General features: G+C 66.9%; 61 protein-coding genes (2 of these 61 only partly in view). 27 read left to right on the top strand and 34 right to left on the bottom strand.

Annotated features, from left to right (window positions below):
* The 3 genes from V8246_RS07885 to V8246_RS07875 form a co-directional block, all read left to right on the top strand.
* On the top strand, positions 1-584 hold the 3' portion of the coding sequence (locus tag V8246_RS07885) for an SDR family oxidoreductase (protein WP_336188676.1). The gene continues 166 nt to the left of window position 1, outside the view; 584 of the gene's 750 nt are visible here — the last part of the coding sequence; its start codon lies off the left edge, out of view; it ends in the stop codon at positions 582-584.
* Positions 578-1993 (top strand): efflux transporter outer membrane subunit, encoded by a 1416-nt coding sequence (locus tag V8246_RS07880; protein WP_336188675.1) that lies wholly within the window; start codon positions 578-580, stop codon positions 1991-1993. Before V8246_RS07885 ends, V8246_RS07880 begins: the two co-directional genes overlap by 7 nt.
* A 177-nt stretch (positions 1994-2170) precedes the next feature.
* Complete coding sequence (locus V8246_RS07875; RefSeq protein WP_336188674.1) at positions 2171-2662, top strand: acyloxyacyl hydrolase; 492 nt, start codon at positions 2171-2173, stop codon at positions 2660-2662.
* Positions 2663-2815: 153 nt separating this feature from the next.
* On the opposite strand, the gene V8246_RS07870 is transcribed toward V8246_RS07875, so the two are convergent.
* Positions 2816-3352: a lipocalin family protein gene (locus tag V8246_RS07870; protein WP_336188673.1), complete on the bottom strand. Its 537-nt coding sequence runs from the start codon at positions 3350-3352 to the stop codon at positions 2816-2818.
* A gap of 98 nt (positions 3353-3450) precedes the next feature.
* Entirely contained in the window at positions 3451-3804 is a 354-nt protein-coding gene (locus V8246_RS07865) for a BON domain-containing protein (RefSeq protein WP_336188672.1), read from the bottom strand.
* A gap of 175 nt (positions 3805-3979) precedes the next feature.
* On the opposite strand from V8246_RS07865, the gene V8246_RS07860 reads away from it, so the two are divergent.
* Entirely contained in the window at positions 3980-5020 is a 1041-nt protein-coding gene (locus V8246_RS07860) for an oxidoreductase (protein WP_336188671.1), read from the top strand.
* Between the two features lie 156 nt (positions 5021-5176).
* Here the strand turns inward: V8246_RS07860 and V8246_RS07855 are convergent, their stop codons facing one another.
* The 3 genes from V8246_RS07855 to soxR are packed head-to-tail and all read right to left on the bottom strand — an operon-like array spanning position 5177 to position 6800.
* Positions 5177-5770 (bottom strand): HAD family hydrolase, encoded by a 594-nt coding sequence (locus V8246_RS07855; RefSeq protein WP_336188670.1) that lies wholly within the window; start codon positions 5768-5770, stop codon positions 5177-5179.
* A gap of 10 nt (positions 5771-5780) precedes the next feature.
* A complete protein-coding gene (locus V8246_RS07850) occupies positions 5781-6281 on the bottom strand; it encodes a DUF2059 domain-containing protein (protein ID WP_336188669.1) in 501 nt (166 codons plus the stop codon).
* Between the two features lie 54 nt (positions 6282-6335).
* Entirely contained in the window at positions 6336-6800 is a 465-nt protein-coding gene (gene soxR, locus V8246_RS07845; protein WP_336188668.1) for a redox-sensitive transcriptional activator SoxR, read from the bottom strand.
* 66 nt (positions 6801-6866) lie between these two features.
* Here soxR and V8246_RS07840 point away from each other — a divergent pair, with 66 nt between their 5' ends.
* Together V8246_RS07840 and V8246_RS07835 are read left to right on the top strand one after the other, a co-directional pair.
* On the top strand, positions 6867-7439 hold the full coding sequence (locus V8246_RS07840) for an NAD(P)H-dependent oxidoreductase (RefSeq protein WP_336188667.1): 573 nt from the start codon (positions 6867-6869) through the stop codon (positions 7437-7439).
* Between the two features lie 50 nt (positions 7440-7489).
* The gene (locus tag V8246_RS07835) at positions 7490-9337 is read left to right on the top strand and encodes an ABC transporter ATP-binding protein (RefSeq protein ID WP_336188666.1); all 1848 of its coding nucleotides are present in this window, start codon (positions 7490-7492) and stop codon (positions 9335-9337) included.
* Positions 9338-9639: 302 nt separating this feature from the next.
* Here the strand turns inward: V8246_RS07835 and V8246_RS07830 are convergent, their stop codons facing one another.
* The 6 genes from V8246_RS07830 to V8246_RS07805 all read right to left on the bottom strand — a co-directional run bounded on the left by V8246_RS07830 (position 9640) and on the right by V8246_RS07805 (position 13140).
* Positions 9640-10083: a hypothetical protein gene (locus tag V8246_RS07830; RefSeq protein WP_313495184.1), complete on the bottom strand. Its 444-nt coding sequence runs from the start codon at positions 10081-10083 to the stop codon at positions 9640-9642.
* 85 nt (positions 10084-10168) lie between these two features.
* Entirely contained in the window at positions 10169-10363 is a 195-nt protein-coding gene (locus V8246_RS07825; protein ID WP_336188665.1) for a CPXCG motif-containing cysteine-rich protein, read from the bottom strand.
* On the bottom strand, positions 10363-10650 hold the full coding sequence (locus V8246_RS07820; RefSeq protein ID WP_336188664.1) for a DUF3247 family protein: 288 nt from the start codon (positions 10648-10650) through the stop codon (positions 10363-10365). Before V8246_RS07820 ends, V8246_RS07825 begins: the two co-directional genes overlap by 1 nt.
* 59 nt (positions 10651-10709) lie before the next feature.
* Entirely contained in the window at positions 10710-11387 is a 678-nt protein-coding gene (locus V8246_RS07815; RefSeq protein WP_336188663.1) for a type 1 glutamine amidotransferase domain-containing protein, read from the bottom strand.
* A 57-nt stretch (positions 11388-11444) separates the two neighbouring features.
* On the bottom strand, positions 11445-12350 hold the full coding sequence (gene gnd / locus V8246_RS07810; protein ID WP_336188662.1) for a phosphogluconate dehydrogenase (NAD(+)-dependent, decarboxylating): 906 nt from the start codon (positions 12348-12350) through the stop codon (positions 11445-11447).
* A gap of 91 nt (positions 12351-12441) precedes the next feature.
* A complete protein-coding gene (locus V8246_RS07805; protein WP_336188661.1) occupies positions 12442-13140 on the bottom strand; it encodes an alpha/beta fold hydrolase in 699 nt (232 codons plus the stop codon).
* Positions 13141-13254: 114 nt separating this feature from the next.
* On the opposite strand from V8246_RS07805, the gene V8246_RS07800 reads away from it, so the two are divergent.
* Together V8246_RS07800 and V8246_RS07795 are read left to right on the top strand one after the other, a co-directional pair.
* On the top strand, positions 13255-14163 hold the full coding sequence (locus V8246_RS07800; RefSeq protein ID WP_336188660.1) for a TIGR01777 family oxidoreductase: 909 nt from the start codon (positions 13255-13257) through the stop codon (positions 14161-14163).
* A gap of 137 nt (positions 14164-14300) precedes the next feature.
* Positions 14301-14771: a GNAT family N-acetyltransferase gene (locus tag V8246_RS07795; protein WP_336188659.1), complete on the top strand. Its 471-nt coding sequence runs from the start codon at positions 14301-14303 to the stop codon at positions 14769-14771.
* A gap of 17 nt (positions 14772-14788) precedes the next feature.
* Here V8246_RS07795 and V8246_RS07790 read toward each other — a convergent pair whose 3' ends face one another.
* Positions 14789-15184 carry a low affinity iron permease family protein gene (locus V8246_RS07790; protein WP_284448650.1) on the bottom strand — a complete coding sequence of 132 codons (396 nt, stop codon included), beginning with the start codon at positions 15182-15184 and terminating at the stop codon, positions 14789-14791.
* A 157-nt stretch (positions 15185-15341) separates the two neighbouring features.
* Between V8246_RS07790 and V8246_RS07785 the strand changes: the two genes are divergently transcribed.
* The 3 genes from V8246_RS07785 to V8246_RS07775 all read left to right on the top strand — a co-directional run bounded on the left by V8246_RS07785 (position 15342) and on the right by V8246_RS07775 (position 17618).
* Positions 15342-15722: an MmcQ/YjbR family DNA-binding protein gene (locus V8246_RS07785; RefSeq protein ID WP_336188658.1), complete on the top strand. Its 381-nt coding sequence runs from the start codon at positions 15342-15344 to the stop codon at positions 15720-15722.
* 119 nt (positions 15723-15841) lie between these two features.
* A complete protein-coding gene (locus V8246_RS07780; protein ID WP_336188657.1) occupies positions 15842-16255 on the top strand; it encodes a VOC family protein in 414 nt (137 codons plus the stop codon).
* Positions 16256-16346: 91 nt separating this feature from the next.
* The gene (locus tag V8246_RS07775) at positions 16347-17618 is read left to right on the top strand and encodes an RNA polymerase sigma factor (RefSeq protein ID WP_336188656.1); all 1272 of its coding nucleotides are present in this window, start codon (positions 16347-16349) and stop codon (positions 17616-17618) included.
* Between the two features lie 6 nt (positions 17619-17624).
* Here the strand turns inward: V8246_RS07775 and V8246_RS07770 are convergent, their stop codons facing one another.
* Together V8246_RS07770 and V8246_RS07765 are read right to left on the bottom strand one after the other, a co-directional pair.
* A complete protein-coding gene (locus tag V8246_RS07770; RefSeq protein WP_336188655.1) occupies positions 17625-19364 on the bottom strand; it encodes a caspase family protein in 1740 nt (579 codons plus the stop codon).
* A 235-nt stretch (positions 19365-19599) separates the two neighbouring features.
* Positions 19600-20118, bottom strand: a complete 519-nt coding sequence (locus V8246_RS07765; protein ID WP_336188654.1) for a DUF1993 domain-containing protein — start codon at positions 20116-20118, stop codon at positions 19600-19602.
* A 136-nt stretch (positions 20119-20254) separates the two neighbouring features.
* Here V8246_RS07765 and V8246_RS07760 point away from each other — a divergent pair, with 136 nt between their 5' ends.
* The gene (locus V8246_RS07760; protein ID WP_336188653.1) at positions 20255-20770 is read left to right on the top strand and encodes an adenine phosphoribosyltransferase; all 516 of its coding nucleotides are present in this window, start codon (positions 20255-20257) and stop codon (positions 20768-20770) included.
* A gap of 52 nt (positions 20771-20822) precedes the next feature.
* Here the strand turns inward: V8246_RS07760 and V8246_RS07755 are convergent, their stop codons facing one another.
* Both V8246_RS07755 and V8246_RS07750 read right to left on the bottom strand, forming a co-directional pair.
* Positions 20823-21035 (bottom strand): hypothetical protein, encoded by a 213-nt coding sequence (locus V8246_RS07755; protein ID WP_336188652.1) that lies wholly within the window; start codon positions 21033-21035, stop codon positions 20823-20825.
* 311 nt (positions 21036-21346) lie between these two features.
* Positions 21347-21826, bottom strand: a complete 480-nt coding sequence (locus V8246_RS07750; RefSeq protein WP_336188651.1) for a transposase — start codon at positions 21824-21826, stop codon at positions 21347-21349.
* A 318-nt stretch (positions 21827-22144) separates the two neighbouring features.
* On the opposite strand from V8246_RS07750, the gene V8246_RS07745 reads away from it, so the two are divergent.
* The 3 genes from V8246_RS07745 to V8246_RS07735 all read left to right on the top strand — a co-directional run bounded on the left by V8246_RS07745 (position 22145) and on the right by V8246_RS07735 (position 24566).
* Positions 22145-22765 carry an ECF-type sigma factor gene (locus V8246_RS07745; RefSeq protein WP_336188650.1) on the top strand — a complete coding sequence of 207 codons (621 nt, stop codon included), beginning with the start codon at positions 22145-22147 and terminating at the stop codon, positions 22763-22765.
* A 536-nt stretch (positions 22766-23301) separates the two neighbouring features.
* Positions 23302-23937: an isochorismatase family cysteine hydrolase gene (locus tag V8246_RS07740; protein ID WP_336188649.1), complete on the top strand. Its 636-nt coding sequence runs from the start codon at positions 23302-23304 to the stop codon at positions 23935-23937.
* Positions 23938-24143: 206 nt separating this feature from the next.
* The gene (locus tag V8246_RS07735) at positions 24144-24566 is read left to right on the top strand and encodes a hypothetical protein (RefSeq protein WP_336188648.1); all 423 of its coding nucleotides are present in this window, start codon (positions 24144-24146) and stop codon (positions 24564-24566) included.
* A gap of 95 nt (positions 24567-24661) precedes the next feature.
* Here the strand turns inward: V8246_RS07735 and V8246_RS07730 are convergent, their stop codons facing one another.
* On the bottom strand, positions 24662-25498 hold the full coding sequence (locus tag V8246_RS07730) for a hypothetical protein (RefSeq protein WP_162110643.1): 837 nt from the start codon (positions 25496-25498) through the stop codon (positions 24662-24664).
* Between the two features lie 192 nt (positions 25499-25690).
* On the opposite strand from V8246_RS07730, the gene V8246_RS07725 reads away from it, so the two are divergent.
* Together V8246_RS07725 and V8246_RS07720 are read left to right on the top strand one after the other, a co-directional pair.
* Entirely contained in the window at positions 25691-26107 is a 417-nt protein-coding gene (locus V8246_RS07725) for a hypothetical protein (RefSeq protein ID WP_336188647.1), read from the top strand.
* An 84-nt stretch (positions 26108-26191) separates the two neighbouring features.
* Positions 26192-26770: a mechanosensitive ion channel family protein gene (locus tag V8246_RS07720; RefSeq protein ID WP_336188646.1), complete on the top strand. Its 579-nt coding sequence runs from the start codon at positions 26192-26194 to the stop codon at positions 26768-26770.
* Between the two features lie 8 nt (positions 26771-26778).
* On the opposite strand, the gene V8246_RS07715 is transcribed toward V8246_RS07720, so the two are convergent.
* The 3 genes from V8246_RS07715 to V8246_RS07705 form a co-directional block, all read right to left on the bottom strand.
* Complete coding sequence (locus tag V8246_RS07715) at positions 26779-28905, bottom strand: methyl-accepting chemotaxis protein (protein WP_336188645.1); 2127 nt, start codon at positions 28903-28905, stop codon at positions 26779-26781.
* 138 nt (positions 28906-29043) lie between these two features.
* Positions 29044-30285, bottom strand: coding sequence for an MFS transporter (locus V8246_RS07710; RefSeq protein ID WP_336188644.1), 1242 nt, complete (start codon positions 30283-30285; stop codon positions 29044-29046).
* A 60-nt stretch (positions 30286-30345) separates the two neighbouring features.
* Positions 30346-30795: a hypothetical protein gene (locus tag V8246_RS07705; protein WP_336188643.1), complete on the bottom strand. Its 450-nt coding sequence runs from the start codon at positions 30793-30795 to the stop codon at positions 30346-30348.
* A 236-nt stretch (positions 30796-31031) separates the two neighbouring features.
* Between V8246_RS07705 and V8246_RS07700 the strand changes: the two genes are divergently transcribed.
* Entirely contained in the window at positions 31032-31418 is a 387-nt protein-coding gene (locus V8246_RS07700; protein WP_336188642.1) for a DUF6165 family protein, read from the top strand.
* Positions 31419-31424: 6 nt separating this feature from the next.
* Here the strand turns inward: V8246_RS07700 and V8246_RS07695 are convergent, their stop codons facing one another.
* Both V8246_RS07695 and V8246_RS07690 read right to left on the bottom strand, forming a co-directional pair.
* Entirely contained in the window at positions 31425-31625 is a 201-nt protein-coding gene (locus V8246_RS07695; protein WP_162110651.1) for a hypothetical protein, read from the bottom strand.
* Positions 31626-31900: 275 nt separating this feature from the next.
* Positions 31901-33091, bottom strand: a complete 1191-nt coding sequence (locus V8246_RS07690) for a M23 family metallopeptidase (protein ID WP_336188641.1) — start codon at positions 33089-33091, stop codon at positions 31901-31903.
* Between the two features lie 114 nt (positions 33092-33205).
* Between V8246_RS07690 and V8246_RS07685 the strand changes: the two genes are divergently transcribed.
* The 4 genes from V8246_RS07685 to V8246_RS07670 all read left to right on the top strand — a co-directional run bounded on the left by V8246_RS07685 (position 33206) and on the right by V8246_RS07670 (position 36364).
* Positions 33206-33430, top strand: a complete 225-nt coding sequence (locus tag V8246_RS07685) for a hypothetical protein (protein WP_336188640.1) — start codon at positions 33206-33208, stop codon at positions 33428-33430.
* A 64-nt stretch (positions 33431-33494) separates the two neighbouring features.
* Positions 33495-34181: a phytanoyl-CoA dioxygenase family protein gene (locus V8246_RS07680; RefSeq protein WP_336188639.1), complete on the top strand. Its 687-nt coding sequence runs from the start codon at positions 33495-33497 to the stop codon at positions 34179-34181.
* An 85-nt stretch (positions 34182-34266) separates the two neighbouring features.
* Positions 34267-35700: a M20/M25/M40 family metallo-hydrolase gene (locus V8246_RS07675; protein ID WP_336188638.1), complete on the top strand. Its 1434-nt coding sequence runs from the start codon at positions 34267-34269 to the stop codon at positions 35698-35700.
* An 85-nt stretch (positions 35701-35785) separates the two neighbouring features.
* A complete protein-coding gene (locus V8246_RS07670) occupies positions 35786-36364 on the top strand; it encodes a pyridoxamine 5'-phosphate oxidase family protein (RefSeq protein WP_336188637.1) in 579 nt (192 codons plus the stop codon).
* A gap of 64 nt (positions 36365-36428) precedes the next feature.
* Here V8246_RS07670 and V8246_RS07665 read toward each other — a convergent pair whose 3' ends face one another.
* A complete protein-coding gene (locus V8246_RS07665; protein WP_162110656.1) occupies positions 36429-36668 on the bottom strand; it encodes a DUF2789 domain-containing protein in 240 nt (79 codons plus the stop codon).
* Positions 36669-36906: 238 nt separating this feature from the next.
* Between V8246_RS07665 and V8246_RS07660 the strand changes: the two genes are divergently transcribed.
* A complete protein-coding gene (locus V8246_RS07660; protein WP_336188636.1) occupies positions 36907-37560 on the top strand; it encodes a hypothetical protein in 654 nt (217 codons plus the stop codon).
* A 71-nt stretch (positions 37561-37631) separates the two neighbouring features.
* Here V8246_RS07660 and V8246_RS07655 read toward each other — a convergent pair whose 3' ends face one another.
* The 11 genes from V8246_RS07655 to V8246_RS07605 all read right to left on the bottom strand — a co-directional run bounded on the left by V8246_RS07655 (position 37632) and on the right by V8246_RS07605 (position 51117).
* Positions 37632-38777, bottom strand: coding sequence for a hypothetical protein (locus V8246_RS07655; RefSeq protein ID WP_336188635.1), 1146 nt, complete (start codon positions 38775-38777; stop codon positions 37632-37634).
* A gap of 46 nt (positions 38778-38823) precedes the next feature.
* A complete protein-coding gene (locus V8246_RS07650; RefSeq protein ID WP_336188634.1) occupies positions 38824-39504 on the bottom strand; it encodes a hypothetical protein in 681 nt (226 codons plus the stop codon).
* Between the two features lie 60 nt (positions 39505-39564).
* Positions 39565-40854: an McrC family protein gene (locus tag V8246_RS07645; RefSeq protein WP_336188633.1), complete on the bottom strand. Its 1290-nt coding sequence runs from the start codon at positions 40852-40854 to the stop codon at positions 39565-39567.
* Between the two features lie 3 nt (positions 40855-40857).
* Positions 40858-43377: an AAA family ATPase gene (locus V8246_RS07640; protein WP_336188632.1), complete on the bottom strand. Its 2520-nt coding sequence runs from the start codon at positions 43375-43377 to the stop codon at positions 40858-40860.
* A gap of 205 nt (positions 43378-43582) precedes the next feature.
* Entirely contained in the window at positions 43583-44293 is a 711-nt protein-coding gene (locus V8246_RS07635) for a hypothetical protein (protein WP_336188631.1), read from the bottom strand.
* Positions 44294-44328: 35 nt separating this feature from the next.
* On the bottom strand, positions 44329-44811 hold the full coding sequence (locus V8246_RS07630; protein WP_336188630.1) for a hypothetical protein: 483 nt from the start codon (positions 44809-44811) through the stop codon (positions 44329-44331).
* 83 nt (positions 44812-44894) lie between these two features.
* Positions 44895-46202 (bottom strand): AAA family ATPase, encoded by a 1308-nt coding sequence (locus V8246_RS07625; RefSeq protein WP_336188629.1) that lies wholly within the window; start codon positions 46200-46202, stop codon positions 44895-44897.
* Positions 46203-46441: 239 nt separating this feature from the next.
* Positions 46442-47149: an ImmA/IrrE family metallo-endopeptidase gene (locus V8246_RS07620; protein WP_336188628.1), complete on the bottom strand. Its 708-nt coding sequence runs from the start codon at positions 47147-47149 to the stop codon at positions 46442-46444.
* A gap of 10 nt (positions 47150-47159) precedes the next feature.
* Entirely contained in the window at positions 47160-47969 is an 810-nt protein-coding gene (locus tag V8246_RS07615) for an NrdJb (RefSeq protein WP_271249030.1), read from the bottom strand.
* 121 nt (positions 47970-48090) lie between these two features.
* Complete coding sequence (locus V8246_RS07610; protein ID WP_245125647.1) at positions 48091-48684, bottom strand: hypothetical protein; 594 nt, start codon at positions 48682-48684, stop codon at positions 48091-48093.
* A 282-nt stretch (positions 48685-48966) separates the two neighbouring features.
* Complete coding sequence (locus V8246_RS07605; RefSeq protein WP_336188627.1) at positions 48967-51117, bottom strand: adenosylcobalamin-dependent ribonucleoside-diphosphate reductase; 2151 nt, start codon at positions 51115-51117, stop codon at positions 48967-48969.
* A gap of 540 nt (positions 51118-51657) precedes the next feature.
* Here V8246_RS07605 and V8246_RS07600 point away from each other — a divergent pair.
* From V8246_RS07600 to V8246_RS07585, 4 genes are all read left to right on the top strand, one after another.
* On the top strand, positions 51658-53127 hold the full coding sequence (locus tag V8246_RS07600; protein ID WP_336189070.1) for a Do family serine endopeptidase: 1470 nt from the start codon (positions 51658-51660) through the stop codon (positions 53125-53127).
* Positions 53128-53305: 178 nt separating this feature from the next.
* Entirely contained in the window at positions 53306-53668 is a 363-nt protein-coding gene (locus tag V8246_RS07595) for a hypothetical protein (RefSeq protein ID WP_185897094.1), read from the top strand.
* A 9-nt stretch (positions 53669-53677) separates the two neighbouring features.
* Complete coding sequence (locus tag V8246_RS07590; RefSeq protein WP_185894290.1) at positions 53678-54169, top strand: phage holin family protein; 492 nt, start codon at positions 53678-53680, stop codon at positions 54167-54169.
* Positions 54169-54515, top strand: partial view of a protein sip-5 gene (locus tag V8246_RS07585; protein WP_336188626.1) — the 5' portion only. It continues 82 nt past the right edge of the window; 347 of the gene's 429 nt are visible here — the first part of the coding sequence; it begins with the start codon at positions 54169-54171; its stop codon lies off the right edge, out of view. The genes V8246_RS07590 and V8246_RS07585 overlap by 1 nt, the downstream gene beginning before the upstream one ends.

Here is a 54515-nt window from a genome sequence, read left to right as displayed (position 1 = left end):
TGGAGGCGATCGCGCTGGACGTCACCGACAGCGCCAGCATCGCCGCCGCCGTGAAAGAGGTGGAACAGCGCCACGGCAGGCTCGACATCCTGGTCAACAACGCCGGCATCCTCGTCGACGACGGCAGCAAGGGCGTGGCCGGCCAGTCGCTGCAGACCTGGCGCACCACGTTCGACACCAACGTGTTCGGCCTGATCGAAACCACGCAGGCGTTCCTGCCGCTGCTGCGCAAGTCCGGAGCAGGCCGCATCGTCAACGTGTCCAGCCTGCTGGGTTCGATCTCCGAACACCAGAACCCGGCGTCGCCCATCTACGCGTTCAAGGGCGTGCCGGCCTACAACGTGTCCAAGAGCGCGGTGAACGCCTGGACCGTGCACCTGGCCTATGAATTGAAGGACACCGGCATCAAGGTCAACACCCTCCATCCGGGCTATGTGCAGACCGAGATGAACAAGTCCGGCGACCAGCAGAACGGCGAACTCTCGGTGCCGGAAGGCGCGCGCACCAGCGTGCGGCTGGCCCTGATCGACAACGACGGCCCGACCGGCGGCTTCTACTACTTCGACCAGGTGCTGCCATGGTGATCCGTCCGCTCGTCATCGCCATCGCCTCGGTGGTGCTGGCCGGCTGCGTCACCGTGGGCCCCGACTACGTGACGCCGCAGACCGCACCGGCCACGCTGCAGCACGCGGCTTCCGCCGAGTACGTGACCGACCATCCAGTCGCCACATGGTGGAGCCAGTTCGACGATCCGGTGCTCGACCAGCTGGTGCGCGAATCGCTGCTGGCCAACCCGGATGTCCGCATCGCCGTGTCGCGCGTGGACGAAGCGCGGGCCGTGTTCTCCGAACGTCGCTGGGACCTGGCGCCGCACGTGACCGCCGGCGTGGAAGGCACGCGCACCAAGCAGCCCGTCGAAGGCCAGGGCCGCGTGGAGACCGACAGCTATTCGGCCGGCTTCGACGCGGCCTGGGAACTTGACCTGTTCGGCCGCGTGCGCCGCAGCGCCGAGGCCGCGCATGCGGACCTGCAGGCGCAGCGCAACGACTTGCAGGCGATGCAGGTGACCGTGGCCGCCGAAGTGGCGCGCAACTACTTCGAGTTGCGCGGCACGCAGAAGCGGCTGGACGTGGCGCGGCGCATCCTGGTCAGCCTGGGCCAAACCCAGCGCCTGACCGAATCGCGCTTCGACCTCGGTGCCGGCAGCCAGCTGGAAGTGCAGAGCAGCCTCGCCCGCGTGAAGGCGGTCGAGGCCGAGGTACCGCTGCTGGAAACCGCCGAAGGCCAGGCGCGCCATCGCCTCGCGGTGCTGGTCGGCAAGCGTCCGGGCGAACTCAATGCGCTGCTCGCCCCGCGCGAGGCGCCGGCGTTCGCCAAGGCGCTGCCGATCGGCGACACCACCGAGCTGCTGCGCCAGCGTCCCGACGTACGCGCGGCCGAGCGTCGCCTGGCCGCGGCCACTGCGCGGGTGGGCGTCGCCACCGCCGACCTGTTCCCGCGGGTCAGCCTGCGCGGGTTCGTCGGCTTCCTGTCCGGCGGCTGGGGCGACCTGTTCAACGGCGACAACCGCGCGTGGCAGGCGACACCCTCGATCAGCTGGGCCGCGTTCGACATGGGCAGCGTGCGTGCGCGACTGCGCGCGAGCGAAGCCCAGGCCGACGGTGTGGCCGCGCAGTACGAAAAGACCGTGCTGGGTGCACTGGAAGATACGGAAAACGCACTGCTGTCCTATGCCAAGCAGCAGGCCCAGCTGAAATTCCGGCTGGAACAATCCGTTGCCGCGCGCCGTGCAGCAGAACTGGCCAAAGTCCGGTATCGTGCCGGCTCGTCGGACTTCCTCACCCTGCTGGACGCCCAGCGCACGCAGCTGGCGGCAGACGATGCGCTTGCGCAGGCCGAAGCCGGCGTCAACGTCGGCGTGGTGGCGATCTACAAGTCGCTGGGCGGCTGGGGCGAACAGGATGTTGCGCCCGCTCTGGCGGCGCAGCCCTGAGCGGGCCGTCACGCCGCTTCCCCGATGATTCGATACATGCCGCGCCTGCGGGCGCGGCCTTCTTCAACCCTCCGAGTGTCATCCGTGTCCGCTTCACACCGCAACGCTTCAAGCTCTGCCTGCCTTCCCTTGCCCTCTCACCCCCATGCCCTGCCCCGCCTGGCGCTCGGGCTGCTCATGGCCGCTGCCGCGACGCAGGCCTTCGCCGCCGAGCCGCGCAGTGCGTGGTACGTGCAGGGCGGTGTCGCCGAGGATGCGCAGTCGCTGACCGTCGGCATGAGCCGCGACTGGGAGTGGGAGAAGCAGTACCGCTACGGCCACGTCAGCGGCCAATGGCAGGGCGAGGTTGCGCGCTGGCACAGCGACAGCCGGACCAGCACGCAGCTGGGCGTGACCCCGGCGCTGCGCTGGCGCCCGAACGGCTGGGACAACGGCTGGTTCGTCGAGGGCGGCATCGGCGTGAACGTCATCTTCCCCAAGTACGACACGCGGAAGAAGGAATTCAGCACCACCTTCAACTTCGGCGACCACATCGCCATCGGCAAGCGCTTCGGCGCAGACCAGCAGCACGAGTGGTCGCTGCGCTTCCAGCATTTCTCCAACGGCCGCATCAAGAATCCGAACCCGGGCGAGAACTTCCTCCAGTTCCGCTATACGCACCGGCTTTGACGTTTCGGCTTTTGCAGGAGCGACGTGAGTCGCGACCGCGAGAACTGAGCTTCCAGGGAACCCGCCGCAAGCGCCATGGATACTGGCGCTGCAAGGACCATCACACCGTGCGGTCGCGACTTACGTCGCTCCTACCACGGCAACATGCATCCTCTATTTCAGCGGTGCCGCCATGACCAGCGGCGACAGGTCGTACCCCATGCCTTCGGCCTTTGCTTTCAGCTGATCGAACAGCGCGCGATCCATCGACGGTTCGCGCGACAGGATCCACAGGTAGTCGCGGCCGGGTTCACCCACCATCGCCCACTGGTAGTCCGGGTCCAGCGCGATCACCCAGTAGTCGGCCCACACGGCGGGCAGCCAAGACAGCCAGTCGGGGGCGAACCGCACTTCCAGTCGACCGGGATGGCCTTCCACGGGACGGGCGACGCCCTGCGACTGGTCCATGCTGCCGTCCTTCGTCCTGCAGGCATTGAGTACGCCGATGCGGCCGGGGCCGTCCAGGGAGTAGCGGGCGGTGATCTCGCCCACGCACTGGCGCTGGAAGAACATGGGCAGGTGCGCGATCTCGTGCCATTGCCCCGCGTAGCGCGACAGATCGAGCTCGGGCACCGAGGCGACCGGTTCCGCAGCGTTTGCCGCAGCGGACCAGAAGGCCAGCGCTGCGGCCATCACAAAGCGACGACTCATGGCGTTCACTCCTGGGCAGGATAAGAGGGTGCCCGACAGAGAAGCGGGCGCATCCTGCGCTGGGATGCGCCCGCTTCGTGCCACAACCCGGGCGGCGATTACTTCGAGGCGAGCTTCAGGCCGCCGGCTTCGACGCGCTTGACGCCCTTGATCTGCTTGGCGACCTGGACGGCCTTGTCTTTCTGCGCCTGACTGGGCACCGCGCCCGTGAGGGTCACCACGCCATCGACGGTTTCCACCTTGATATCCAGACCGGATACGTTCTCCGTGGCCAGCAGGTCGGCCTTCACCTTGGTGGTGATCCAGGTGTCGGTGACGGGCTGCGAAGAATCGTTCTGCGTGTTCTCCTCAGGCTCGTTCGGCGGATTGTCGGCCAGCACATGGCCGGTGGAGAACAGCAGAACAGTGGCGAACGTGGCCGCCAGCAGCGAACGGTTGCGTGTGTATTTCATGGCAGATGCCTCCTTGTGGTGTCGCGCCGCCAGTCTCATGGCGCGTCCGTACACTGCATGTGAAATGCAGGGGCAGGTTCAGCCAGCGGTTGCAGGCGATTCATCCAGGTACACGACCGGTCAACATGCGCGATCCACTAAGATGGGTCCCGTCGCTCCCTGCCCACATGCGTGCATGAACACTCCCCTCCGCGTGGCCCTGGTCGGCTACGGCTTCGTCGGCAAAGTCTTCCATGCGCCGCTGATCCAGGCCACACCCGGCCTGGTCCTGCACACCGTCGTCTCGCGCGATGCCGGCAAGGTGCACGCGGACTGGCCGGACGTGCAGGTCGTGGGCGATACCGACGCGGCCTTTGCCGAGCCCGCCGTGGACGTGGTGGTGATCGCCTCGCCGAACGATTCGCACGCGCCGCTGGCGATGGCCGCGCTGGCGCAGGGCAAGCATGTGGTGGTCGACAAGCCGTTCACCGTGACGCTGGCTGAAGCGCGCGATGTCGTCGACGCGGCACGCCGCGCGGACCGCTTGGTCAGTGTGTTCCAGAACCGCCGCTGGGATGCGGATTTCCTCACTGTGCAGCGCCTGGTCGGTGACGGCACGCTCGGGCGCGTGGCGGAATTCCATTCGCACTTCGACCGCTTCCGCCCCGTCGTGCAGGACCGCTGGCGCGAGCACGACGCGCCCGGCGGCGGCCTGTGGTACGACCTGGGACCGCACCTGATCGACCAGGCTGTGCAGTTGTTCGGCCTGCCCGAGGCGATCAGCGTCGATATCGCACGCCTGCGCGATGGCGCGCAGGCACCGGACTACGTGCACGCGACACTGCGCTATCCCACCCATCGCGCGCACCTGCACGCGGGCACGCTGGTGGCGGGCAACGGCCTGCGCTTCGCCGTGCATGGCACGCGCGGCAGCTACCTCAAGCACGGCCTGGACGTGCAGGAAGACCAGCTGCGCGCCGGCGTGGTCCCGGGCGCACCCGGCTGGGGCGTGGATACCCGCGCGGGCGAGCTCGTGCGTGAGCACGACGGACGCCTCATCGCGGAAGTCGCCCATGCAGAAGCCGGTGACTATCGCCGCTACTACGCCGCACTCCGCGATGCCGTCCTGCAGGGCACCGCACCGCCGGTGACGCCGCAGCAGGCGCTGGACGTCATGCGACTGATCGAACTGGGGGTGCGAAGCAGTGAGGAACAGCGCAGCCTTCCCATGGACTGACCGCCTTTCTGTAGGAGCGACGTCAGTCGCGACCGCACGCCATTCCCCATACAGTTCGATCAAGACCACGGATGGGATGCATGCTCATGGACGACGCCATGACGCGCCAGGGTCTGCGGTCGCGACTGACGTCGCTCCTACATAAAAGCAGGGCGCTCAAGCCACCACGTGCCCGCGATAGGTCCGATGATGCGCCATCGCCAGCATGGCCTGGTCTTCATGCGTATCGCCATACGCGTGGATGGCGGCGTAGGCCCGCGGATCGCACAGCGTGTGCACGCGGCGCACCTTTTCCTCGCCGACGCATTGCGGGCCCGCGTAACCGGTGACGCGTCCGCCGCGCTCCGCCAGCACGGAACACAGCAGTTCGACGCCCTGATCCGCGCACCACGGCACCAGATAGACATCCAGCCCTCCGGACACCACCACGACGCGGTCGCCGCGCTCGCGATGCCACGCCAGCCGCGCCATGGCCTCCGGTCGCAGCACGCCGGGCAGCACATCGTGTGCAAACGCAGCACCCTGCGCCCGCAGGCGTTCCGCGCCCATGCCACGCAATCCCACCTGCACGATGCTGGCGCGGGTGGGATTGCCCGCCACCCAGCCACGCCGGTAGCCGAACACCGCCGGCGCCAGCAGCACACCGCCGACCAGCAGGCGCGGTCGTGCGATGGCGTAGCGCATGAAATCCGGAAACGTCTCGCGCGTCGTCAGCGTGCCGTCGAAGTCGAACAGGGCCAGGTCGGGCACGTGCAGGCGCTCACTCGGACGCGGCAGGCGTGCGCTCCATTTCCTCGGCGATCATCTTCTGCATGGCGGGCATCATGGCACCCATCCGCTCCTGTACAGCCTGCATGGTGTTCTGCATCACCAGCGGCATCTTCTCGATGACGGCCTGCCCAGCCGGGGTACGGTAGAACGCCAGCATGCCCTGGATCTCGTCCTCACTGAATGACTTGCTGTAGATATCGACGTACATCGGTGCCATCACGTCCCAACCCATCTCCTGCTTCATCAGCGCGGTCATGCGGGCACTGAAGCGCTGCATCCGGGCCTGGGCCTCCGGCGTCACGTCGTCGCCCAGCGCCTGTTGCATCGAACCGGCATACATGGATTCCATCTGGCCGTACACCTGCTCCAGCATCTGGCGTGCCCGGGTCACCTCCAGCAGCTCATGCACAGAGGCTTCACTGGCCGGCGCTGCATAAACAGGGACAGGCGCGATCACGGCAAGCAACAGGCGCAGCATCCATTTCTTCATATGCAATCTCCGACAGCGCCGACCTTGGCGCCGCGGCAGCATACGACATCCGAGCTAGGAGCCCTCCTCCAGCAAGCGCGCGCCGGGTCCCTCTTCGGCCAGTTCATCCCAGGGATTGCGCAGCGGGCACGCCTTCAACGACAGGCAGCCGCAGCCGATGCAACCGTCGAGCTGGTCGCGCAGCCGGATCAGGCTGTTGATGCGGGCATCCAGTGCATCCCGCCAGCGTGCCGACAGTCTCTTCCAGTCGGCGGCGGTGGGCGTGCGGTTCTCCGGCAGCGACGACAGTGCGGCCTGGATTTCCGCCAGCGGAATGCCGGTGCGCTGGGCCACCTTGATGACGGCGACGCGGCGCAGCACCTCGCGCGGATAGCGGCGCTGGTTGCCGGCATTGCGCCAGCTGTGGATCAGCCCCTTGGACTCGTAGAAATGCAGCGTGGAGACCGCGACGCCCGCGCGCGCGGCCACCTGGCCGACGGTGAGCTCCGTTTCGATGGGAGGATGCTGTTTTCCCGACATGGCGCATTGACCTCAAGAATGCTTGAGGTTCTACCCTGCCATCCCGTCTCCTGGCAACCCGTCCCCATGCAAGATCCGCTTCATCTGGCCCTGCTGTACGGCAGCACGCGCGACGGCCGCTTCTGCGACACCGTCGCGGACTGGCTGCGCGCGCAGCTGGCCCTGCGGCACGACTACACCGTCGACGCCATCGATCCCGCCCTGCTCGACCTGCCGCACCGCCACGGCGGCGCACCTAGCCCCGATCTGGTGAATCTGCAGCAACGCATCTGGCGCGCCGACGCCTTCGTGGTGGTGGTGCCGGAGTACAATCACGGCTATCCCGCCGCGCTGAAATACGTGATCGATTCGGTCCAGGCCCACTGGCAGGCCAAACCGGTCGCGTTCGTCGCCTATGGCGGCCACAGCGGCGGCGTCCGCGCGGTGGAACAGTTGCGGCAGGTGTTCTCCGGCCTGCATGCGGTGCCGGTGCGCGATGGCGTGTATTTCACCCAGGCGTGGGACCGCTTCGACACCGGGGGCAAGCCACGCGACGACGATGCCAGCGCACGCGCCGCCCGCCGCATGCTGGACCAGCTGGCCTGGTACGGCCACGCGCTCCGCCAGGCGCGCGCGGCCTGGCCCTATCCCGCCGGCTGAGCCGGCACGTTTTCCCGGCGCGCCGATGCGCGCCCACGATGGACCGACCGATGTTCCGATTCTTCGAAACCCGCATCAATCCGTATCCGAAGGGCGAGCCGACCACGCCGCCACGCAAGCTGCTTCCCTTCCTGCTGCACTACTCGCGTCCGCTGCTGCCGTGGCTGCTGGCGATGTCGGTGCTGACCGGCGTGATCTCCGCACTGGAGATCACCTTCTTCGACTACATGGGGCAGTTGGTCGACTGGATGGGCAGCACCGGCCGCGACAGCTTCCTGCAGGTGCACGGGGAGAAACTGCTGTGGATGGGCCTGCTGGTGGTGGTGGCTTACCCGCTGCTGGTGCTGGTGCAGTCGCTGATCATCCACCAGACCATCTTCGGCAACTACCCGATGATCGCCCGCTGGCTGTCGCACCGCTACCTGCTGCGGCAGAGCGTGGGCTTCTTCCAGGACGAGTTCGCCGGCCGCATTTCGCAGAAGGTCATGCAGACCGCGCTGTCGATCCGGGAGACGGTGATGAAGCTGATGGACGTGTTCGTCTACGTCGTCGTCTACTTCGTCGGCACCGTGGTGCTGGTGGCGCAGGCCGACGTCTGGCTGGTGGTGCCGCTGGTCGTCTGGCTGGCCAGCTACCTGGTGCTGGTGTTCCACTTCGTCCCGCGCCTGCAGAAGGTGTCGATGGCGCAGTCGGACGCGCGCGCGCAGATGACCGGCCGCATCGTCGACAGCTACACCAACATCCAGACCATCAAGCTGTTCGCCCACACCATGCGCGAGCAGGACTACGCGCGCGGCGCGATGGACGAGTTCATGGTCACCGTGCACGCGCAGATGCGGCTGGTCACCCAGCTGACCGTCGCCCTGCATACGCTCAACGCCTTCCTGCTGGCCAGCGTGGCCGGTGTGGCGATCTGGGCCTGGCTGCAGGCCTCCATCTCAATGGGCGCGATCGCCGTGGCCATCGCGCTGGTGATGCGCATCCGCTCGATGTCGGACTGGATCCTGTGGGAGGTCGCCGGCCTGTTCGAGAACATCGGCACGGTCGAGGACGGCATGGGCACGCTGGCACAGCCGCTGGCCATCGCTGATGCATCGGGCGCGAAGGACCTGGTGGTGACGCGCGGCGAGATCCGCTTCGACCACGTGAGATTCCACTACGGGCGCGAAGCCAGGGTGATCGACGACCTGTCGCTGGTGATCAAGCCGGGCGAGAAGGTCGGCATCGTCGGCCGCTCGGGCGCCGGCAAGTCGACGCTGGTGAACCTGCTGCTGCGCTTCTACGACGTGGAAGGCGGGCGCATCCTGATCGACGGCCAGGACGTGGCGCACGTCACCCAGGAATCGCTGCGCCGGAACATCGGCATGGTCACCCAGGACACTTCGCTGCTGCACCGCTCGATCCGCGACAACATCCGCTATGGCCGGCCGGATGCGAGCGAGGAGGAACTGCTGGAGGCATCACGGCGCGCGCATGCCGACAAGTTCATCCGTGGGCTGACCGATGCCAAGGGCCGCAGCGGCTACGACACCCAGGTGGGCGAGCGCGGGGTGAAGCTGTCCGGCGGCCAGCGCCAGCGCGTGGCGATCGCGCGCGTGCTGCTGAAGGACGCGCCGATCCTGGTGCTCGACGAAGCGACCTCCGCACTGGATTCGGAAGTCGAGGCCGCCATCCAGGAACAGCTGTATGCCCTGATGGAAGGCAAGACCGTCATCGCCATCGCCCATCGCCTTTCCACCATCGCCGTGCTCGACCGCCTGATCGTGATGGACGGCGGCCGCGTGATCGAAAGCGGCAGCCACGAGGAACTGCTGCAGCAGGACGGCCTGTATGCCGCGTTGTGGCGCCGCCAGTCCGGCGGCTTCATCGGCGTGGATCTGGAGGACGTCGAGGCGTAATGCGTCATCCCTCCCCTGGTTCAGCCGGGAAACGACCACATCCCCTCTCCCCGTGAAACGGGGAGAGTGCGCCAAAAGCCTGCCCCGTACCTGATACGGGGGCGGGTGAGGGGCGACGAAGTCAGCGCCCTCAACGCGGCATCGCCACCTCCGACGTCGCGATCCCAAAGCGCGGCGCTTGCTCAGTCCAGCATCGCGTTCGCCCCTCATCCGGCCTCCGGCCACCTTTTCCCCGCCACGCGGGGAAAAGGGAATGAAGAAGCCGCAGGTTTCCCGGCGGCTTTCTCTTTATCGAGCGAAGCTCAGGATAGCCAGCCGCGCGCCTGCGCCTTGTTCGCGTACCACAGCAGGAACAGCGCGATCGCCAGCAGCACCGCCGGCATCACCAGCCCCACGGGACCATAGGCGGACCACGCCGGCGTCACCACATAGGCGCCGATCATCTGCACCAGCAGGGCGATCAGCGACAGCAGGAACATCGTCGCCGCCCACTTCTTTTTCAGCAGCATGCCCAGCGCCCCCAGCACGCCGGCGAACACCGCCACTGCGAAGGCGATGTTGAGCCAGCCGGGCGTGGCCTCGTAGACCTGGCGCTGGGCCTCGGTCATCGCCGCCAACTGTTCGGCGGACATGTTGACCTGCAGGTACCACATCGCCACGCCGATCAGGTTCCATACCAGCGCAAACAGGCCGATGATCCAGAAGCCGAGCGGGCGCTTGGGTGCCGCGGTGGTGGTCGTGTTCATCTCCCCTCCCCAGGGTTGGTTGTCGGACCGGGGCCGAGCATACCCCTGCCCGTGGCGATACGCGCGTTACGGCTCCGCGACGCCGTCAGGCTTCATCCTGTCCCCACGCATCCACCGCGACCATGCCGTCGTCGTCCACGCTCACCCGCACTTCGATCGGCCGGCAGCAGACGTGGCAGTCCTCGACGTAGCGCTGGTCGCCGGCCGAATCGTCCACCACCAGGGTGATGGTTTCCCCGCAGTACGGGCACGCGATCTCGGCGGTCGGCAGGTGTGGCATCAGGCCGACCCCAGCGGCGTCACCGACGCGATGCGGTCCAGCCACAGGTAATGGGTGACATCGGGTCGGCGGTGGTCGTCGATGCGCACCACCGCATTGAAGCCCTCGTGGCCGTCGCGATCGCGGAAGACCTGCACGCTGGGACGCGTGGCGACCACGCCGGCGATCGACCCGCCATCGGTGAGGTGCAGCTCCACCATCGCCTCGTCGGGAAGCTGCGACACCAGGGCTTCCATCCGCGCGATGTCCTCCTGACGGGTATACAGATGTCCGGGAGCCTCGTTCATGGGCGACCTCCTTGCACAGCCGCCACGCTACGCGCGCCCCGGTAAACCTTCGTGAAGCCTCAGCGCAGCAGGCGCAGGACATCCTCGGCCGCCGCCTCGGACGAGGCCGGGTTCTGACCCGTCACCAGCTTGCCGTCGGTGACCACGTACGACTGCCACACCGGGCCCCGCTCGTAGTGCGCACCGTTCTTCTTCAGCGCATCCTCCAGCGAAAACGGCACCACGCCGGCCAGACCCACGGCCTCCTCTTCCTCGTCGGAGAACGCGGTGACGCGCTTGTCCTTCACCAGCGGCTCACCCAGCGCGCCACGGGTATGCCGGAACACCGCCGGGCCGTGGCAGACCGCCGCCACGGGCTTGCCGGCGGAGAAGGTCTGTTCGATCAGCCGGATCGAATCCGCATCCTCGGCCAGATCCCACAACGGGCCGTGGCCACCGGGATAGAACACGGCGTCGAACGTCTCGTCCAGCACGTCCTTCAATCGGCGCGTGTTGGCCAGCGCCGACAGCGCCTCGGCATCCTCGTTGAAGCGCACGGTGGCCGCGGTCTGCGCATCGGGCGCATCGCTCTTGGGGTCCAGCGGCGGTTGTCCGCCCTTGGGCGAGGCCAGCACCAGCTGCGCGCCGGCATCCTTGAACACGTAGTAAGGCGCGGCGAGTTCCTCCAGCCAGAAGCCGGTCTTGTGCCCGGTATCGCCCAGGCGGTCGTGCGACGTCAGTACCATCAGGATCTTCATGGAATGTCCTCCAGTGCAGGCCCGCAGCTTGGCACTGCGGGCGATAAGGCCGGGTGATCAGCCCTGCTTCACCGCATGGCCGCCGAATTCGTTGCGCATCGCCGCCAGCAGCTTGTCGGCGTAGGAATCGTCGTCGCGCGAGCGCAGGCGCTCCAGCAGCGACAGGGTGATCACCGGCGCGGAGACGTTCAGGTCGATGGCCTCCGCGACGGTCCAGCGGCCCTCGCCTGAATCGGCCACGTACGGCGCGATGCCGTCCATTTGCGGATTCTTCTTCAGCGCATCGGCGGTCAGGTCCAGCAGCCACGACCGCACCACGCTGCCATGGCGCCAGATCTCCGCCAGCGCCCCCAGGTCGAAGTCCATCGCCTGCTTGTGCTTGAGGATGGCGAAGCCTTCGGCATAGGCCTGCATCATTCCGTACTCGATGCCGTTGTGGATCATCTTGGCGAAGTGGCCGGCGCCGCTCGGCCCCACGTGGCCCCAGCCGGTCTGCGGCGTGGGCGCCAGCGTGGTGAACACCGGCTGCAGGCGCGCCACCGCGTCGGCATCGCCGCCGATCATCAGGCTGTAGCCTTCGGCCAGGCCCCACACGCCACCGCTGGTGCCGCAGTCGATGTAGTGGATGCCGGCCTCGGCCAGCTGCGCGCCGCGGCGCTGGGAGTCCTTGTAGTTGGAATTGCCGCCGTCGATCAGGGTGTCGCCCGCCGCTAGCAGCGGGCGCAGCTGCGCGATCGTGTCGTCCACCACCTGGCCGGCCGGCACCATCAGCCACACCACGCGCGGCGTGGGCAGTGCGGCGACCGCGTTCTGCAGGCTCGCGTGCGGAATGATCCCGCGCGCCTCGGCCTGCTGGCGCGCCGCCTCGCCGGGGTCGTAACCGCGCACGGTGTGGCCGCCCCGCACCAGCCGTTCGGCCATGTTGGCGCCCATGCGCCCCAGCCCGATCATCGCCAGTTCCATGTGTACTCCCGTGCGTTCAACAAGAAAGAAGAGGATGCGCCATTGTCGCCGCCCAACGTGGGCGCAGCGTGGATGCGCGTGCGCGCCGGCGTCATGGCGCCTGCAGCCAGCCGCGCAGTACCGCCGTGGTCTCCTGCGGCACCTCCATGGGCGGCAGGTGGCCGCAGCGCGCGAACACGTGCAGGCGCGCGCCCGGAATGCGTTCGTGCAGCAGGCGCGATTCCTCCGGCAGGGTCATGCGGTCGTCCTCGCCCACGCCGATGAGCGTGGGCACGGCAATGGTGGGCAGAAGGGGCAGCGAATCGGGGCGGTCGATGATGGCGCGCTGCTGTCGCAGGAAGGCATCGCGGCCGACGCGCTGCGCCATCGCCATCACCGCTTCGCCCACCTCGCTCTCCACGCGACTCTCATGCACCAGCTGCGGTAGCAGCTTGCGGGTGACGCCGGCAAAGCGTCCGGATTCGGCCAGCGCCAGGCCGGCCTTGCGCACGGCCCGCCGCTTCGGCGGATCGGTGCGTGCGCTGGTATCCAGCAGGGCCAGACGCGCCACGCGCTCCGGTGCCTGGCGCAGGATCTCGAAGGCCACATACCCGCCCATGGACAGGCCGGCCAGCGCGAACACCGGCGGTGCCGCGTCCAACACGCGCGCGGCCATGCCGGCCACGCTGTCGTCCAGGGTCAGGTCGGCGTGATGGACCGGTGTCAGGTCGGCCAGCGCGGCCGCGGGGTCGCGCCACAGGCGTGCATCGCACAGCAGGCCGGGCAGCAGGACCAGGGGAAGGGAAGCCATCGGCATAGTGTAGGCGCGTGCCCGTCGGCCGACCGGCGGCCACCGCTGACGGTCCGTTCCACATCCGCAACACACGCCGCTGCGTAAGCTGTCCGGGTTTACGGAAGGCTCCCCATGCATGTCCTGATCACCGGCGGTACCGGCTTCATCGGCCAGGCGCTCAGCGCCGCGCTGCTGCGGGCCGGCCACACCCTCAGCGTGTTGACACGCGATCCCGCCCGCGCGCGGTCCCGGGTGCCGCCCGCCGCGCGGGTCCTGGCGTCGCTGGACGAGGCGCGCGATGTGGAAGCGGTGGTCAACCTGGCCGGCGAACCGTTGATGGCCGGACGCTGGAACGCCGAGCGCAAGGCGGCCTTCCGGGCCTCGCGGCTGGACACCACGCGCGCACTGATCGGCTGGATGGCGCGGCAATCGGTCCGCCCGCGCGTCCTGGTCTCCGGTTCGGCCATCGGCTACTACGGCCCACGCGACGACGAGCCGCTGGACGAATCCGCCGCCCCCGGCGACGACTTCGCCGCCCACCTCTGCCGCGACTGGGAAACCGAGGCGATGCAGGCCGAGGGCCTGGACGTGCGTACCTGCCGCGTGCGCATCGGCATCGTGCTGGGCACCGGCGGCGGCGCATTGGCGAAGATGCTGCCGCCGTTCCGGCTGGGCGCGGGCGGCCCGATGGGCGATGGCCGGCAGTGGATGAGCTGGATCCACCGCGACGATCTGGTAGGGATGATCCAGTGGCTGCTGGAACGCGACCAGGCCGGCGGCGCCTACAACGGCACCGCGCCCACCCCGGTGACCAACCGCGATTTCGCACGCGCCTTGGGCGCGGCGTTGAACCGGCCGGCTATCCTCCCGACCCCCGCCTTCGCCCTGCGCCTGGGCTTCGGTGAAATGGCCGAGTTGCTGTTGACCGGCCAACGCGTGCTGCCCGCGCACGCGCTCGCGGAGGGCTTCACCTTCCGCTTCCCCACGCTGGAGAGGGCGCTGGACGACCTGCTGCGCGACCCGGCCAGCGGATCGCGGTGATGCGAAGGGTGCACTGCCTCTCGCGACAGGCTTGATGCGGGACGAACGGACCTTTCTTGATCCTCGCGATACCCTTAAGGGCGAGAGGAACGGACTTTTTCGGCCTCGCGATACCCCCAGTGTTAGAAGAGCGGGTCATGCCCACCCTCCGTCCCTACCACTCCACCGACGCCGCCGCGCTGACCACGCTGTACGTCCGCTCCGTGCGCCACTACGGGCCGCGTGTGTACACGCCCGAACAGGTCGCGGTGTGGGCGGCCACCGCTGATGTCGCCAACACGGCGGCGCGCTGCGGCGACGGACGCTTCGTGGTGGTGGCGCAGAATGAGGCCGGCGGGCTCCTCGGGTTCGCCGACCTGGAGGCCGACGGTCATCTCGACATGCTGTACGTCGCGCCGGAAGCCGAAGGCCTGCACGTGGGTTCGCATCTTTATGACGCCATCGAAGCGCACGCCCGGCGCCGCGGCCTGCACCGGATCTTCGTCGAAGCCAGCGAACTCGCCCGCCCTCTGTTCGAACGCCGCGGCTTCACCCTGCTCGGCCGCAACGATCTGGTGCTCGATGGCGTGGACATCCACAACTACCGGATGGAGAAGCGGTTGGCGTAGGGATGGCGGTGCGGCCGCTATCCGCGCTTGGTCTTCGCCTGCTGCATCTCCCGCGCCTGCCGTGCCATGTCTTCGTAATGCGCGCGCAGGTCGTCGAGTTCCTTCTCTTCCAGTTCCTCCAGGTCCAGCAGCGCGTTGTTGGCGCTGCGCGAGACGCGGATCAGTTCGTCCAGCTTGATCTGCATGGCCTCGGTGTCGCGGTTCTGGGTGCTCTGGATCAGGAACACCATCAGGAAGGTGATGACCGTGGTCCCGGTGTTGATCACCAGCTGCCAGGTATCGCTGTAGCCGAACAGCGGCCCGGTAACCGCCCAGGCCACGATGATCCCCAGCGCCAGCGCGAAGCAGGCAGGGCGGCCGGTGAAGGTGGAGGCTTTCTTTGCCAGACGGGTGAAGGCGGAAGGGCGGCTCATCGGCGGCTCCGGGATCAGGGGTGGACGACGTGGCGCCACTGTAGCCGGAGCCGCGGAACGCCGTGCGGCGGGCCTCATGCCGCATCGAGGGCCGCCCCCGCCCTCGACCCGCCTCGTCTGTACGCCATCCGGGCGACTGCGGCGCTAGCATCGCGGCATGGATGTCGCCACCCTCAAACGCCATTGCCGCGCCCTGCCGGGCAGCGTGGAAACGCTGTACGGCGAACCGTCGAACATCCTGGTGTACGAGGTGGGCGGGAAGCGCTTCGCCTATTTCAAGACCAGCGAACCCGAGCGCTGGCGTTTCAGCTTCAAGGTGGCACCGGAGCGCTTCCTGGAACTGACCGACCAGCCCGGCATCAAGCCCGCGCGTTGGCTGGGCAAACACCGCTGGGTGACCGTGGTGGACGTATCCTCGGTGCCGGGCGCCTACCTGAAGGACCTGGTGGCGTGGTCGTACCGCCACGCCCTGGCCAAGCTGACCCGGCGCCAGCGCGAGGCCATCGCCGCGGCCGATCCCGGCGACGCCGTCCGCTGACGGACGCGCAGGCCGAATGCCTCTTCATCTCCGACGCTGTCGATTCCGGCCCTGCCGGTTCGTCGGAGAACACGAGCAGGCCGTGCCGGCCCTGCACCCGATCACCCGAGGAGCCCACCATGAACGTCAATCCCTATCTGATCCTCAACGGCGACTGCGAAGCCGCCTTCACCTTCTACGCGCAGGCGACCGGCGGTACGCTGGGGCCGATGATGCGGTTCGACGGCATGGAGGGCTGCGGCGACATCCCGGCCGAGTACGGGCAGAAGATCATGCATACGCACGTGATGTTCGGGCAGACCGTGCTGATGGGATCGGACAACCACCCGGCGCAACCCTACGAGGGCGTGAAGGGCTGCTCGGTCTCGCTGTCGGTGGACAGCATCAAGGAGGCCGAGCGCATCTTCGCCGCGCTGTCCGACGGCGGCCAGGTGACCATGCCGCTGGCACAGACGTTCTGGGCGGTGCGCTTCGGCATGCTGGTGGACAGGTTCGGCGTGCCGTGGATGATCAACTGCGAGAAGGATGCGTGATGACGGTGCGGGCGCGGCGTGGACGCCATGACGACTGCCTACGTTGCGCTGCGGCTTTCACCGGCCGCAGCGCCGTGGTCTGATGCGCGCCATGTCCACGACCTCGCCCACCCATCGCGCGATCGATGCCGTCTGGCGCATAGAATCGGCGCGCGTGATCGCCGGCCTCGCCCGCATGCTGCGCGACCTGGACCTGGCCGAGGAACTGGCGCAGGACGCGCTGGTCGCCGCACTGGAGACCTGGCCCCGTGACGGCGTGCCGGACAATCCGGGGGCGTGGCTGATGACCACCGCCAAGCGCCGCGCGATCGACCGCCTGCGCCGCCTGCAGTTGCTCGACCGCAAGCACGAAGAACTCGCGCGCGAACTGGAAGACATCCAGGACGAACGCCGCAGCCGCGACGAGGACGCGCTGGACCACGACATCGACGACGACCTGCTGCGGCTGGTGTTCGTCTCGTGCCACCCGGTGCTGTCGATGGAGGCACGGGTGGCGCTGACGCTGCGCCTGCTGTGCGGGCTGACCACGGACGAGATCGCGCGCGCGTTCCTCGCGGCGGAACCGACCGTGGCCCAGCGCATCGTGCGCGCCAAGCGCACGCTGGCCGAGGCCGACGTGGCGTTCGAGGTGCCGCGCGGCGACGCGCTGCACGAACGCCTGGCCAGCGTGCTGGGCGTGGTCTACCTGGTGTTCAACGAAGGCTATGCGGCCACCAGCGGCGATGACTGGGTGCGACCGGCGCTGTGCGAGGAAGCGTTGCGGCTGGGCCGCATGCTGGCCGCGCTGACGCCGCGCGAGCCCGAGGTGCACGGGCTGGTGGCGCTGATGGAGATCCAGGCCTCGCGCCTGCATGCGCGCGTGGGCAAGGACGGCGAAGCCGTCCTGCTGCTCGACCAGGACCGCAGCCGTTGGGACCAGCTGCTGATTCGGCGCGGGTTGGAGGCACTGGCGCGCGCGGAGCAACTGGGCGGCGCCTTCGGCCCGTATGCGTTGCAGGCCGCGATCGCCGCATGCCACGCCCGCGCGCGCACGGCCGATGCCACCGACTGGGTGCGGATCGCCACGCTGTACGCAGCACTGGCGCAGGTGAATCCGTCGCCAGTGGTCGAATTGAACCGTGCGGTCGCAGTGTCGATGGCGACCGGACCGGCAAGCGCATTACCGCTGGTGGACCGGCTGCAGGCCGATCCTGCGATGAAGCACTACCACCTGTTGCCGAGCGTGCGCGGCGACCTGCTGTTCAAGCTGGCGCGACATGACGAAGCGCGCGCCGAGTTCGAGCGCGCCGCCGCGATGACCCGCAACGCGCGCGAACAGGCCCTGCTGCTGGCGCGCGCGCGCGAGTGCGTGGCCGCGGGCTGAAGCGCGCTACATCCAGCGCGACAGGCGGATTTCCGGCCCGGCGAGTGCCGCGGTCTGGTCGTATTCCAGCTCGCGCAGTTCCTGCGAGGTGTACTTCACCAGATCGCTGACCTTCAGGCGGCGCCGGTCGCCCGCGCCACCGCGCAGCATCCGCCGCCAGTTCTTCACCAGCGCGTAGGTGAACGCGCCATGCTGGATCGCGCCGTGTTCGTATTCGTAGGCGAATTCGCCCTCCTGGCAGGCATAGACCAGCAGCGGCATGTACGGCCCCTTGTGGCCCAGCGTCTTGCGCAGCTGGCGCGCTTCGCCCAGCGGCAGCGTGCGTACCGGCAGCGCGTAGCCCAGGCGCCCGCTCATGTCGCCCAGCGGCATGGTGTCTTGGTCCACCGCCAGCTGCTTGCGCGCGGCGACCTCCAGCTCGCGCGGCACCCACATCTCGCGCACGGCGTCCCACTTCAGCGCGCGATGGCGGATGTCGTCGGGCGGATTGAGGCCGCGCATGCGCGCGGGGCCGCCCTTGGCCATGCCACCGGAATGGCAGCAGTCCAGCAGGATGCTGAAATCCACGTCGTACGGCAGCTGCACGTAGCGCTCGAACAGCCAGTCGTCGGTGAGCGCGGTGTCCTCGGTCCAGTCGAAGTCGTAAGGCACCAGCGTCTCGTCCATGCGGTCCACCCGGTCGCCCAGCCCGTAGGTGGGCAGCTGCGCGCCGTGGCCGCTGTAGTACAGGATGCGCTGGTCGCCGGAACGCACCCCGTCCAGCAGCCAGTCCACGCGCTCGCGGATGCCGTCGGCGGTGGCCCGCTCGTCCAGCACCACGCGGATGTCGCCGGCATCGAAGCCCTGTTCCTGCAGCATGGCGCTCATCAGGAACACGTCGTTGACGCAGCCGGCCAGCCGCTGGTCCGGATCGGGATAGTCGTTGATGCCGATCAGCAGCGCGCGCTTGCGCGGCGTGGCCACGCGCGCGGACACGGGGCGCTGTTCGCGCAGCGCACGGGTGATGCGCGTGGTCTCGTCGTTGAGCACGTCGTACCAGAAGGTGCTGACGGCCTGCGGATGGCGCAGGTATTCCTCCGCCGCGTGGTCCGCATTGCCGGGGATGTCGAAGTGCGTGTCCACCTGGCGGAAGTTGTCGGCCGCGATCGAGACGCGCGCCGTGAACACCGAGTCGAAGCGGTTGTACAGGTGGTACCAGAAGCGCGCCTTCTCGATGGCGCTAAGGCGGCCGGCCTGGTACTCGCCGCGCACGAACGGATTGCCGATCTGCGAGCCCAGCGAGACGAAGTAGCGCCCGCTGGCGGTGGCGCGGGAATCTTCGTGGGTGAAGGTGTCGTAGCAGACCAGCGAGCCCAGGCTGTGGCCGAGCACGACATGCGGCTTCACCGCCTGGATGCGCTCGACCAGGCGGTCGCGCGTCTGCTTGCGGAAAGCGGGGCTTTCGACCCACTTCACCACCATGCCCGCGGTATGCCGCAGGCGCGAATCGTCCCCGCGCGCACGCCGGAACGGGGCAGTGATGCCGTTGGCCAGCAGACGCGCCAGGGCTTCCAGCGTGTCGCCCAGTCCGACCTTGTGCTGGGCGAAGATGTCGTCGTAGTGGCAGTACTGGATGTCGAGCGCGCGTTCGGCATCGACCTGCCGGCACGCCTCGTGGATCGCGGCCTCCCAGGCCTGCTGCCACGCCCCGCCGGGCGGATGCTGGCCCACGCCATGTACGCAGAGGATCCGTAGTGCGGTCGCCATCGCTGCTTCCCTCGCTGGAGTGGTCCCGGCATCCGCGCAGGCGACGGTTGTCGCAAGGCGTGGAGGCCCGGACGACAGTATCGGAGGGTCACGTCGCATGTCGTGACACACGCAGCACTCCGTCGCCGCAGGCGACCGGCTTCCCGAAGGAAGCCGCCGCGCGGCAGGGATCGCGCAGCTCTTCCTTTCCAACGCCGGTGGGCAGCCGGAGCGGACAGGTCGCCCCGGCGTCTGCTCAGGCCTGGGGGCCGAGATAGTCCAGCTTGCCCAGCGGTACGCCGTTGTGGCGCAGGATCGCGTAGGCGGTGGTGGCGTGGAAGAACAGGTTGGGCAGGACGAAGCCCAGCAGGTAGCCGCGGCCGTCGAACTTCAGCTCGCCGCGCGTGCGCGTGGTCAGCGTGATGCTGCGGTCCTGGCTGCCTTCCAGCGCAGCCTCGTCGAAAGTGCGCAGATAGGCGCAGACCGCATCCAGCCGCGCGTACAGTTCCTCGAACGTGGTTTCCACATCGTCGAAGCGCGGCGACTCCACGCCCGCCAGACGGGCGACGGCGAACTTCGCCGTATCCGTGGCGAACTGCACCTGGCGCACCAGCGGAAACATGTCCGGCGCCAGTCGTGACTGCAGCAGGATCGTGGGCTCATAGCCCTTGTCCCGCGCATGCGCCTCGCCTTTCGCCAGCACGTGGCGCAGGTTCCCGAGCGCGCGGAGAAGAACGGGGACCGAAGCCTGGTACATCGAAAGGGCGTTGCTCATGGGGCATGTCCTGGAGAGGTGGAATGCGAGGATAGCCTTGCGGCGGCACGCTGATTAGCCGCCCGGCGCGGGAGACTGCATCCCGGACCCCGCAGGCTGCGATAGCATCAGCGGCCCATCTGGAATTCCACCGCCCATGGCCTGGACCGACCTGCTGCGCGATATCCCCGACTTCCCCAAGCCCGGCATCCTGTTCAAGGACATCACGCCGGTACTGGCCGATGGCGATGCGTTCGCCGAAGCGATCGCCGCGATGGCCGAGCCGTGGCGCGGCGTGGTGCTCGATGCCGTCGTCGGCGTGGAGGCCCGAGGCTTCATCCTGGGGGCGGCGCTGGCGCGCGAGCTCGATGTCGGATTCGTGCCGGTCCGCAAACCCGGCAAGCTGCCCGGGCATACGCTGTCGCAGGACTACGGACTGGAATACGGACGCGACCGTCTGGAGATCCATGCCGATGCGCTTCCGGCCGGAGCCCGCGTCATCGTCGTCGACGACGTGCTGGCGACGGGTGGCACGTTGAATGCCGCCCTTGTGCTGGTCGAACGGCAGGGCGCGCAAGTCGTGGGCACGGCCGTGCTGGTCGAACTGGGTTTCCTGGATGCGCGTGCCGGCTGGACGCACCCCGCTCCCCTGCACGCCTCTGCCGTCTACTGAAGACATACCCCACCCGGGCCGCGGTCATCGCAACACCGTGCGTACGCCGCCGTCAGTCGGCCACACGCGTGACGTAGGCGCCTGTTCCAACCACCTGGAAGGTGTCGTTGTCGACGCGGCGCACGCGGCTGCCGTCCTCGAGCACATAGAGCGGATGCGCATCCGGCGTCGCGTGCGATGCCTGTGCGTCCTCTTCGTTGCGGAGGACCTGGATCCGGCAGCGTCGTCCGGAAGCGTCCTGTGCGGTGAAGACATGCCTACTCATCTGGCCTGCTCCCATGGCGGGAAGGCCAGCCTATGCCGCGCCGCGTTAAGTCCTGCGTAGCGGCGCGTGAGGATTCGCGGAAAAAGCGAGGGGGAGGCATTGCACCTCCCCCTCTGGCGCCGAAGCGCGATGCCTGCCATGTGTCGGGCATGGCAGGCGACAGGGTCGCCCCCCTGGGGAGGGGAGGCGCCCTCTAACTGCCGACGGGGGAACGCCGGCAGAAAGATCCCACAAGGTCGCAGGCGGAATACCGTCGGTTCGCCCGCATCCCGGATCGCTCCGGTTGCGCGGCGCCTCCGTCGGCGCATCCCTCACGATGCCCGCATGACCTTGCTCAGGTGTTTGGTGTTGTTGCGAAGCAGATAGCGTTGCACCAGCGCACGCAGATCCAGGGCGCGTTGGTCGCGCGCGTCGAAGCACGTCAGTACCTCGGTCCAGTTGCCGTCCTGCGACCAGCGTATGAAACGTACGTAGATGCCATGCCACGAGCCGAACTCGCGTGGCAGATCCGACCAGTAGGCACCGGTCTGCGCGACCCACAGTACCGCCTCGATGAAACGACGCGCGTTGCCACCCTGTCGCGCGCGCGCGCCGACGCGCCCCGGCAGGACCTGCACCAGCACCTTCCATTCCTGGTCGGTGAGGCGCTGCATGATGGGCCACTGGCTCATCGCACGCGGCCCCAGTCCCTGTGGCAACGCCGGTCCATCGGACAGCGGCGTGAAACTACGCGAACCGGCCACATCGCCCTTGTCTTCCCGGCGGATCTCCATCAATCCGTCAGTTTCCATGCCAGCGCCCCCCTGCCCCTTTGGCAACCCGCGTTATCGCTGTTACGGCCGCACGATCCCCATCGCGAAGCTCCCCCTGTCGGATTCTGTTCAACCAGCGCATGACATCCTCTTGCCGATCACCTACGACGAAACACCGATGTCGGTCGCGTCCTGCAGCATTCACACCTCCTTCTCCCCCGACCCCTGTAGCGAAAACCCTTGTTACGCATTGCATATCGCCTGCGTGCAGGGTCTTATATGCATCTGGATCGCAATGACGGACTCAATCCGGACATGACGGCGCCACGACCCTCCCATGGCACGGGGACCCCAGCGATGCTCAGGCCGGGGTCGGCGGATGTCGGTGTCTCGCTCACGGGAAGCGATGAGTCCGTCACCCGCCTGCTGGACGATGTCGGCAGCGGAAATCCCGGCGCCTGGAATCGCATCTATGCGCTGCTCTATCGCGACCTGCACCAGATCGCCCGCGCGCAAATACGCCAGCAACGGCGTTCGCACGTGCGCTCGCCCACATCGCTGATCAGCGAGACGTGGCTGAAGCTTGCCGGTGCGGATTTCAGTGTCGAGAACCGTGCCCATCTGGTGGCGCTGGTGGCCAGGGCCATGCGGTTCGTGCTGCTGGATGAGGTCAGGCGCGCGCTGGCGGAAAAGCGCGGCGACGGCATGGACCTGCTGCCGCTGGACGAGACCACCGAGCCGGTCCAGACCTCGCGCCTTGAGCAGTTGCTGATCCTCGACCAGGCGTTGACGGACCTGGCCAAGCTCGATCCACGCCTGGCCCAGGTGGTGGAAATGCGCTATTTCGGCGGCCTCAGTGAACTGGAGATCGCCGGGGTGTTGAAAGTGACCGAACGCACGGTGCGGCGCGACTGGCGCAAGGCGCGCGCCTTCCTGTTCAGCCATCTGGGCGAAGGCGACCTGCCCGAGCCCTGGTAGTCCGCCGGGGGGCACGACGGGCGGCGTCCTGATCCGGGTCCGGACAGCGAACTCTCAAATGTGAGCGAACATCGACCCCCCCCTGCCGCACCGGCGCGTATGCCGGAATGCCGCGTCCCCGCGGACGCCTCAAGGCCCGCCGCGTGCGGAAGCGGTGGAGAACCGCTCTCGCGGGCGCTGGGACTGTTCGACGCGTTCTCCGACATGCGGGATGAAGAACAGGCCGCTGCGCTGGCCGCACTCAGGATGCGCGACCGCGCAGTGCATGATGCGTTGGTGAGACTGTTGGTGGCCGATGCGCTGGAGCACGCATTCGATGCCTCTCCCTGGTACGCGCGGTTGCCGGATCGAAGGCTCGATGTACGGCCCCGCGACCGCGGATCGGCCATCCCCCCTCCGTGGTGCGATACGAGGCGGGGCTGACGGTCGGGCCTGGTGCCACCTGCCACGTTCCCGCACGCCTATGCAAGGCGATCCGCGCACACTGCACCATGCTGGCGACGCGAGCCACCACTCGCGCTACACGGGACGCCACCATGTCCATGCAGGCCTATCCCGCGGGGCGCACGGCACTGCTGCTGATCGACCCCTACAACGACATCCTTGCCGAAGAGGGCAAGCTGTGGCCGCTGGTGGCGGAGGTGGCGCGGCGCGTGGATCTGCACCTCCGGCTTCAGGCCGTACTGGCGTGCATCCGGCAGGCGGGACTGCCCGTGTTCATCGTGCCGCATCACCGTTCCGAACCCGACGATTTCAAGGGCTGGGACCATCCCACGCCCTCCCAGTTGGGGGCGGCGCGCATGCAAACCTTTGCCAGGGACAGCTGGGGCGGGCAGTGGCATCCGGATTTCGCCCCGCAGCCCGGCGACATCATCGTCAAGGAACACTGGGGCAGCAGCGGATTCGCCAACACCGACCTGGACTATCTGCTCAAGCAGCACCGCATCAGCCACGTGATCCTGGTGGGACTGATCGCCAACACCTGCGTCGAGGCCACGGGCCGGTCCGCAGCCGAACGGGGCTATCACGTGACCCTCGTCCGCGATGCCACCGCCGCCGCCAGCACGGCCGCGATGCACGCCGCGCACGAGATCAACGCCCCCACGTACGCGCACGCCATTCTCACCACCGAAGGCCTGCTGGACACGCTCACCGGCCGCGCACGTTCCTGATGCGCGGCAAGGTCAAAGGGCCGCCGCGCGCTGTGGCGTACGTCGCATTCCGGCTCACATTTCCACCCGCGCACGCGCATCGATGCGTATTCATCCCTGCATCGAGGTGTGGAACTGCGACGGCGTTAGCAACTCTCCCACCCGGGAGGCTCGCTAGCATGGTGGCTCTCCGCCACCGCCGTGTCCGTCCCGTACAAGGAGTGTCCATGTCCCCCCATGCCGCCGCCGCCTTCGCCGGCACCTGGCGCCTGCTCCCCGAACAATGCGACTACCAGCTGGGGCACCCGCCGCGCAGCGGGCACTACCGCCTCGCCTGCACGGAAGACGGCACGCTCTCGATCAGCTCGGAATGGTTCGGCAGGAACGGCAAGCGCCATCGCGCCGCATTCGGCGGCCGCGCCGACGGGGTGCCCTACCCCTTCCACGACACGCCACATGCCGACGCCCTGAGCTTCGAATCGGTCTCGCCCACGTTGCTGCACTCCACCACCTGGCACGATGGCCGCGAGGTGCAGTGGTCGGAACGCGAGGTGGTCGATGGGGATACGCTGGTGATCCGCATGCGCGGTCATCTGAGCGATGGCCGCAGCTACACCAATGTCGGGGTCTTTCGCCGGCAGGCGGACTGACCCGCGGCCGGCAAGCTGCCACTGCACGCCGCAACGGCGAAGGGCGCCCTTTCCGGGCGCCCTTCGCTTGTTACACCCTCAGGCGCGGATATGGCTCAACGGGTCTGCACGCAGTTCTGCAGCCACAGCACGCGCTTGAAGTCGTCGTAGCGCAGGAACTGCCCCTTGAATGTCACCTTGTCGCCCTTGCGGAAGGTCAGCACGTTGGCCAGCTGGTTGGGCTTGAACAGGCAGGCCACGCCCACGCGCGGCTCGTTGTCGCCCGGCACCTGCAGCAACCCGGAACCCTGCTCGGGGATGTCGAAGGAAACGTTGTAGTCCTGGCCGTCTTCCTGCACGTAATCGACCCGGCCGCGCAGGGCGTAGTGACGGCCCTTGTGGCGCGCCGTCACGGCCACCGCATTGCCCTTGGCCTCGCGCGCGATCTCGCGCGAGAACACGTAGACGTCCTTCACCGTCACGTCGGCGTTGTTCTGCGTCTTCGCCCCCTGCGCCGCCGCCGCCCGGCCTTCCTTGCCGCCCTTCACCTTGGCCAGCAGCTGGCACATGTACGGACGGATCGCATCCTGCTTGGCCATCTGGCCCTTTTCGGTCTTCACCGTCATCTGCACCGTGGCGGCACCGCCCTCGGCGCTGATGGCGATCAGCGTGGGGATGGCGCGCGTGGTGTTGGTGGAGCGCTGTTCGACCAGCATCGTGCCGGTCTCGGCATCCTCGGTGATCACGTCCATCTTCTCGGCGATCATGATGCCGCGCATCTGTCCCATCGCATCCTTGACCGAGAGATCGGGCACGGTGACACGGCTGGAGAAGTCGGTGCCGGAGAATATGCTGCCGGACTTGCTGAAGTTGTCCTCGCATTCACCCGCGAAGGCGGCGGGCGCCACGGTCGTCAGGGCGAGCGCGATGGCGGCAAGTAGCTTGTAGGTCATGTGGTCCTCACAGAGTGGAAGTGTCGATCGATCCGGTACGACGGGTACCGCTTCCTGCCGGCACCGGCGCCGGCTCCGGCGCCCCGGCATTCTTGCAAGGGGCGAGTGCCGCCACAAGCGCGCCGACCTACAATGCGGGCTGCGCCTTCCTCACGTCAGGCAACGATGGCCTCTGCCCGATTCATCCACCGCATGCTGGGTCGTCTCGCATTGCCGATCCTGTCGTTGACGAGCGCATCGGCCGGCGCGCAGGCCGATGCACCGCTGCGGACGCTCCCCGCCCAGGTGCAGGCCGATGTCGCCGCGATCGCGGAGCACCTGTCGAACGTGCAGGAGACGTCACCCGCGCTGGCCTGCGACAAGGCCGTGGAAAACGCGCGCTGGGGCGTGGACACCATGCTGGAGGTGAGCGGGAAGAACCTGCGCAGCGGCTACCTGAGCCAGGCCGCCTACGATGCCGCCACGCCGGCGCTGAAGGCATTGCTGGCCGTATTGACCGTGCCGGACTGCCAGGCCGCCACCGGCGCGCGCCGGGATTTCTACCAGTGCATGTCCAGCGACTACAACCATGTCTACGCGTGCGGCAAGGCGCATCCTTTCGAACCTTGACCGTTCGCATGCACGCGGCCACCCTTCCGTCATGAACATGCGCGTCGAGATACTTTCCAAGGCCGCCCCCTTCGAGGCCTGGCGATGAGCGGGCCCGCACTCGCCGGCTGGGTACGTGAAGGCACCGAGGCGGCGATCCCGATCGCGCAGGCGCTGGCCGTCCTGCTGGCCGCCTGGCTGCTGTTGCGCGTGCTCCGCCTCGTGGTGAAGCGCCTGTGCGCGCACTACCACCTGCCGGCGCAGGTGGCGGTCAGCGCGCGCCGGCTGTTGGGCGTCGTGGTCTACGTCTCGGCGTTCATGGTCGCGCTGGGGCGGCTGGGCGTGTCGGCCAGCGTGCTGTGGACGGCGCTCACCGGCTTCACTGCCGTGGCCGCCGTGGCCTTCTTCGCCGCCTGGAGCGTGCTGTCCAACATCTTCTGCAGCGTGCTGATCCTGACCACGCGCCCGTTCCGCGTGCACGACCACATCGAGGTGCTGGAGAACGGCGACAAACCCGGCCTGCGCGGCCGCGTCATCGACATCAACCTGCTCTATACGACGCTGCTTGAAGAAGATGCACTGCGCGGCGACACCGTGCTGCAGATCCCCAACAGCCAGTTCTTCCAGCGCACCACGCGACGCTGGCGGTCGGGCTCACCGCCTGCGGCGTCGTCACCGGAGTAGCGCGGGGATCAGGCCGCTACGGCCAACCGCCGCGGCGCGGCGCGCGCGTCAGTCCTGAACACGGCCACCGATTCCGACAACGCGTGGGCCTGTTCTTCCATCGAACGGGCCGCGGCCGAGGCCTCCTCCACGAGTGCCGCATTCTGCTGCGTCGCCTCATCCATCTGCATGATGGTCAGGTTGACCTGCTCGATGCCCGCCGACTGTTCCTGCGAAGCCGCCGATATCTCGGCCATGATGTCGGTCACGCGCTGGACGCTGGCGACGATGTCGCCCATCGTGGCGCCGGCCTGATTCACCAGCGCCGCGCCATCGGCGACCTTGTCCACGGACGTTTCGATCAGACCCTTGATCTCTTTCGCCGCGTTCGCCGAGCGTTGCGCCAGGGTACGGACTTCCGAAGCCACGACCGCGAAGCCGCGACCCTGCTCGCCGGCACGCGCAGCCTCCACCGCGGCGTTCAGCGCCAGGATATTGGTCTGGAAGGCAATGCCGTCGATGACCGAGATGATCTCGGCGATCTTTCGGGATGACTGCTCGATCTGGGCCATGGTGTCCACGACACGCTCCACCGTAGCGCCGCCCTCCGACGCAACCGAGGCGGCGCTGATCGCCAGTTGATTGGCCTGGCGAGCGGAGTCCGCGTTGTGGCGCACAGTGGACGTCAGCTCCTCCATGGACGCCGCCGTTTCTTCCAGATTCGCGGCCTGTTGTTCGGTACGGCGCGCCAGGTCGCTGTTGCCCGCGGCGATCTCGCTTGCCGCGGTATTGATCGCCATCGATGCCTGCTGGATGCCACCGATAATGTCGGTCAGCTGGGCCACCGTGGCGTTGGAGTCGTCTCGCATGGTGGCGAACACGCCATGGAAGTCGCCCTCCATGCGCGCGGTCAGGTCGCCACGCGCGATCGCACGCAGCAGCTTGGAGACGTCAGCAAGGTTGTCCTCGGTGGTTTCCATCAGACGGTTGAGTCCATCGACCATCGCCCGGAAGTCGTGTTCGTAGCGCGCCGCGTCGCCGCGCCGGCTGAAATCGCCGGCCGCGGCCGCCTGCGCCAGACCACGGATCTCGCCGTTGATCGCCGACAGGTTCGCCTTGGTGGTGCGCATAGCCTCCGTGAGCGCCGCCTTCTCGCCCGGCAGCGGCTCCATGTCCATCGAAAGGTCGCCCACGGCATAGCGCTGCATGAGCTCGACGAGCCGCTGCATCACGTCCAAGTGGGAAGTCACCAGCGCGTTGGTGCCGCGCACCATGCGACCGTATTCGCCCGGGAAATGCGTATCGTCCATGCGATAGCTGATCCGTCCCTCGTCGTGCTGCTTCGCCATCTCGCCCTGCTCCGCGATGACGCCTTGCAGGGTGGAGGTCATGTGAATCATCGCCGTGCCGAGCTGGCCGATCTCGTCGCGACTGCGTACGTCCAGGCGCCGGTCGAGCCGGCCTTCGGCCACTGCGCGCGCGGCAGCCGCCGCATCGATGACCGGGCGGATCACCGAACGCCGCAGCCACCATGCCAATAGCAGCACCAGCACGACGGCGGCGGCGAGGGATAGCACGGCGCACCATACCAGCGTGCGTCGTGCGTCCTGCGAGCGCGCGACCACGGCCTCGTCCCCGATGCGTTTCGTCCGCGACACCAGCGCTTCAAGGGTCTCGCCCAGTTGGCGATCCATGCCCTTGACCAGCGCATCGCCGGCCTGAGTGTCGTAGCCGGCAGCGGCGAACTGTTCCAACGCGGCGCGATAGTTGCGCTCGAGTTCCGCATGCTGGGTTGCGAATGCAACGGCGAGACTGCGGGCGTGCGGATCCGCGAGTTCGCGCGACAAGCGCTCGGCCAGCAGGGCGACTTCCCGCCCTTTGGCATCGAACGCACCCACGTATTTGGTGCGTTGTGCTTCGTCATGCCCACGGATCAGGATGTTCTTCCACTCCTGCACCTGCACGCGGAATTCGCGACTCAGTCGCTCGCCGTCGGCCGCCTGTGCGACCTGCATCGGCACCTCGGTGGACAAGCTGAACCAGGCCGAGCCTAGGCCGGCAAGCGCGCAGAGCAGAATGACGGCCAGGCCCAAGGCCAGGGCGCCCAGCAGCTTGGTCTGCAGGCCGAAGGAACGGGAAACAGGGGACGACGCCATGGGGGGTGCGATACGGGAAAGGAAGGCACTCCCTTAGCGGCACCGGACACCGGGAGTTGAATGATTACGCGCGCGGTGCTCCGTTTCGGGAACCGCCGCCTCAATATTTCATCCAGATGACAGTTTTATGCAGCGGTTTCAGCGCGACGGTTCGCACACAACGCCGTTCGCGGCCTCTCCCGCCCGCAGCGTCTGCCGCGCCCCGGCGTAGATCAGCAGGCCGGCGATTGCCATCGCCGCGCCGACGTAACCTGTCGAGGTCCAGCCGAAACCGGCGGTGATCGCCATGCCGCCCAGCCACGGACCCAGCGCGTTGGCGGTGTTGAAGGCCGCGTGGTGCGACGCTGCCGCCAGCGTCTGTGCATCACCGGCCACGTCCATCAGGTGCGACTGCAGGATCGGCCCCAGCGCGCCCATCAGGCCGATGCCCACGGTGGCCAACAGGATCGTCGGCAGCGTCTGCGCCATCAGCGGGAACAGCAACAGCATCGCCGTGGCCCAGACCAGGACGATCCACGCGCCGCGCAACTGCATGCGGTCGAACAGCCAGCCGCCGACGAAGTTGCCGATCACCCCGCCCACGCCGAAACCGGCCAGGCCCAGCGGTATCCACGCCGGCGCCACCCGCGTCACCTCCAGCATCGTCGGCGCGAGATAGCTGAAAACCGCGAACATGCCGGCGAAGCCGATCGCGCCGATGCCCAGCGCCTGCCAGACCGGCAGGCGGTGGAAGGCGCGCAGTTCGTCCCGCGGATGCGCCTTGGCGCCCTCGATCCCCCTGGGCGACCAGATCGCCAGCAGCGTGGCGGTCGCCAGCGCGATCAGCGCGACGAAGGCGAACACCCAGCGCCAGTCGATCATCTGGCCCAGCCAGGTCGCCAGCGGATTGCCGATCAGGATGGCCAGGGTCAGCCCCAGCATCACCAGGCTGATCGCGCGCCCACGCTTGTTCGGCGGACTGATCGCCACCGCCGTCAGTGCGGCCACGCCGAAGTAAGCGCCATGCGGCAGGCCGGCGATGAAGCGGAACACCAGCAGGCTTTCGTAGGTGGGGCCGAGCGCGCTGGCCAGGTTGCCGAGGGCGTAGAAGCCCATCAGCGCCAGCAGCAGGGTCTTGCGCTTCCAGCCCGCGCCCAGGATCGCCAGCAGCGGCGCACCGACGACCACGCCGAGCGCATAGGCGCTGATCAGGTGACCCACCTGCGGCTCGGTCACGCCCAGCGAGGCCACCATGTTCGGCATCAGCCCCATGCTGGCGAACTCGCTGGTGCCGATGGCGAAACCGCCCAACGTCAGCGCGAACAGGATCAGGCCGATCTGGCGGGGCGTCAGCGCATCGGCGACGGACGAAGAGGAAACGGGGGGCGGTGCGACATCCATCCCGCCATTATGCTGCGGCGCAGCAGCAAGGGTCGACCCTGCGGATGGAACGCTGCGGCCTCAGCCGCCGCGGTACTCGGCCACCACCGCCTCGGCGTCGGGATCGGCACGGGCGCGCTTGCGCACAAAGACGATCGGGATCGGCCCGTTCATCACCGACATCACCCGGTTCGCCTCGTCCTGCGACGACAGCGTGCTGAAGTTCGCGCTCTGCGACCGCGTGTACGGAATGCCGGCGTCGTCCAGCCGTCGCGCCAGCGCCTCGGCCCGCTGCGCCGCATCGGACGGGCAGTTGGCGGGCGCGAAGATCACCACGTGGTGGCCGGACTGTCCGTCCGGCAGCGGGATGTCAACGAACCCGTGGCGGCTGGGCGCGCCGGATTCCGTCGCGGCGTCGCCGGTGACGCGCGCGGCCACTGTCTGCACCGCATCGCGCGGCAGGTATTCGCGCGCGGCCAGCACCGCCAGCGCGGCCACGGCGGCGAAGAAGCCCACCTTCAGCACGTTCATCGCCACCGCCCCGCGCGCGCGATGTCCGCCACGGGCGCCGCCGCCTGTTCCCGCGCCGACACGGACACGAGCGCACCCACCTGCAGCAGCAGGCCCATCATCCCGTTCCGCATGTGTTCCCCTTGGAGGCGCCCCCCGGCGCGCATGCCCTATTCCAGCGCACTCCGTGGGGACGCGCAATCGGCGACCCCGGCCACACGCCCCGGTGCACCAGGGCGCGGCGCTAGAATGCGCACATGAACACCATCCTGATCCCCGTCTCCATCGGCGAACTGGCCGACAAGCTGTCCATCCTGGAAATCAAGGCCGCGCGCATCGACGATGCCGGCAAGCGTGCGCATGTGCAGGTGGAACTGGAGGGTCTGCGCACGCTGTGGGACGCGCAGGTGGCGGCGCAGGCCGACCTGGCGGCCATGAAGGACGCACTGCGCGCGATCAACGAGCGCATGTGGGACGTGCAGGACGCGCTGCGCGCGAAGGAAGCCGTGCAGGTGTTCGACGCGGACTTCGTCGAACTGGCGCGCTCGGTGGCGCGCCACAACGGCGAGCGCATCCAGGTGAAGAACGCCATCAACCGCCTGGCCGGTTCGCGCTTCATCGAAGAGAAGCAGTACCAGGCCTGAGGCCGCTTACGCGGCGCCGTGGCGCTGGCGGATCACCTCCAGCCGCTCGCGGTAGTACAGCGCGTCGGCGGCCACCTTGGGCGGATGTTCGGCCAGCCAGTCCAGGGCCTCGCGCAGGAGCGCCGCCTTGTCGGCCTCGGGCGCCTCCAGCGCGGTATCCACGCGGTCCAGTTGCAGGATGACGTCTTCGCGGGTGCTTGGGGGCATGGGGGAACTCGGCAGGGCGGGGGGTCAGTATCTCCGCGCACATGTATCGGGAGCGTCATGAGCCCGCGCCCGCTGCCCGTCGTCGCCCCTCCGGACCCGACGCCGCAGGAGCACGCGAACGCCTTGTCGACAGCCGATCCGGTTTTCTCAAGAAGACACGTGGCGTCCACGCCGGTGCGGCAGCGGTGCGTGCAGACCGGTCTTGCCGTCACCGTGCCCGGCAGTGCCTGCTCTTGAGGGTGAGCATGGACCGCCTCCCGGACCCGCCCCGGCAATCACTCACAGAACGCGATCACGTCGTTGTCGACCGGCAACTGGTCCGATCTCGGCGCGTGGTCCTTGCTGGACCGCGATGCGGGCTTGCCTTCCATCACCGCCTCCAGCGACGTCACCGTGCCGCGCGGCCGGTGGCATTCGAACGTGTACGGCAGGCCCTCCGCCGCCAGCGGCGACGGTGCATCCGCCACGTGCAGGTGCAGGTGCGGCGCATCGGACTGGCCCGAATTTCCCAACTTGCCGATCACCTGCCCCTTCGTGACCGTCTGACCGGGGCTGACAGTCACGCTGCCGGGAATCAGGTGGCCGTACGTCACGTACCGGCCCTGGCCGACATCCAAGATCACCGCGTTGCCGGCAATGGTGTCCAGTGAAATCCTGCCTTCCGGCAACTGGCCGGGCGTATTGTCGGGCAGTTGGTCGCGCACGCTGACCACCGCACCGTCGGCTACCGCCAGCACGGGCTCCGCATAGCCGGCCCACGCCGCGTTCTGGGTGGCATCGGCCTTGAACGCGCGACCACCCGCGTCCAGCTTGACCAAGTCGATGGCGTACCGCTGGGCGATCCGTGCCTGTCCGTCCAGCACCACCTGTGTTCTCCGATGGTCGGCGTCGTTCGACAGGCCATTGGCCACCAGCCAGTCGCCGCCCTTCAGCGGCGGCCCCAGCACCGCAACCTGACTCGACGACGCGACGGCCACGCGTGGCCCATCGAGCTGGACGCGGCTCGAATCGGCGTCCGTCGGGCCCGCGATGCTCAGGCGGTGCGAGAGTACGCGCGGCGGTGCGGCGTCCACGGGCACCTGCACTTCGATGAACAGCGTTCCGAAGCTCCCCGGCGCGAGCCTGCCGCTCGGTGTGCCGGCCGCCTGCCCCGGCACCGCCAGCATGCCGGCCAGGTCGGATGCCGCGAAGCGGGCCAGCAGGCGGCCGTCGTCCGCCACGACGTCCAGCTGCGCCAGCGCGATCTCGCGGCTGGCGAAGTTGGACAGGCGCATCTCGTAGAGGAAGTGCCGCATCTCGCCGCTGCGGATGGCCGCGGGCGGCACGGAGACGTCGACATCGAGCGGGACCACGGACGGGGACGCCGCCTGTGCGGTTGCGCCCAGCACGCACAGGGTCGCAACCGCCGCCGCGGCCAGGCCACGACGACGTGCAGGATCGAATGGGGAAGGCAGACGCTGGCGCATGGGAGGGTCCTGGCAGAGAGCCTCCATTCTTCGAAAGCGCGGAAGGCCGCCGGAGTGCCACTGGTCATGGGCCGTGTTCTGTCACAGCGGCCGGCTTGGCGGTAGAGTCGCGGCATGAGTGTGCGCACGATCGTCGAGCACGGCTGCCCGCTGACGGTACAGACGCTGGAGCGCGTGGATGCGCTGGGCGCGACGTACTGGCAGGCGCGGGCGATGTTCCGCATCGCCTCGGGCCAGGCGCGCGTGGACGTGGTCACCCGCACCCGCCACGCCACGCGCGAAGCCGCCGAACGCGCGGCGCTGGCGCTGGCGCGCGACAATGGCTGGGGGCGCGCGTAAGTCGTCGCCGCGGCATGCGGCGGGGAGCGCTCCGGCAGCGCGCCACGCCACCTACAGGAATCCCATGATCGACCGCGACGCACTCCTTCGTGATGGCTATGTCCTGCTGCGTGGGGCCATTCCGTCCGACTGGCTGGACACGCTCCGCGCCACGTTCGACGACGGCGTCCTGCCCTCGCATGCCTGGCCGGTGCCGCGCGGGCACGGGTGGCGGCATGCGCTGGTGGACCTGGACCCCACCGTCCAGGCGGTGTGCCGCCTGCCCGCGGTGCTGGCCGCGGCCGGGGCGCTGATCGGCGAGCGCTTCTTCCTGGCGCAGGTGGAAGGCCGCGAGCCCCTGCAGGGCGCCGGCCACCAGGGGCTGCACCGCGACCTGTCGGCCGAGCGCCGCGGCGATACCGTCAATGCGCTGGCCTTCTTCGACGACTACGGCCCGCACAATGGCGCCACCCGCCTGGTGCCGGGCAGCCACCGCCCCGCGACCCGCGACGCGGCGCTCGATCCGGCCGACGAAGCGCGCGCGGTGCAGCTGTCCGGCCACGCCGGCGACATCCTGGTGTTCGACGCCGACCTGCTGCATGGCGCCAGCCTCAATCCCACCGGCGCGCGCCGGCGCTCCATCCTGTTCGGCTTCTTCGCCGAGCCGCGCCATGCCGCCCACCTCGCCACGGCCCACCTGCGCAACGTGCGCATGGCCACGGACGAACGCTTCGATCCGGCGCCGTGGCCAGCGGTCGCGCCGACCGCGTAGGCCGTCCCCGGCACGCGTGGCGCGGCCGGGGAAGTGGTAGCGTGGCCTTCCAGAGGCCACGGGCCGCCATCCGGGGGGATGCACCATGAAACCGTTGTTGCCTGGTTGGCCTACATGGTGGTTCTTCGTGCTGGCCGGACTGGCGCTGCTGCGCGCGGACACGCCGCCGACGCCGGCGCGCACGCGCGTCGCCGCCGCGCCTGCCCACGCCCCTGCATCCGTCGTGGACGCATCGCGCCAGGGCGTGCGCACAGCGCGCGCGCCCGCCGGTGGCAGGCGCGGTCCGCCCATCACGACGGCCGCACCGGACGACCCGTTCGCGCCGGTGTACATCGTGACTTCCGACGCGACCTGGCAGGGCATCCGCGGCCTGGCCCGTGGCGTGGCCAGGCCGCGCGACAGCACCGGCATGCCGCTGGTGATCGCCGAAACCCGCGCCGATCGCCTGGGCGACATCAGCCGCTACGTGCACGAGAACGAGCGCCGCTGCGGCGGCTATTTCGCCTTCCCCGACCGCGCGCAGGCCGAGGCCTTCGTGCGTGGCGACCGGGCGAAGCTGGCCATGGCCAAATCGGCGCTCGCCCGCTACGCGCTGGACAACCAGGCCACCGTCGGCCGCTGGCTGCCGCAGGTGCAGGAACAGCGCCTCTACGACACCATCAACCACCTCTCCCGCTACCGCAACCGCTACTACGCCAGCAGCCACGGCAAGACATCGGCCGAATGGATCCGCGACCACTGGCAGTCGCTGGCCGCCGGCCGCAGCGATGTCACCACCGAGCTGTTCACCGCCTGCAGCACCTGCAGCACGCAGCCGTCGGTGATCCTCACCATCCGCGGCTGGGACCTGCCCGATGAGGTGGTGGTGCTGGGCGCGCACCTGGATTCGATCAACGGCAGCACCCGCAACGATCCCAACCAGCTGGCGCCGGGCGCCGACGACGACGCCTCCGGCATCGCCACGCTCACCGAGACGCTGCGCATCGCCCTGGCCGACGGCTGGCAGCCGCGGCGCACGGTGAAATTCATGGGTTATGCGGCGGAAGAAGTCGGCCTGCGCGGGTCCAATGCCATCGCGCAGTCGTTCCGCGCCAGCGGCGTCAACGTGGTCAGCGTGCTGCAGGTGGACATGACCAACTACAAGTCCGGTGCGGTCACGGACATGAAGCTGATCAGCGACTACTCCAACACCGACCTGAAGAACTTCTTCGTCACCCTGTTCGACACCTACCTGGCGCCGATGGGGCTGACGCGCAGCAATACCGCCTGCGGCTACGCCTGTTCCGACCATGCGTCGTGGACCAACGCCGGCTATCCGGCGGCGATGATGTTCGAGGCCGGCGATCCCGGCGGCAGCTTCCCCTACATCCACACGCCGTACGACACGCTGGCCACCATGGGCGAGTCGGCGCAGCACAGCGTCAAGTTCACCCAGTTCGCGCTGGCCTACCTGGGCGAAACCGCGAAGACCCGCGGCCGGGTCACGGGCGGTCCGGCGCAGGTGTTGCCGGCGCAGTGAGCCGGGGCGGGCCCTGCCCGCCGTGCTGGATGACGCAGGGTGTGCGATGGCGGGCGTGAGCCCGCCCTACGTTCCGGAGACCGAGATGAGACACGCGTTCGCGAACATCGCCTTCACCCCTGCGGTCCGCGAGGTCCAGGCGCGCGATGGCAGCCGCGCGCAGTACGCGCGCGCCTTCGAATCGGGGGATGAGGTCCGCAATGCGGAACTCGGGCCGGACGAAGCGGCGTTCATCCATGCGCAGCGGAGTTTCTATATGGCCACCGTGTCGGAAACGGGCTGGCCGTACGTGCAACACCGCGGCGGCGCGCCGGGTTTCCTGCGTGTGGTCGATGCGAAGACGCTGTCGTTCGCCGACCTGCCCGGCAACCGGCAGTTCATCAGCGTGGGCAACGTGGCGAACGACGACCGCGTGGCGTTGATCCTGATGGACTACATGCACCGGCAGCGGCTGAAGCTGCTGGGCAGATTGAGCGTGGAAGAGTCACCGGGGACGGGCCGTACCGAGCGCACGATGACGATCCATGTGGAAGCCTTCGACTGGAACTGCCCGAAGTACATCCCCATGCGGTTCGAAGCCGACGATGTGCAGCGTGCGCTGGAGGAACGCGACCGGCGCATCGCGGAACTGGAAGCGCAGCTGGCAGAGGCCCGGCGGACGTAGGGTGGGCCCTGGCCCACCGTCCGGATCGCGCGGCGACGGAGGAGAAGGCGGGCGGGCGCCCGCCCTACGGACGACCGTGCAGGGCCACGTTCAGGCGGTCCACCACCATCGCCCAGTCGGCGTCGTCGAGGCGTTCTTCGCGCAGCAGCTGGGCCTGGGCGGGCGTCCAGAACGGGGCTTCTTCCAGGCGCATGCCGTCGGGCAGCGGGGAATGGGTGGCGATGAACTGCTGGATGCTGGCGTGATCGTCGGGCAGGCCCAGCTGGGCGAACAGTTCGGAGAAGGGGTGGATGGCGTGTTCCATGGCGATGCCTCGTGGGAGAGGCGTCAGGGTAACCGTGGCGGTGTGAAGCGGATGGGGGGCGCCGCTGCCCGGACGGGTTGCAGGACCCTCAGGCGCGCTGCATGCTCTGGGCTCTTCCCTTGTCCCTTCCTTCTCGATGCGCCGCGGTCTTCTGCTTTTCGCGTTGGTGTGCGTGGTACTGGGCGGCCTGGCATACCGCTACGTCGTCCCATCGATGGGAAGAGGCACCGCTTCCCTCATGTCCACGACGACGACGGAATCTGCGTCGTCCTTCGATCCGGCGCAGCAGGCAAGCACGCAGAGCGGCAGGACCGAGGCTGCCGACCTCGCGGCGCTTCCGGCGCTGCACCGCGAGAGGATCGAGGTCGGCGATGCGTTGTGGGAGGCCGCCACGCCGGAGCAGGCCGCCTGGCTCAACCGCCACGGCTTTCCCACCTCGGGCCAGCTGGCTGTCTTCAATGGCGCACAGGCGGCGCAGTTGCCTGCTGACGGGCGGGCGCGTTCGCCGGTGGATGTGGTGGTGGCGGAGAGTGTCGCCATGAGCGACCCGGTCGCGAAGGCGCGGGCGTTGGCGCTTCTGCGGGGGGCTAGCGAGGCGGGGTCTTCGTATGCGCTGCAGTCGTTGGCCCGCATCGCGCAGTTGTCCGAGCGCGATCCGGTGAAGGCCGAGGGCTACTATCGCGCCGCGTTGCTGCGCGGGGACTGGCTCGTCGGCCTGCGTGAGATTCCGCGTCTTGCGCCGGAACAGAACTATGCGGCGGACCTGCGTGCGGCCCGCCTCCTGGAACAGATCAACCGGGCACGGCGGCAGCGGGGGCTTCCCGCGTTGGGCGTGGACCTGCGTCCCGGCGCCGAGGAGGCCTTCGAGCGGCTGTCCGGCGGAAAGCGATAGCGCCGTAGGGTGGGCCCTGGCCCACCGTCTGGATTGCATTGTGAGTGATGGGAAGGCGGCTTGAGCCGGCCCTACGCGCCGCGGAGCGACAGCACGCTGCTCATGCGATCCAGGAAGCCGAAGATGTTTGCCTCTTGGTCCGGCACGTACCTGAGACCAGCGGCCCGATCACTCCTGTCGATCGAGAAAGTCGGAGGCGCAGCATCGACAAGTTTGTCGATGACCTGCTCCAGCCCTGCGATACGCAGATACGCCAACACCAGCCTCAACCGCCCGTCAGTGCGCAGAGACAGGAACCTGCGGGGACCACTCGGCGAGGCATGGTAGAGACTGGCCGAGGTCGTACGAATCCAGAGCGTCAGTGCCCCACCACTCTGTGCCGCCACCTGCTGCATGCGATCGACGATGCGTCGAGCGGACTCGAGTTGGGCCGGCACCTCTTTCTGTACGTTGGCGAGGAACTCGTCGAACGATGCCAGAGCAGAGCCACGTGGAACGCGCTCCTCTTCATGGACAATCTTGTCCACTACCACACGCGCCTTGACTGACTCGCCCTGCACCACCACCCGCACGACCTGCCGCAAGTCTGTCTGCACCATGCCCAATAGTTCAGGCACCAACAGCAGATCGCCCTCGTTCTGCTGCTGTCGATAGACGTTCAAGTCGACCATCGCCAGGTCCCACTCGCTGGTGAGGTGCCTGGCGAGCATGGATTGCGACAGCCGGAGCGCTCTCGGGTCAAGCGCATCGCCGGCGATGATCAACAGGAATCTCCCGGAATTCAGGCACTCCACCAGATCCTCTTCCAATGGCGCATGCGGAGAGTCCGGCAGAACCGGCAGGTCTTCCCGGTCGCAATCCTGCAGTGACAACGCATAGTCCAGCACCTGCGCCACGACTTCCCGGCGCTTCTGGGGGTTGTAGGACAGCTTCGTTTCGACGATACCGATGCGGCCATGCGAAGAGACCAGGAGCACATCGATAGGTCCTGCATCAAAACTGACTTCCACGCGCCATGGAAGCCATGTCTCGTCGGCATCGACGCGGCCTGCCGTACGGCAGGGACCAATAACCAGTTCCGGCTCGGCGAAGATGGCATCACGGAACCAGCTTTCCTGAAGTCCGAGTACCTTGGCATTGACGCGCTGATGGGCCGGCACGGGAAAGGGCTTGCCGTTTCGATCCAACCGAAAAAGCGTTTCTCCAATCGATTTCATGACTCCCTCCTTGACCTTGTCACCATGATAGTTTCATGTGCCCGCCCTACGGCGCTGCGGCTCCGGAGCCGGACTTCATGGCCAGCGCCTCGGACAGCAAAGATTCGTAGAGTTGCAGGCGGATGCGCTTGAGGTTGGCGACCATCATGGCGAAGTAGAACACGATCAATCCGATGCCGAGAATGAGTTGCCAGGCGGGCATGCCCAGCAGGTCGTTCCAATGACGGAGGAACAGCCACGCCGACACCAGCACCGGCAGTACGCCGAGACGTTCAAGTCCGCCGGTGAACATGCCGATCTTGGCGGACATCTGCGCCAGTGCCAGCCGCGCCATGCGCTGGTGTTCCTCCAGGGCGGCGGTTGGACGTTCGCTCAGCCACACGATGATCGTCCGGAACAGCGGCATGTCATGGTCGAGTTGGCTGACCTGTTCGGCACGCCACCGCCAGAGCGACCAGCCCAGCACGCCGTATGAACGGGCAATCCCGGGCAGCAGCGCGAGCAGAAATACCGCGAAGCCGATCTGCGCCCACGTGATCATCCATTTTCCGGGGGTCATGATGTGGACCAGCACGAACGGGACCAGCGTGAACATGGCCGCGACGGCGCCCACGACATTGGCGATACGGAAGAGTGGCGGGGTGCTGAGGGTGGCCGCAGGGCCGTCGGGCATCTCCCGGAGCCGGCGGTCCAGTTCGGTGAAGCTCAGTGTGTCGTTCGTCGGCATACCACGGGGCCTTGTGGGAATGGTCAGCTGCGCGGGGCTACCCGTACCTGCAAGCGGATGTCACGCAGCTTCGCCAATAAAGTCAGACCACTCAGCGCCTAGCCCGTCGACAATACAGCCCGTCTCAAGATCGAATGGCACTACGCGTAGCCGCAATTCGTCATTGAAGGTGAACTCATACAGCGGTTCCTGAAACGATGAGGTCTTGGGGTAGACCAGCAACATCGTCCCGCGCCCGCCGAGGTAACGCTGCCCGTAAGCGAACAGCTGGTAAAAGTCGGCCTGACTGAGATCGTACTTGTCTTTGCTTCCACCACGCGACTCATCAAGCCGCTTCCACTTCGTATCGAGTACCCAGCGCTGAGGCCCACGCTGGACAAGGAAGTCCGGCTTGAGCAAGAACCACGACTCTCCCTTATGGCTACACAAGTACTGGTTCGATGCCGAGGCAGTAAGCACGGCTTCTGGTGGGAGAGAACGTCGCAGGCACGCTTCCACATACCGTTCGAACACCTTTTCCATCGGGAAGAGCAGGCTCGCTCCATGCCATTCGCCCAGCATCGACAGTGGCGTCTGCTCGTTCAGGATCAGCGAGCACCACGGACGCACTGGACGGTAGTGGGTCATCAGGCGATCGTTGCGCCAGCGTCGGAAATCGTTCGCTATGTCCTGGCTTTGCGGAACCGGTGCCAGGAACGTCGCAAGCTCGTGCGACAGGCGCCAGTTGCCAGGATCTCGCGTGATCCGGCAAACGCGATCCAATGACGTCCGCAGCAAGCGGTTCTCAGGGCGATCGGCATCGAACACGTCATGCTCGATCTGGAATAGGTGCTGCCGTCCCGGCGGCTGCTGGAGTTGTCGAGTGACGTCCAGTCGGCCGCGCAGGTAACGCTGTTGCTCGCGGACCGCGCGATAGTCAAAGCGGACGCCACGCTTGATGAGATGGTCCAGCTCGGCCAGGAACTGGCCCATCACCCACTCGGTCAGCGGGGCGGAGAACGTCTGTATGTTCGTCGGACCGGTTTCGCGCGTCGGCAATTTGAGGCACCGCGCAAGCATCTTGCGCAGTAGGCGCCGCGCGCGCTCCACCTCGCCCGGTCCGTCCACGCATTTGGGTAATATCTCGATCCGCGTACTGCACGGCGTCTCGACTACTCCCACGTAGTTGTCGAGACGCAGCCAGCGGCGATCGTCCATTTGAACGAGTGATGCACCAGACTGCCGCAGACGCGCGCTCTCCTTGCACAGCCACTCGAAGGCGCTTTCCGGAATCTGAGCCTGGTCAAGCGTCGGCTGCCCCACAGGCGCAGTCGTAAGGCGGGCGTACTCGCGGACGACGACCGATCTCATGGATCAGGACTGCGTGGTCTCGATGATCCCGGCATAGCTCTCGGGCCGGTCGAAGGCGCGGGGATCCAAGCGCCACAGCTTGGCCTCGGAGGGAACCTCGGCGCCGGCGCCGAACAGGGTCTCGGCACTGTACGGCGGCGGCACCACGAAGCGGCAGCCGGCCGGCTTGCGGTGGTCGTTGAGCACCCAGGCGATGCGCTGCCAGTCCTCAAAGAAGTACTCCTGGAGCAGCGGCAGCACCTGGTTGCGGAAGACCCCAGCCAGGCTGGCTAGGTCGTCGCCGTTCTGCAGCGCCATGAAGTAGGCGTGGCCCAGCATGTGGTCGCGATCCAGCAGCACCTCGATGCGGCGATTCATTGTGGCCAGCAGGGTCGGGAGGTCCACGCCGGCCACGACCACGCCCGAAAGCAGTTCCGGGCGCGGCGGCATCTCGATGAACTCGAAGCGCCGCCGCAGCGCGATGTCGAGCCCTGCCAGCGAACGGTCCGCGGTGTTCATGGTGCCGATCAGGTGGACATTGTCCGGCACGCTAAAGCGATCCTTGGAGTACGGCAGCACTGCTTCCAAGGCCTCGGGGGCGTTGGCGCGCTTGGACGGCTCGATCAGCGTGATCAGCTCACCGAAGATGCGCGAGACATTGCCGCGGTTGATCTCGTCGATGATCAGAACCCGCGGCCTGACCGCGTCCTCGTCGCCATCGCGCCCTTCTAGCAAGTTCTGGAGCTTCTCCATATTGATTGAACCGGGGCGGAGCTCGTACACCGTCATCTGGCTGAAGCGGTTTTCCATCAACGCTTCTAGTGGCAGCGCCGGTTTGTAGACACGCAGCCAGCGGATGCTTCGGCACTGCGCATACGTATCGCCTTCTCGATCGATGCGCCGGTAGTCACTTGTGATCTCGCCGATCGCACGGAACTTAAGGTTGCCTTCCGAGACCACGATGAGGTCGCGCTCTTTCATCTGTCGAACGAAGGTATTGATCGCAGTGATCGGGTAATCACCCAACGCCAGCGGCTCGCCGACAGACGAAAACACCTTCTGTATGTCCTCGCGCGAACGACAGCTGGAGAAATCCGCGCCGCCGCCGAATCCCATCAGGGCGACGCCCTTGTCGATACATTCCTCGTAGATGTGCCCTTCCGTCGCGGAGTCGCCCAGCGACAGCTTCCAGATGCGACGCCCGGCCAGGTCGATCGGGAGGCCTGCCTCCTTGATCACCCGCGCACGGGCCGAATCGCACAGGCGCTTGAACACGCCATCGGCCACTTCGTAACGCAACTGTCCGGTCGCCTCGTCGGTCTCGGCGCGCACGCCCTCGACGAAATCTTCATAGCTGAAGCTCTGGTGGAAGGTCACGAACTGGATCAGCCCTTCCTTGACCAAGTCATCAAAGCGCTGCTTGAGCTGCGGACGATCATCCGGATCGCCATGTTCAGCGAGGAACGCCGGATCGAGCACTTCCAACGCCTTGGCGACCGTCTCGAAGGTCTTGCCGGTGCCCGGCGGTCCGTAGAGGATCTGGTTCAGCGGCATCGTGTTCAGTTTCTTGAGTTTGACCAGTTGCGGCATGGGCGCAGGAACACCCGCACTCGCGACTGGCATCGGCGTTGTGCCGGCCTTGGCTTCGATGCGGTAGCCGCCGTTTGTTTCCTGAAGAATGCGGACAATGTCGCCAGCCTTGGCGCCAATGCTGCCGAAGTAGCCCGTCAGACGCTTGCGAAGGCGGCCACTACCTCCAGCGCCAACGACGCGAATATCCGATTCGAAGGCCTGCCCGGTATCCGTCACGAAGTGGGCGGCATCTCCCGCTTCAGCATCGGTCGCACCGCCGTACATGGATTCCGGGAACGGTGCCGATACCAGATTCAGATTCAGGTAGCCGTTCTTAACCGCGCCGTCGCTCAGCTTGATCTCCAGTGGATTGCTGTAGACCCAGTCCTTCCACACGCGTTCGCTGAAAGCGACGATGCCTTCCTCGGATTTGCGTTGCTCGGCCAGCGCCCGGTACAGGGCGCTCTGTGGCGTGGTGGTGTCGGACAGCGGCATCTGCAAGAAATGCAGCAGTGGCTTGCGCAGGTAGATGCAGGCCACCAGCGGCGCCCGCTGCGACTGGTAGTGGAACGCGATCTTCCAACGGTAGGCGGCGCCCAGCGGGCTTTTGTCGATCTCCTCCAGTCGGCCGGCACGCGCCGCCTCAGCCACGGCGACCACGTGGCCTCTGACCACTTCGAAAGCGACTTGTGGGGTATCGCCGAATTTTCGGTACCAGCCGTACTCGGTGTCGTAGGCAAGCGAAGAATCGCCTTTCTTCTCGGTAGTGTCGTTGCGCGAGTAGATGCCGAACTTGAAGGCCGAGCCGCCCCAAATGCTGCCGTATTCGTCCAGCCTACTCTCCATCCAGTAGGTGAAGGTCTCCTTGTCCCCAGCTGCCGTGTAGTCGGACAGCGACATGGTGCGGAGGCGTTCGAGAGGCCAGGCTTGTAGGAATTCTTGCCAGAGGGCGTCGCTGGTGCTGAAAGCCATCGTGATTGTGTCCGTTAGATAGTAGCTTGGAGTGCGAGCTGCAGGGCTTCGTCCGGAGAAAAGACGTCAGAGTACATGTCTTTGAAAGTGTCCAGGGCGTCGCCCCCTCATGACCGTCAGGCCAGGATCGTAGCGGAGGCCTTGGCCCACCTGTTTGCCCACCATCGGCCACGGTAAAAGGCTGGCTGAAGCCCACCCTACGCGCTCAACCTACCCGTTCCATCAAGTCCTTCGGAAACGATGGTGCCGCCTTGGCGTCGGCGAAGAGCACCATGCCGATCTTCCATGCTCCCTCGTCGGGGAACGGGGAGTAGAACGTCTTGCTGGTATAGGTCCGCCTCAGCAGCGGCCTGCTTCTGCTCTGTACGAACTCGGCTGCAAGATCATCAATACGTTCCGTAAGAGCTTCCAGCTTTTCCCTTGCCGACTTCTTCGCCCCAGGGATTGGACCCGCCTGCTTGTAGTCCGCCGTCGCGAAGAACACAAATGCACAGAACTGGTACGAAGAATCCTTGCTCGCTGTCATCGTCCGCGTTAGCCGCTCGAAGTCGCCCTTGAATAGGGCTGTGTTCATGACCTTCACGCCGTTCTTGACTTCGATCGCAACGCGCGGACGTTGGTTCGCCCAGTAGTGCACCAGGTCATAGCGGCCCTGCATCCGGTCCCGCTTGCTCGGCTTACCACACCGAACGGCGCCCGCCTCTTGTCGACAGGCGGACACCGGCACCTCCAGATGAGTAACCCCCTTGCACTTCGCCAAAGCTTCGAAGATGCCCGCAGTCAGGAAGTGTTCGCTGGCGTCACTGAGCCGGCAACCGCCTGTGGCGCGATCAAAGATCTTCGCCGAGCGGAGTGCGCCCGCAAACATCTGCCTGATGATCTTCTCTGCCGCGTCCGAACCTTTCGTGCTGCTCATCGATTCTCCTTTCGTTGGTGATGTCGTCCTGAATCTCAGCGCGTGCAGCCCACCGATCGCGGTGTCACGGGATAGCAGTCGTCCACCGACTTTCCATCCAGCGGGCAGTAGACGTGATTGGACCGCGCGGTGATCTGGGTCCAGCTGTTGCCGTCGCGGTACAGCAGCGTGCCGCCGGTGCAGCGGTAGCCGGGCGGGATGGGATGGATGACGGGGGAGGGTCGGGGCGGCGGGCCGGTGGCCGTGCGGATGGCGGCCTGCATCTCGCGCTCCAGCTTGGCGCCCTCCTGCTCAAGCATGCGCATCGCCTCTTCGGCGTCGCGCCGGGCCTGGTGGCGCTCGTAGGCATTGAAGATCAGCAGCGCGGCCAGTACACCGACGCCAACGGCCACGCCGATCTTCCAGGCGAAGCCTTCATCCCGATGGGAAGTGGACGGCAGCGACGGGCCGCGATAGGAGCGTGGACGAAACTCCACGTCCTTCATGTCCTTGTCGAACCTGGGCTCCTGACGTTCCATGGCATCCCCTTGCCTTGTCGTCCCGACTGATGGGTATCGCTTCGCTCAACCCATCCTACGCGCTGTGACGTTTCCGAATCGCATCACAACGCCAACGCGCTCTTCCTTTCCGACAGCCAGGCGGCGAGCGGCCCAACAAACTCACCCCACCCGGGTGAGCGAGAGGCAGCCTCGACAATCTTAGCCACACCAACATCTCTAGAGTGCCCCATGGCTTCAACTAGCTGACCAACGAAACCATGCCTCTCTGCCGGAACATTCAACTGCGCGGCCAGAGCCTTCAACTCCGCACATTCTGGCTCGCTGTCTGGCAACTGGACGAGCATTTCATGGAGAACCTTCTCAGGCCACTCCCCTTGTTGCAATGCAAAGCTACGAAGGAAGGCAAGCGCCCTCTCACGACGCGCGGCATCATGTATTGAGCTGCCCGTCAGGGCTTTTGCGATCAACTCCGTTCTCTCGTCGCTGCTTCTGTAGACATCGCCATCCATGAAGAATCCCTGGTTCTCGTTAAGTCCATTTCTCAGAGCGAACGCACACGCCAAGGTAACGATATTGGATGCGGCACCGACAGGGGTAATAGAAACATGACGACGCATGTCCAGCATCTCAGCCTGCCTTGCAACAACTGCGGATGAGACGTCATCCTCGACAAACACCTCGATGGATCTAGTCAGGCTGCCGGTAAGCCTGTGCAGAACATCCGGATGTGTTCCGGGCATGGAGAAGGTCTTTCCTCCCGCACTGAAGACGTGATGCACGAGCACCTTGTCTCCGCGGGACAGGATTGACTCTCGATGAGTGGTGAAGACAACCTGAAGCCCCCTGTCTTCAGCTCTGGCGTGGATCACATCAACGAGCCGCCGAAGAGCATCTTCGTGCATTAAGAGATCCAGCTCATCGATCAGGATGAGTGAATACTTAGGAGCAAAGTAAAGCCGCTCGAGTATCTCGAATACGCGCTGCTCGCCAGCCCCCATACTCAATGAAGAGTAGGCGAGCTGGTTCACAGCAACACCTCTGTATCTCTTACCCGTCCAATGCTGCTTTGTAGAAAGTTCAGCGTAATTACGATTGAGGACTCGCGAAGCAGCAACGCGAACAGCGGCCATTACGTCTCCGTCGGCAACCGTTGTGGAGAACTCCAGATAGGTTGTAGACCGCTCATCTTCAATTCGAGGGACGCATGAGCGAATGCCAATGTACTCAACATGGCGCTCAGGGCGATTCTCATAGCGCGGGGTCCAGCGATCACCCGCTTTTCCGTAGCTCTGCCGCAGCTCCCCCGAGAGATTCTGACCATCTCTGAAAGAGTAGGTTAGTTCAAACGAGCTACCCTGCCACCTTGAATCAGAAGTAGGTAGAAAGAAGTTCGGGAACTTATAGTTCACCCGATCTTTATCAGGTAGCGGCTTATACGCGCAAGCCAGCGCATGAACAATTGTCGATTTTCCTTCCCCGTTTGCTCCGGTGATAGCTACCAGTGGGCTCCCATCAAGCCGGATCTCAGGAAGGCCAGAGATGTTCTTAAGACGCTCTATGCTAATGGCATGCGTCACATGATGAGATTTTGGCATCCCTTCCCCACCACACCATCTAGATTTATTACTGATGCAAAAACGATCGAAACTTAGAAAGCAATCAGCCCCAACTCTTCCAGACGAATCGCCATTGCTTCAGTCGACACCTGATACTCACGTTTCAGCGAAGGAAAGCGCACCCCATCGAAACGAACCGCCTCTGCGATCATTCGAGAAAAATCCCGCACGGTCTTGATCTTAGTCTTTACAACCGATGCAGAGACATCGCAGAGACCCACAGCTGTCCGCTGATTCAACTCCATGCCTTCCGCAAGGAAACGCTCCTTGAAGCTCGCAACGAGCCGCTTCTCCGGCATTAGGAAGCAGCAAGCGAAGTAATCAGCCTCTTGTTCTTTAACGCTCCTACGGAGCGTAGGACCTTTAACCGGTCGATCTCGATGAAGGCCAGACCGACCGTCATGAAGAACTGCGTGACCAAGTTCATGTGCTGCGGTAAAGAATGCTTCTTCCGGCGACGGGCGAACGGACAGAACCACTTCCTTCTTTTCAAAATCAATGGTCCCAGCCACCTCACTAAGGATCCCATCAATATATTCACGTCCGAGGTCGGAAGAGCTAACTCGGAATCCAAGAAACTCGAGCGCTACGCCTGGATCGACGGCATGAAGGGGGCTCAAGGGAGGCGTCGACCACAGCTTGTGCCTGTTATTCCAGAGTTCCAAGTTCAAGTATCGCGCACGAGCCGCAATAGCAACTCGGCGACTCTTCGAAATGGCTGGAGATTCGTAGCCGGCCATCTCGCTCTCCTCACCCGCACTTCGAATAACCACAGTTCAAGCACGTCGCGCACCCGTCCATGATGACGAGGGCCTTGGTGCTGCACTTGTGGCAGAGCGTGGCGGAGGGCGGGAAGCTGGCGCCATCGCCGGTGACGGCGATGTCCTCGGCGGCGCCCAGGGCGGGCGCGGCCGGTGCAGCGGGCGCGGCGGCGGGGGCCGCGCCTACATCAGAGTTTTTTTTTGCGCGGTCTTCGTACTGCTTGCGCTTCTCGGCCAGGATGGCGCGCTGGTGCGCGCTCATTTCCGGATCGTGGATCAGGCCGATCGACTTCATGTGCTCTTCCACGATGGCGCCCAACTCCGCCACCAGCGACGGCATGTACACGCCACCGGCCTTGAAGTAACCGCCGCGCGGATCGAACACCGCCTTCATCTCGTCCACCAGGAACGTCACGTCGCCGCCCTTGCGGAACACCGCCGACATGATGCGCGTCAGCGCCACGATCCACTGGAAGTGCTCCATGGACTTGCTGTTGACGAAGATCTCGAACGGACGGCGCAGCTCGTGCTCCGTGCCGGCGTTCAACACGATGTCGTTGATGGTCACGTACATGGCGTGCTCCACCAGCGGCGACTTGATCTTGTAGGTGCTGCCGATCAGGACTTCCGGGCGCTCGATGCGCTCGTGCATCTGGATGATGTTGTCCTGCGGGGTTTCCTTTTCCACCGTCTCGCGCGCCACCGACGCCGTGGGGACCGGCGCCGCGGCTTCGCGCGCCTTGTCTTCCGGGGTGAGCACGCTGTAGCCCTTGATTTTCTTGTCGATCTTGACGGCCATGACGGGAGAATCCTGTTCGTGTTCTGAAAGTTGTCGTCGATGGGCGGGGCCTGGCCTTCCGGGCCGGCGACCGCCCCAACCCTCCCCCGGACCCGGGGGAGGAGGGGTGAAGCATCAGGTCTTACTTACGGGCCGCTTTTTTCGCGGCTTTCTTCGGGGCCTTGCGGACGGCCTTCTTGGCCGCTTTCTTCGGAGCGGCTTTCTTCGCCGCCTTCTTCACGGGCGCCTTGCGGGCGACCTTCTTCACTGCCTTCTTGGCGGCCTTCCTGGCCGGCGCCTTCTTGGCCGCGGCCTTGCGGACGGTCTTCTTCACCGCCTTCTTGGCCGTGGCCTTCTTGCTGGCCGCCTTCTTGGTGGCCTTCTTGGCGGCCGACTTCTTGGTCGCCTTCTTCGCGGCCTTCTTGCCGGTCACCTTCTTCTGCAGGCTGGCGGCTTCGGCCTTGGCGCTCGCACTGGCCGCAGCCAGCGTCTTCTTCGCCTTGGCGACGGTCTTCTTCACCGCCTTGGTGGCCTTGTCGGTGCGCTTGGCCACGGCCTTCTTCGCCTTGGCGATGTCGGCGGTGACCGTCTTGCGCGCCTTCTTGGCCGCCTTCTTGGCCTTGGCGACCGTCTCGCTGGCGGTGGAGGCCACCGCTTCGCCGATGCCGGCCACTGTTTCCTTCACGCTCTCGGCGGCGCCGGAAAGCGTCGCCGTGACACCATTACCGTTGCTCATGCTGCCCTCCTTGTGGGCGAGGTTGTGACGCTGCCGATGCTATACCCGATGGCGCGGGGTGGAACGGTGAAACCGGTGAATCTTTGGTTCAACTTTCTGGAGCGGCTCTCCCCGCGGGCGGGGAGAGGTTCTTCTTTCTCCTTCTCCCCGCACGCGGGGAGAAGGTGCCGAAGGCGGAAGAGGGGCCGCTTTTCGCATGGAGCAAAAGCAGCTCGCTGCGCTCGCTCCCCTCACCTGCCCTCCGGGCATCCTCTCCCCGCAAGCGGGGAGAGGGGTAAAGCGTCAGAACTTGCCGTAATACCCTTCCTTCAACGCATCGAACAGGTTGGCGGCGGTGTGCATCTCGCCGTCGTACTCGATCTGCTCGTTGCCCTTCACCTCGATGACGTTGCCGTCTTCCAGCTCGAAGCGGTAGGTGGTGTTCTCCAGGTCGGCTTCCTTCACCAGCACGCCCTGGAAGGCGGCCGGGTTGAAGCGGAACGTGGTGCAGCCCTTCAGGCCCTGCTGGTGGGCGTAGCGGTAGATGTCCTTGAACTGCTCGTACGGGTAGTCCGTGGGCACGTTGGCGGTCTTGGAGATGGAGCTGTCCACCCACTTCTGCGCGGCGGCCTGCACGTCCACGTGCTCCTTGGGGGAGATGTCGTCGGCGGCGATGAAGTAGTCGGGCAGTTTGGCGTCCGGGTCGTCCGAGAACGGCATCGCCTTGGGGTTGACCAGCTCGCGGTAGGCCAGCAGCTCGTAGGAGTAGACGTCCACCTTTTCCTTGGTCTTCTTGCCTTCGCGGATCACGTTGCGGCTGTAGTGGTGTGCGAAGGAGGGCTCGATGCCGTTGCTGGCGTTGTTGGCCAGCGACAGGCTGATGGTGCCGGTGGGCGCGATGGAGCTGTGGTGGGTGAAGCGGCTGCCGACTTCGGCCAGCTCGTCCACCAGGTCGGGCGCGACTTCGGCCACGCGCTGCATGTAGCGGCTGTACTTGGCGTGCAGCACCTTGCCGGGGATCTCCTGGCCGACCTTCCAGCCGTCCTTCGCCATTTCCGGGCGCTGGCGCAGCATGGCGGCGGTGACGGTGAACAGCTCGTCCATGATCGGCGCAGGACCCTTCTCCTTCGCCAGGGCCAGGCCCATTTCCCAGCCGGCCACGGCCATCTCGCGGGCGATGGCTTCGGTGAACTCGCAGGACTCGGCGCTGCCGTACTTGTGCTTGAGCATGGTCAGCGTGCTGCCCAGGCCCAGGAAGCCCATGCCGTGGCGGCGCTTGCGCAGGATCTCCGCCTGCTGCTGCGGCAGCGGCAGGCCGTTCACTTCGACCACGTTGTCGAGCATGCGGGTGAACACGCGCACGACTTCCTTGTATTCCTCCCAGTCGAAACGGGCCTGGTCGGTGAAGGGGTCGCGCACGAAGGTGGTCAGGTTGACCGAGCCCAGCAGGCAGGCGCCGTAGGGCGGCAGCGGCTGCTCGCCGCAGGGGTTGGTGGCGCGGATGGTCTCGCACCACCAGTTGTTGTTCATCTCGTTGACGCGGTCGATCAGGATGAAGCCCGGCTCGGCGTAGTCGTACGTCGAGACCATGATCATGTCCCACAGGTGGCGGGCGCGGATGTGGCCGTAGATCTTGCAGGCCACCAGGCCGTCGTCACGGACGATGTAGTTCTTGTGGGTGGGCCACTCGCGCCAGACCACCTGGGCGGCGTCCTCCAAGTCGATGTCGCCCTTCTCCTTGATGTTCACCGGGAACACCAGCGGCCAGTCGGCGTCCTGGTCCACGGCCTGCATGAAGCCGTCGGTGATCAGCAGCGACAGGTTGAACTGGCGCAGGCGGCCGTCTTCGCGCTTGGCGCGGATGAAGTCCTTCACGTCCGGGTGGGAGATCTCGAAGGTGCCCATCTGCGCGCCACGGCGGCCGCCGGCGCTGGAGACGGTGAAGCACATCTTGTCGTAGATATCCATGAAGGACATCGGGCCGGAGGTGTAGGCGCCGGCGCCGGCGACGAAGGCGCCCTTCGGACGCAGGGTGCTGAACTCGTAGCCGATGCCGCAGCCGGCCTTCAGGGTGAGGCCGGCTTCGTGGACCTTCTCCAGGATGCCGTCCATCGAGTCCTCGATGGTGCCGGACACGGTGCAGTTGATGGTGCTGGTGGCCGGCTTGTGCTGCTGGGCGCCGGCGTTGGAGGTGATGCGGCCGGCCGGGATGGCGCCGCGGCGCAGCGCCCACACGAAGCGCTCGTACCAGTAGGCGCGCTTTTCGGGGGTGGCTTCGGCGTCGGCCAGGGCGCGGGCCACGCGCTGGTAGGTGCCATCGATGTCGGCGTCCAGGGCCTCGCCCTGCTTGGTCTTCAGCCGGTACTTCTTGTCCCAGATGTCCTGGGACGCCGGTTGCATGTGGATCAGGGTGGGCTGTTCCGTCTTGACCGCCTCGAGGCGCACCGTACTCATGGTTGTGTTGTTCTCCTGAAAACGACTGGAACTTCTCTAATGACTGTGGCGGGCGGGCCTGGGCCTGCCCCGGTATCTCATCGCGGACCCGGACGACGGGGACGCCGGCGCGGGCCGCCGCACAGGATGCGCTGCCCGGATGGCCGGATTGTGGTGGTGGGCCCTGCCGTTGCCGTGCTGCCCACTGCGTCCCTCGACCTCATGCGCCAATCCCCAAAGGCGCCCGATTTCCCAAGCGCAAAGCCCGACGTGAAACACCAGTGCTTGGGTCCGCTTCGTGCTGGACCGCAACATCTTGTGTCAGCACGAAGCCGTCAAACTACGCCCGGGGGTGCCCCCTGTCAACCGGATTGACATGACAGTTGCGGGGTCCTCCGCCACCGTCCGTCGTCGCGCGCCGGGGCCCCGCAAGGCGGCATGAAGGGTGAACTTCATTGCCGGTTTAGGGGTCCGTGCGCAGACTCATTCAGGTTCCGCGGGACGCCTCTGGCGCCCGCTCCCTCCGACGCAACGAGCTGCCGACCGACCATGAAGAAAGCGCTGCGCCCGTTCCCCACCCTGATCGCCCTGTCCGCCGCCGCTGCGTTCGGCGGGTTCGCCGCCACGGGCCTCAACGACCTGCTGCAGAAGCCCGCCAACGCCGCGCCTGCCGCCGCGGCTGCCGTACCGGCCGCTGCTGCCCTGCCCACCGCGGTGGACGGGCAGGCGCTGCCTTCGCTGGCGCCCATGCTCAAGCGCGTCACCCCCGCGGTGGTCAGCGTATACAGCCGGCAGACCGTGCGCGTGGCCAGCCCGCTGGGACCGTTCGGCGACGACCCGATCTTCCGCCGCCTGCTGGGCATTCCCGACATGCCGCGCGAGCGGGTGGAACGCGCGCTGGGCTCGGGCGTGATCGTGGATGCCGCGCGCGGCTACGTGCTGACCAACCACCACGTGGTGGAGAACGCCGACGGCGTGTCGGTCACGCTGAGCGACGGCCGCCAGGTGGAAGCCGAGTTCATCGGCTCGGACCCGGACACGGACGTGGCCCTGATCCGCATCCCCTCCCAGAACCTGACCGCCGTGCCGATGGCCAACAGCGACCAGCTGCAGGTCGGCGATTTCGTGGTGGCGATGGGCAACCCCTACGGCCTGGGCCAGACGGTCACCTCGGGCATCGTGTCGGCGGTGGGGCGCAGCGGCATCCCGGTGGCGGGCTACCAGAACTTCATCCAGACCGACGCCTCCATCAACCCGGGCAACTCCGGCGGCGCGCTGGTCGACCTGCAGGGCCGGCTGGTCGGCATCAACACCGCCAGCTTCAATCCGCGCGGCAGCATGGCCGGCAACATCGGCCTGGGCTTCGCCATTCCCATCAACATGGCGCGCGGCATCATGGAACAGCTGATCGCCAACGACGGCGTGGTGCGCCGGGGCACGTTCGGGGTGGAATCGCAGGACGTGGACGAGCGCGTGGCGCGCGGCCTGGGCTTGGACCTGCCCCGTGGCGCACTGGTGACCCGCGTCTACCCCGGATCGGCCGCCGCCGAGGCCGGACTGCAGCCCGGCGACGTGGTGCTGGCCGCCAACGGCCAGCGCATCGACAACCGCGCGGCGCTGCACAACTTCGAAGGCCTGCAGCCGGTCGGCACGCGCGTGGCGCTGGACGTGCGCCGCGACGGCAAGCCGCTGCAGCTCAACGTGGCCCTGAAGGAGGGCGCGCGCAGCGCCGACGGCGCCAGCCTGGATCCGCGTCTGGCCGGCGCCACCCTGAAGGAGATGGACGAGTCGGCGCGGCAGGCCGTGCGCGGCATGATCCGCGGCGCGATGGGCGGCGTGCAGGTGGGCAACGTGGCGCGCGACAGCCGCGCCTGGAACAGCGGCCTGCGCCCGGGCGACATCATCGTGGCCAGCAGCAGCGGCGAGTTCGGCGACCTGCCGGGCTTCCGCGCCAGCTTCGAGCGCAAGCCGGCGCAGCTGGTGCTCAATATCCTGCGCGGACGCGGCACGGGCCGGCTGCTGATGCAGTGAACCAGGGCAGGAGTGAGTGGAGAGGAGTGAGAAGTGAGGAGTGAGTGCCTTGCCCCGCTGTCCGCTCACTCCTCACTCCTCTCCGCTCACTTCTCGCCCGCCCCCCCCATCTAACAGCGCGTTCACCCCCGTGCATTACAGTGGCCCCATCCCCCGCCTGCAGGAGACACCCATGAGCATGCCCACCCATACCGATGCCCTGAAGTCCAACCTGGGCGAAGCCGGTTCGCACCTGGCCTCGGCGGCCGCGGCCGCGGGCGAAGCGATCAAGGGCGCGGCCAGCGCCGCCGGCGACGAACTGCGCCTTGGCAAGGCGAACGTGAAATCCGAACTGGCCGACAGCGCGCTGTCGGGCATCGCCGCGGCCGAAGCCGGCGGCGGCGCCGCGCGCGAGCAGGTCGATGCGCTGATGGACAAGGGCCGCGACCTGATCGACAGCGCGGCGGACCTGATCCGCGAGCGGCCGCTGGCCTCGTTCGGCGTGGCCTTCGCCGCCGGCTGGATCATCGCCAAGCTGGCGCGCAGCGGCGGCGACAAGTAAGCCCGCCGCGTGAGCGACGCGTCCCGCGATACCGACACCCCCGCGCCGCCCGACCTCGCCGACACCCTGAGGGAAGTCGGCGCGGCGGGCCGCGCGGCGTTCGGTTCGGCCAAGGGGGCCGGCCGCGCCTTCCGCGGGCTGGTGTCGGCCGACTTCGCCCTGGCCCGCAGCGCCTTCGGGCGCGCACTGGCCTGGGCGTGCGTGGCGATCGTGTTCGGCGCCTCGGCGTGGCTGCTGGTGACCGGCGCGCTGATCGCGCTGATGCAGCGTTTCGGTTTTTCCTGGTTCCAGTCGCTGTCGGTGGCCGCCCTGCTGAGCCTGGCGGTCACCGCGTTCGCGGCCTGGAAGGTGGGGCGCTACTTCGACTACACCGGCATGCATGCCACGCGGCGCCAGCTGTCGAAGCTGGGTCTTTTCGACGAGGACGCCGCCATCGACGACGACCCGCCGCCTGCCGGCACCGCGCACGACCCGCGCGCCGCCGACCACGGAGGCGCGTGATGCGTTTCGAGAGGCTGCTGCAGCACGTGCAGCGCGCCGAGCAGCGGGTCGAGCTGCGTGCCACCCACGCGCAGCTGCAATGGGCCACGCTGAAGCAGGCCTGGCGCGAGGGCTGGACGCCGGGCCGCATCGTCATCGCCGGGCTGGTCAGCGGCTTCCTGGCCGGCCGCGCCGAGCCGCTGCGCGCCATGAACGGCGCACGCTGGATGCAGATGTTCACCGCCGTCTCCAGCTTCCTGGCCACGGCGCAGGCTGCGGCCGCCGCCGAGACCGCCGAGCAGGCGGCCGACACCGCCCAGGAAGCGCAGGAACAGGCCGACGTACAGATCGACGAGGAGCCGCTGGT

It is taken from the genome of Pseudoxanthomonas sp. F11 (assembly GCF_037046485.1).
Classification (GTDB): domain Bacteria; phylum Pseudomonadota; class Gammaproteobacteria; order Xanthomonadales; family Xanthomonadaceae; genus Pseudoxanthomonas_A.
This window is presented reverse-complemented; position numbering and strand designations above follow the sequence as displayed.

Excerpts from the sequence above, each read along its gene's own strand:
- V8246_RS07785 (WP_336188658.1), top strand. The coding sequence starts at position 15,342 with ATGGATGTCGCCACCCTCAAACGCCATTGCCGCGCCCTGCCGGGCAGC.
- V8246_RS07595 (WP_185897094.1), top strand. The coding sequence starts at position 53,306 with ATGCCCACCCATACCGATGCCCTGAAGTCCAACCTGGGCGAAGCCGGT.
- V8246_RS07615 (WP_271249030.1), bottom strand. The coding sequence starts at position 47,969 with ATGGCCGTCAAGATCGACAAGAAAATCAAGGGCTACAGCGTGCTCACC.
- V8246_RS07750 (WP_336188651.1), bottom strand. The coding sequence starts at position 21,826 with ATGGAAACTGACGGATTGATGGAGATCCGCCGGGAAGACAAGGGCGAT.
- V8246_RS07825 (WP_336188665.1), bottom strand. The coding sequence starts at position 10,363 with ATGCCACACCTGCCGACCGCCGAGATCGCGTGCCCGTACTGCGGGGAA.
- V8246_RS07880 (WP_336188675.1), top strand. The coding sequence starts at position 578 with ATGGTGATCCGTCCGCTCGTCATCGCCATCGCCTCGGTGGTGCTGGCC.
- V8246_RS07835 (WP_336188666.1), top strand. The coding sequence starts at position 7,490 with ATGTTCCGATTCTTCGAAACCCGCATCAATCCGTATCCGAAGGGCGAG.
- V8246_RS07865 (WP_336188672.1), bottom strand. The coding sequence starts at position 3,804 with ATGAAATACACACGCAACCGTTCGCTGCTGGCGGCCACGTTCGCCACT.
- V8246_RS07800 (WP_336188660.1), top strand. The coding sequence starts at position 13,255 with ATGCATGTCCTGATCACCGGCGGTACCGGCTTCATCGGCCAGGCGCTC.
- V8246_RS07840 (WP_336188667.1), top strand. The coding sequence starts at position 6,867 with ATGCAAGATCCGCTTCATCTGGCCCTGCTGTACGGCAGCACGCGCGAC.
- V8246_RS07725 (WP_336188647.1), top strand. The coding sequence starts at position 25,691 with ATGCTGGGTCGTCTCGCATTGCCGATCCTGTCGTTGACGAGCGCATCG.
- V8246_RS07605 (WP_336188627.1), bottom strand. The coding sequence starts at position 51,117 with ATGAGTACGGTGCGCCTCGAGGCGGTCAAGACGGAACAGCCCACCCTG.
- V8246_RS07680 (WP_336188639.1), top strand. The coding sequence starts at position 33,495 with ATGATCGACCGCGACGCACTCCTTCGTGATGGCTATGTCCTGCTGCGT.
- V8246_RS07875 (WP_336188674.1), top strand. The coding sequence starts at position 2,171 with ATGGCCGCTGCCGCGACGCAGGCCTTCGCCGCCGAGCCGCGCAGTGCG.
- V8246_RS07770 (WP_336188655.1), bottom strand. The coding sequence starts at position 19,364 with ATGGCGACCGCACTACGGATCCTCTGCGTACATGGCGTGGGCCAGCAT.
- V8246_RS07690 (WP_336188641.1), bottom strand. The coding sequence starts at position 33,091 with ATGCGCCAGCGTCTGCCTTCCCCATTCGATCCTGCACGTCGTCGTGGC.
- V8246_RS07765 (WP_336188654.1), bottom strand. The coding sequence starts at position 20,118 with ATGAGCAACGCCCTTTCGATGTACCAGGCTTCGGTCCCCGTTCTTCTC.
- V8246_RS07745 (WP_336188650.1), top strand. The coding sequence starts at position 22,145 with ATGCTCAGGCCGGGGTCGGCGGATGTCGGTGTCTCGCTCACGGGAAGC.
- V8246_RS07830 (WP_313495184.1), bottom strand. The coding sequence starts at position 10,083 with ATGAACACGACCACCACCGCGGCACCCAAGCGCCCGCTCGGCTTCTGG.
- V8246_RS07820 (WP_336188664.1), bottom strand. The coding sequence starts at position 10,650 with ATGAACGAGGCTCCCGGACATCTGTATACCCGTCAGGAGGACATCGCG.
- V8246_RS07860 (WP_336188671.1), top strand. The coding sequence starts at position 3,980 with ATGAACACTCCCCTCCGCGTGGCCCTGGTCGGCTACGGCTTCGTCGGC.
- V8246_RS07730 (WP_162110643.1), bottom strand. The coding sequence starts at position 25,498 with ATGACCTACAAGCTACTTGCCGCCATCGCGCTCGCCCTGACGACCGTG.
- V8246_RS07790 (WP_284448650.1), bottom strand. The coding sequence starts at position 15,184 with ATGAGCCGCCCTTCCGCCTTCACCCGTCTGGCAAAGAAAGCCTCCACC.
- V8246_RS07735 (WP_336188648.1), top strand. The coding sequence starts at position 24,144 with ATGTCCCCCCATGCCGCCGCCGCCTTCGCCGGCACCTGGCGCCTGCTC.
- V8246_RS07635 (WP_336188631.1), bottom strand. The coding sequence starts at position 44,293 with ATGAGCAGCACGAAAGGTTCGGACGCGGCAGAGAAGATCATCAGGCAG.
- V8246_RS07710 (WP_336188644.1), bottom strand. The coding sequence starts at position 30,285 with ATGGATGTCGCACCGCCCCCCGTTTCCTCTTCGTCCGTCGCCGATGCG.
- gnd (WP_336188662.1), bottom strand. The coding sequence starts at position 12,350 with ATGGAACTGGCGATGATCGGGCTGGGGCGCATGGGCGCCAACATGGCC.
- V8246_RS07695 (WP_162110651.1), bottom strand. The coding sequence starts at position 31,625 with ATGCCCCCAAGCACCCGCGAAGACGTCATCCTGCAACTGGACCGCGTG.
- V8246_RS07705 (WP_336188643.1), bottom strand. The coding sequence starts at position 30,795 with ATGAACGTGCTGAAGGTGGGCTTCTTCGCCGCCGTGGCCGCGCTGGCG.
- V8246_RS07670 (WP_336188637.1), top strand. The coding sequence starts at position 35,786 with ATGAGACACGCGTTCGCGAACATCGCCTTCACCCCTGCGGTCCGCGAG.
- V8246_RS07610 (WP_245125647.1), bottom strand. The coding sequence starts at position 48,684 with ATGAGCAACGGTAATGGTGTCACGGCGACGCTTTCCGGCGCCGCCGAG.
- V8246_RS07780 (WP_336188657.1), top strand. The coding sequence starts at position 15,842 with ATGAACGTCAATCCCTATCTGATCCTCAACGGCGACTGCGAAGCCGCC.
- V8246_RS07795 (WP_336188659.1), top strand. The coding sequence starts at position 14,301 with ATGCCCACCCTCCGTCCCTACCACTCCACCGACGCCGCCGCGCTGACC.
- V8246_RS07870 (WP_336188673.1), bottom strand. The coding sequence starts at position 3,352 with ATGAGTCGTCGCTTTGTGATGGCCGCAGCGCTGGCCTTCTGGTCCGCT.
- soxR (WP_336188668.1), bottom strand. The coding sequence starts at position 6,800 with ATGTCGGGAAAACAGCATCCTCCCATCGAAACGGAGCTCACCGTCGGC.
- V8246_RS07675 (WP_336188638.1), top strand. The coding sequence starts at position 34,267 with ATGAAACCGTTGTTGCCTGGTTGGCCTACATGGTGGTTCTTCGTGCTG.
- V8246_RS07700 (WP_336188642.1), top strand. The coding sequence starts at position 31,032 with ATGAACACCATCCTGATCCCCGTCTCCATCGGCGAACTGGCCGACAAG.
- V8246_RS07775 (WP_336188656.1), top strand. The coding sequence starts at position 16,347 with ATGTCCACGACCTCGCCCACCCATCGCGCGATCGATGCCGTCTGGCGC.
- V8246_RS07660 (WP_336188636.1), top strand. The coding sequence starts at position 36,907 with ATGTCCACGACGACGACGGAATCTGCGTCGTCCTTCGATCCGGCGCAG.
- V8246_RS07640 (WP_336188632.1), bottom strand. The coding sequence starts at position 43,377 with ATGGCTTTCAGCACCAGCGACGCCCTCTGGCAAGAATTCCTACAAGCC.
- V8246_RS07815 (WP_336188663.1), bottom strand. The coding sequence starts at position 11,387 with ATGAAGATCCTGATGGTACTGACGTCGCACGACCGCCTGGGCGATACC.
- V8246_RS07760 (WP_336188653.1), top strand. The coding sequence starts at position 20,255 with ATGGCCTGGACCGACCTGCTGCGCGATATCCCCGACTTCCCCAAGCCC.
- V8246_RS07720 (WP_336188646.1), top strand. The coding sequence starts at position 26,192 with ATGAGCGGGCCCGCACTCGCCGGCTGGGTACGTGAAGGCACCGAGGCG.
- V8246_RS07685 (WP_336188640.1), top strand. The coding sequence starts at position 33,206 with ATGAGTGTGCGCACGATCGTCGAGCACGGCTGCCCGCTGACGGTACAG.
- V8246_RS07755 (WP_336188652.1), bottom strand. The coding sequence starts at position 21,035 with ATGAGTAGGCATGTCTTCACCGCACAGGACGCTTCCGGACGACGCTGC.
- V8246_RS07620 (WP_336188628.1), bottom strand. The coding sequence starts at position 47,149 with ATGGCCGGCTACGAATCTCCAGCCATTTCGAAGAGTCGCCGAGTTGCT.
- V8246_RS07630 (WP_336188630.1), bottom strand. The coding sequence starts at position 44,811 with ATGGAACGTCAGGAGCCCAGGTTCGACAAGGACATGAAGGACGTGGAG.
- V8246_RS07740 (WP_336188649.1), top strand. The coding sequence starts at position 23,302 with ATGTCCATGCAGGCCTATCCCGCGGGGCGCACGGCACTGCTGCTGATC.
- V8246_RS07715 (WP_336188645.1), bottom strand. The coding sequence starts at position 28,905 with ATGGCGTCGTCCCCTGTTTCCCGTTCCTTCGGCCTGCAGACCAAGCTG.
- V8246_RS07645 (WP_336188633.1), bottom strand. The coding sequence starts at position 40,854 with ATGAGATCGGTCGTCGTCCGCGAGTACGCCCGCCTTACGACTGCGCCT.
- V8246_RS07650 (WP_336188634.1), bottom strand. The coding sequence starts at position 39,504 with ATGCCGACGAACGACACACTGAGCTTCACCGAACTGGACCGCCGGCTC.
- V8246_RS07665 (WP_162110656.1), bottom strand. The coding sequence starts at position 36,668 with ATGGAACACGCCATCCACCCCTTCTCCGAACTGTTCGCCCAGCTGGGC.
- V8246_RS07850 (WP_336188669.1), bottom strand. The coding sequence starts at position 6,281 with ATGAAGAAATGGATGCTGCGCCTGTTGCTTGCCGTGATCGCGCCTGTC.
- V8246_RS07655 (WP_336188635.1), bottom strand. The coding sequence starts at position 38,777 with ATGAAATCGATTGGAGAAACGCTTTTTCGGTTGGATCGAAACGGCAAG.
- V8246_RS07805 (WP_336188661.1), bottom strand. The coding sequence starts at position 13,140 with ATGGCTTCCCTTCCCCTGGTCCTGCTGCCCGGCCTGCTGTGCGATGCA.